This is a genomic window from Roseivivax lentus, from assembly GCF_900156805.1.
Taxonomy (GTDB): domain Bacteria; phylum Pseudomonadota; class Alphaproteobacteria; order Rhodobacterales; family Rhodobacteraceae; genus Roseivivax; species Roseivivax lentus.
The window spans coordinates 56,613-106,499 of the sequence record NZ_FTOQ01000013.1 but is presented as its reverse complement, the minus strand read 5'-3'; the positions used below and the strand labels follow the sequence as shown (position 1 = coordinate 106,499).

Annotated in this window: 39 protein-coding genes and 2 pseudogenes (1 of these 41 cut by a window edge); 28 read left to right on the top strand and 13 right to left on the bottom strand. The window is 61.6% G+C overall.

The annotated features are described in order from the left end of the window. Positions 1–191: 191 nt before the first annotated feature. Positions 192–416 (bottom strand): hypothetical protein, encoded by a 225-nt coding sequence (locus BW990_RS21575; RefSeq protein ID WP_143526255.1) that lies wholly within the window; start codon positions 414–416, stop codon positions 192–194. Between the two features lie 132 nt (positions 417–548). Here BW990_RS21575 and BW990_RS16675 point away from each other — a divergent pair, with 132 nt between their 5' ends. From BW990_RS16675 to BW990_RS16665, 3 genes are all read left to right on the top strand, one after another. After that, positions 549–1,283, top strand: coding sequence for a VPLPA-CTERM sorting domain-containing protein (locus tag BW990_RS16675; RefSeq protein ID WP_159441681.1), 735 nt, complete (start codon positions 549–551; stop codon positions 1,281–1,283). 329 nt (positions 1,284–1,612) lie between these two features. Continuing rightward, a complete protein-coding gene (locus BW990_RS16670) occupies positions 1,613–2,671 on the top strand; it encodes a glycosyltransferase family 2 protein (protein WP_083950680.1) in 1,059 nt (352 codons plus the stop codon). A gap of 2 nt (positions 2,672–2,673) precedes the next feature. Next, the gene (locus BW990_RS16665; protein ID WP_327214181.1) at positions 2,674–4,089 is read left to right on the top strand and encodes a class I SAM-dependent methyltransferase; all 1,416 of its coding nucleotides are present in this window, start codon (positions 2,674–2,676) and stop codon (positions 4,087–4,089) included. A gap of 271 nt (positions 4,090–4,360) precedes the next feature. On the opposite strand, the gene BW990_RS16660 is transcribed toward BW990_RS16665, so the two are convergent. Beyond that, positions 4,361–5,503: a polysaccharide pyruvyl transferase family protein gene (locus BW990_RS16660; protein ID WP_159441679.1), complete on the bottom strand. Its 1,143-nt coding sequence runs from the start codon at positions 5,501–5,503 to the stop codon at positions 4,361–4,363. A 417-nt stretch (positions 5,504–5,920) separates the two neighbouring features. Between BW990_RS16660 and BW990_RS16655 the strand changes: the two genes are divergently transcribed. From BW990_RS16655 to BW990_RS21570, 7 genes and pseudogenes are all read left to right on the top strand, one after another. After that, positions 5,921–6,982 carry a glycosyltransferase family 4 protein gene (locus BW990_RS16655; protein WP_200798067.1) on the top strand — a complete coding sequence of 354 codons (1,062 nt, stop codon included), beginning with the start codon at positions 5,921–5,923 and terminating at the stop codon, positions 6,980–6,982. Continuing rightward, a complete protein-coding gene (locus tag BW990_RS16650; protein WP_076449787.1) occupies positions 6,979–7,704 on the top strand; it encodes a polysaccharide deacetylase family protein in 726 nt (241 codons plus the stop codon). Before BW990_RS16655 ends, BW990_RS16650 begins: the two co-directional genes overlap by 4 nt. A 191-nt stretch (positions 7,705–7,895) precedes the next feature. Next, positions 7,896–8,415, top strand: a pseudogene (locus BW990_RS22570) (IS3 family transposase); the annotation flags it as partial. 247 nt (positions 8,416–8,662) lie between these two features. Continuing rightward, positions 8,663–9,514, top strand: a complete 852-nt coding sequence (locus tag BW990_RS16640) for a glycosyltransferase family 2 protein (protein ID WP_083950677.1) — start codon at positions 8,663–8,665, stop codon at positions 9,512–9,514. 241 nt (positions 9,515–9,755) lie between these two features. After that, positions 9,756–10,691, top strand: coding sequence for a glycosyltransferase family 2 protein (locus tag BW990_RS16635; RefSeq protein ID WP_234990287.1), 936 nt, complete (start codon positions 9,756–9,758; stop codon positions 10,689–10,691). Between the two features lie 100 nt (positions 10,692–10,791). Next, the gene (locus tag BW990_RS16630; protein ID WP_143526254.1) at positions 10,792–12,213 is read left to right on the top strand and encodes an O-antigen ligase family protein; all 1,422 of its coding nucleotides are present in this window, start codon (positions 10,792–10,794) and stop codon (positions 12,211–12,213) included. A gap of 1,144 nt (positions 12,214–13,357) precedes the next feature. Beyond that, on the top strand, positions 13,358–13,741 hold the full coding sequence (locus tag BW990_RS21570) for a hypothetical protein (RefSeq protein WP_143526253.1): 384 nt from the start codon (positions 13,358–13,360) through the stop codon (positions 13,739–13,741). A gap of 223 nt (positions 13,742–13,964) precedes the next feature. Here BW990_RS21570 and BW990_RS16620 read toward each other — a convergent pair whose 3' ends face one another. Continuing rightward, the gene (locus tag BW990_RS16620; RefSeq protein WP_076449783.1) at positions 13,965–15,134 is read right to left on the bottom strand and encodes a right-handed parallel beta-helix repeat-containing protein; all 1,170 of its coding nucleotides are present in this window, start codon (positions 15,132–15,134) and stop codon (positions 13,965–13,967) included. 1,453 nt (positions 15,135–16,587) lie between these two features. Here BW990_RS16620 and BW990_RS16610 point away from each other — a divergent pair. The 5 genes and pseudogenes from BW990_RS16610 to BW990_RS16595 all read left to right on the top strand — a co-directional run bounded on the left by BW990_RS16610 (position 16,588) and on the right by BW990_RS16595 (position 24,634). After that, on the top strand, positions 16,588–17,811 hold the full coding sequence (locus tag BW990_RS16610; RefSeq protein ID WP_076449780.1) for a Coenzyme F420 hydrogenase/dehydrogenase, beta subunit C-terminal domain: 1,224 nt from the start codon (positions 16,588–16,590) through the stop codon (positions 17,809–17,811). Positions 17,812–18,223: 412 nt separating this feature from the next. Then, positions 18,224–18,370, top strand: a pseudogene (locus BW990_RS22565) (IS3 family transposase); the annotation flags it as partial. Positions 18,371–18,864: 494 nt separating this feature from the next. Next, positions 18,865–21,207 carry a LamG-like jellyroll fold domain-containing protein gene (locus BW990_RS16605; RefSeq protein ID WP_076449779.1) on the top strand — a complete coding sequence of 781 codons (2,343 nt, stop codon included), beginning with the start codon at positions 18,865–18,867 and terminating at the stop codon, positions 21,205–21,207. Positions 21,208–21,665: 458 nt separating this feature from the next. Further along, on the top strand, positions 21,666–23,345 hold the full coding sequence (locus BW990_RS16600; RefSeq protein WP_268794344.1) for a type I secretion system permease/ATPase: 1,680 nt from the start codon (positions 21,666–21,668) through the stop codon (positions 23,343–23,345). Continuing rightward, positions 23,342–24,634 carry an HlyD family type I secretion periplasmic adaptor subunit gene (locus BW990_RS16595; RefSeq protein ID WP_076449778.1) on the top strand — a complete coding sequence of 431 codons (1,293 nt, stop codon included), beginning with the start codon at positions 23,342–23,344 and terminating at the stop codon, positions 24,632–24,634. The genes BW990_RS16600 and BW990_RS16595 overlap by 4 nt, the downstream gene beginning before the upstream one ends. A gap of 958 nt (positions 24,635–25,592) precedes the next feature. On the opposite strand, the gene BW990_RS16590 is transcribed toward BW990_RS16595, so the two are convergent. The 7 genes from BW990_RS16590 to BW990_RS16560 are packed head-to-tail and all read right to left on the bottom strand — an operon-like array spanning position 25,593 to position 31,879. Beyond that, entirely contained in the window at positions 25,593–26,828 is a 1,236-nt protein-coding gene (locus tag BW990_RS16590; RefSeq protein ID WP_076449777.1) for a flavin-dependent oxidoreductase, read from the bottom strand. A gap of 4 nt (positions 26,829–26,832) precedes the next feature. Continuing rightward, a complete protein-coding gene (locus BW990_RS16585) occupies positions 26,833–27,288 on the bottom strand; it encodes a cupin domain-containing protein (protein ID WP_076449776.1) in 456 nt (151 codons plus the stop codon). Positions 27,289–27,306: 18 nt separating this feature from the next. After that, entirely contained in the window at positions 27,307–27,996 is a 690-nt protein-coding gene (locus BW990_RS16580) for an ABC transporter ATP-binding protein (RefSeq protein ID WP_076449775.1), read from the bottom strand. Then, on the bottom strand, positions 27,996–28,748 hold the full coding sequence (locus BW990_RS16575; RefSeq protein ID WP_076449774.1) for an ABC transporter ATP-binding protein: 753 nt from the start codon (positions 28,746–28,748) through the stop codon (positions 27,996–27,998). Before BW990_RS16575 ends, BW990_RS16580 begins: the two co-directional genes overlap by 1 nt. Beyond that, the gene (locus BW990_RS16570; RefSeq protein WP_076449773.1) at positions 28,745–29,737 is read right to left on the bottom strand and encodes a branched-chain amino acid ABC transporter permease; all 993 of its coding nucleotides are present in this window, start codon (positions 29,735–29,737) and stop codon (positions 28,745–28,747) included. Before BW990_RS16570 ends, BW990_RS16575 begins: the two co-directional genes overlap by 4 nt. Further along, a complete protein-coding gene (locus BW990_RS16565) occupies positions 29,737–30,654 on the bottom strand; it encodes a branched-chain amino acid ABC transporter permease (RefSeq protein ID WP_076449772.1) in 918 nt (305 codons plus the stop codon). The genes BW990_RS16570 and BW990_RS16565 overlap by 1 nt, the downstream gene beginning before the upstream one ends. Positions 30,655–30,679: 25 nt before the next feature. After that, positions 30,680–31,879 carry an ABC transporter substrate-binding protein gene (locus BW990_RS16560; protein WP_076449770.1) on the bottom strand — a complete coding sequence of 400 codons (1,200 nt, stop codon included), beginning with the start codon at positions 31,877–31,879 and terminating at the stop codon, positions 30,680–30,682. Between the two features lie 332 nt (positions 31,880–32,211). Between BW990_RS16560 and BW990_RS16555 the strand changes: the two genes are divergently transcribed. The 5 genes from BW990_RS16555 (at position 32,212) to BW990_RS16535 (ending at position 37,217) form a co-directional block, all read left to right on the top strand. Beyond that, positions 32,212–32,712: a MarR family winged helix-turn-helix transcriptional regulator gene (locus BW990_RS16555; protein WP_234990285.1), complete on the top strand. Its 501-nt coding sequence runs from the start codon at positions 32,212–32,214 to the stop codon at positions 32,710–32,712. Then, the gene (locus BW990_RS16550) at positions 32,709–33,509 is read left to right on the top strand and encodes an enoyl-CoA hydratase family protein (RefSeq protein ID WP_076449769.1); all 801 of its coding nucleotides are present in this window, start codon (positions 32,709–32,711) and stop codon (positions 33,507–33,509) included. The genes BW990_RS16555 and BW990_RS16550 overlap by 4 nt, the downstream gene beginning before the upstream one ends. 66 nt (positions 33,510–33,575) lie before the next feature. Continuing rightward, positions 33,576–34,733, top strand: coding sequence for an acyl-CoA dehydrogenase family protein (locus tag BW990_RS16545; protein ID WP_076449767.1), 1,158 nt, complete (start codon positions 33,576–33,578; stop codon positions 34,731–34,733). Next, entirely contained in the window at positions 34,730–35,557 is an 828-nt protein-coding gene (gene kynA, locus BW990_RS16540) for a tryptophan 2,3-dioxygenase (RefSeq protein ID WP_076449766.1), read from the top strand. Before BW990_RS16545 ends, kynA begins: the two co-directional genes overlap by 4 nt. Positions 35,558–35,591: 34 nt before the next feature. Beyond that, the gene (locus BW990_RS16535; RefSeq protein ID WP_076449758.1) at positions 35,592–37,217 is read left to right on the top strand and encodes an AMP-binding protein; all 1,626 of its coding nucleotides are present in this window, start codon (positions 35,592–35,594) and stop codon (positions 37,215–37,217) included. 4 nt (positions 37,218–37,221) lie between these two features. Here the strand turns inward: BW990_RS16535 and BW990_RS16530 are convergent, their stop codons facing one another. The 3 genes from BW990_RS16530 to BW990_RS16520 are packed head-to-tail and all read right to left on the bottom strand — an operon-like array spanning position 37,222 to position 41,552. After that, the gene (locus BW990_RS16530; RefSeq protein ID WP_076449756.1) at positions 37,222–38,271 is read right to left on the bottom strand and encodes an FAD-binding oxidoreductase; all 1,050 of its coding nucleotides are present in this window, start codon (positions 38,269–38,271) and stop codon (positions 37,222–37,224) included. 2 nt (positions 38,272–38,273) lie between these two features. Further along, on the bottom strand, positions 38,274–39,509 hold the full coding sequence (locus BW990_RS16525; RefSeq protein WP_076449754.1) for an aromatic ring-hydroxylating oxygenase subunit alpha: 1,236 nt from the start codon (positions 39,507–39,509) through the stop codon (positions 38,274–38,276). A 3-nt stretch (positions 39,510–39,512) separates the two neighbouring features. Beyond that, complete coding sequence (locus tag BW990_RS16520; protein ID WP_076449752.1) at positions 39,513–41,552, bottom strand: NADH:flavin oxidoreductase; 2,040 nt, start codon at positions 41,550–41,552, stop codon at positions 39,513–39,515. A gap of 242 nt (positions 41,553–41,794) precedes the next feature. Between BW990_RS16520 and BW990_RS16515 the strand changes: the two genes are divergently transcribed. From BW990_RS16515 to BW990_RS16480, 8 genes are all read left to right on the top strand, one after another. Next, the gene (locus tag BW990_RS16515; RefSeq protein ID WP_076449750.1) at positions 41,795–42,448 is read left to right on the top strand and encodes a paraquat-inducible protein A; all 654 of its coding nucleotides are present in this window, start codon (positions 41,795–41,797) and stop codon (positions 42,446–42,448) included. Continuing rightward, positions 42,409–43,062 carry a paraquat-inducible protein A gene (locus BW990_RS16510; RefSeq protein ID WP_076449748.1) on the top strand — a complete coding sequence of 218 codons (654 nt, stop codon included), beginning with the start codon at positions 42,409–42,411 and terminating at the stop codon, positions 43,060–43,062. Before BW990_RS16515 ends, BW990_RS16510 begins: the two co-directional genes overlap by 40 nt. Before the next feature lie 3 nt (positions 43,063–43,065). Beyond that, positions 43,066–45,525: a PqiB family protein gene (locus BW990_RS16505; protein WP_076449746.1), complete on the top strand. Its 2,460-nt coding sequence runs from the start codon at positions 43,066–43,068 to the stop codon at positions 45,523–45,525. Between the two features lie 5 nt (positions 45,526–45,530). Continuing rightward, entirely contained in the window at positions 45,531–46,097 is a 567-nt protein-coding gene (locus BW990_RS16500; RefSeq protein ID WP_234990284.1) for a PqiC family protein, read from the top strand. A 102-nt stretch (positions 46,098–46,199) separates the two neighbouring features. After that, complete coding sequence (locus tag BW990_RS16495) at positions 46,200–46,823, top strand: CDP-alcohol phosphatidyltransferase family protein (protein ID WP_076449744.1); 624 nt, start codon at positions 46,200–46,202, stop codon at positions 46,821–46,823. Continuing rightward, positions 46,820–48,031 (top strand): ABC transporter substrate-binding protein, encoded by a 1,212-nt coding sequence (locus BW990_RS16490; RefSeq protein WP_076449742.1) that lies wholly within the window; start codon positions 46,820–46,822, stop codon positions 48,029–48,031. Before BW990_RS16495 ends, BW990_RS16490 begins: the two co-directional genes overlap by 4 nt. A gap of 90 nt (positions 48,032–48,121) precedes the next feature. Then, the gene (locus tag BW990_RS16485; protein ID WP_076449800.1) at positions 48,122–49,765 is read left to right on the top strand and encodes an ABC transporter permease; all 1,644 of its coding nucleotides are present in this window, start codon (positions 48,122–48,124) and stop codon (positions 49,763–49,765) included. Continuing rightward, a protein-coding gene (locus BW990_RS16480; protein WP_076449740.1) for an ATP-binding cassette domain-containing protein crosses the window boundary here: on the top strand, positions 49,758–49,887 show its beginning. It continues 506 nt past the right edge of the window; only the first 130 of its 636 coding nucleotides appear in the window; its start codon is at positions 49,758–49,760; its stop codon lies beyond the right edge, outside the window. The genes BW990_RS16485 and BW990_RS16480 overlap by 8 nt, the downstream gene beginning before the upstream one ends.

The following is a 49,887-nucleotide window of genomic DNA, read 5'->3' as shown; positions in this document are numbered from 1 at the left end:
CCTGCTCCACCCCCGTCTGTCATCGGTCCGCGGCTTGCCGTGCGACTTTGAGAAGACAGGGGCAAGCTTGGCCGTCTGATCGCCGGTCGGCAAGACACGGTGGATCATGTCACAGTTCGGTTTTCCGAGCCGTGAATCACGTAGTGCGTTGGAAATGAAAGCATCTCGACCCTAGAACCTAAATCTTGCCACTATAACGGTTCTTCTTGCCCGAAGCGCGGCGCGCCGCCATTGGCCCTGTTGACTGCGATATGATCAGGCGCCACGCAGAATTGAACATTTCTAATTTTATAGGTTCTTTTCGCCCATAAGAAGTATGCCCCTACAGCAAACAACCTTAACATGTTTTTTGGCAACTGTCCGGATTTTTCACGGATAAGACGCCGTGTTCTTAGACAGATGGCAATTTCGAGCATGATCAAATATGTCTTTTCTAAGGCGGCCTTTTCAGTTACTTTCATCTGTAGTGTGTGTGCCGTCCGCGGCTTGCGACTGTTTTGCTGTGGTAATTTTGGAAGTGAAGCTTGGTCATGATTAGAAGCCGATTTTTGTCCGTCATTGGCGCTGCAGGGCTTTGTGTCGCCGCTGGTTCTGCCGGGGCGACCCCGCTCAATCTCGAGTATCTTGGGCCTCAATCTGGTTACAGGACCTTGCAAATTGTCGAATCGCCGGTTGACCCCATCGGAGGCGGCGCGCTGCCTGATAACGTTTTGGCCGGGGCATTTGATATGCTCGACACTACGCCGGGTAGCCTCTTGGGCAATTTCGTAGCGTGGTGCCTGGACCTTACAAGCTGGTTGGGCACTGGGTCCGGAATCACTTATCCTTACGAGACGACTGATACGCCCTTCAGCAATAGCTATGGTTTGGACGCAAGCGAGATGGCTCGTGTTCAGGGCCTCTTTGACGCCAACTACTTCGAAGGCCTTGCAGATGACAGGAATCGGTCGGCGGGGTTTCAGATGGCGCTATGGGAAGTGCTCTATGATGACGACTACAGCCTGACCAACAACACGGCGGCGAACGACGATTTTCGGGGTGTTGCAGGGTACGGCGCAGGTTCCGCCTTTGCTTTGGCCGAATCATATTTGACTGCCGCAGCAGCCTACGATGACGGCCGTCAATGGAACCTTCTCTTTCTAGAAAGCCAGAGCGGCAAACAAAACCTTGTGACAGTGTCCGCGGTGCCGTTGCCGGCTGCAGGACTTTTGCTGTTGACAGGTTTGGCCGGACTTGCTTTTGCGGGAAGGCGTCGTAAGGCTGCTGTCGCCGCTTCGGTGTAGCATGCTTGCGCAACGGCGCTTTTGCCCTGAAAAGAAAATCGGCAGGAAGCTCAAGTAAGCATTCGGACGGTGTGCCTGGTAGTTCCAGAGTATGCCTCGCTCGGTTGATGGATTTCCTTTTAACCAAATCCAAGAGGCCATGAACGGCGGTCATGCAGCGTGGCAAGTCTTTCCCGTTGCTTCGTCATGGGTCAGACGCGTTGTGGGGTCGCGGGATTCGGGCATCGTCTTCCTTCGCGACTTCTGGGCGCCCGTCGAAATATATAAAAGCGATTATGACGGAATAGACTTGCCAGCGATGAAAATCCGGCATCAAAATTTTGCATGCTATGCGTTATTGTGAGTCTGGTTACCAAGTCGGCCCTTCGAAGCGTGTATCCACAGCAAATTTTGTGAGTGAACTCAAAATGCTATACCCAAAGTTAAGTATTGGGCTGCCAGTCTATAATGGCGAAAATTATTTGGCTGAGAGCGTGCAATCCATCCTTGATCAAGATTTCGAGGATTTTGAACTAATTATCAGCGACAATGCTTCCACGGACGGGACCGGAGAAATATGCCAAACCTTCGCCGCAAAGGATTCCCGAATCCGCTATATTCGGCAAGAAAGTAATCTTGGAGCGGCTCCTAACTATAACCTTGTTGTTGAGTTGGCGCGTGGGCCATATTTCAAATGGCAGGCACATGACGACAATCTACTGCCGGGATTCCTGAGCCATTGCATGACCGCGATGCAACTCGATGCCGATGCGGTGTTGGCCTACCCCATGACATCCGTGATCGACGGATCCGGACATGAGATCGGCCTTTTCGATGACGGTCTCGACCTACCACAAAACACTCCAAGTGCGCGTCTGGAGGCATACCTTAAGCAGAATTTCATGCGGCGACGTGGGCTTTGCAACCCAATCTTTGGCATCATTCGAATCAATAAATTACGCCGCACCCGCCTTATTCAAGACTTTTTAGCCTCGGATCTGATATTGCTAGCGCATCTTGCGTTGCTTGGAAAATTCATCCGACTGCCTGAAAAACTGTTTGAGCGACGGGTCCATCCGGGCATATCTACCGCAGCACAGGCCAGCCACGCCGATCGCCGCAGATGGTTCAACACATCTTCCAAACAAGGTTTGCCGTTATTCGATAATGAGTTAAGCCTGCGCATAAAGCACATTCGTAATCTGTTCCAGGCAATCGACGAGCTGGTGGACGATAGGAAAGAGCGCGATCTCTGCCGCAGGATGCTGCGCAAGATGCTAATCCGCGATCCGAAGTGGATATATATTGATCTGAAATATTCGCTTGGCTTCCGACCAAGCTGGAGCGAGAGCGCGCGCAGTATCTCTGCGAACAACCGCCCACAGCCCCATTCGGACGGCAGTGCTTGATCGTGAAGATCTTGGTTGCAATCGCCAACTACGGTGACTCGAATACGTCATATGTGCAGACCCTGATTGATACTTACCGAGGGTTCTCGCGGTATCAGGTCGATATCGTTATCCTGTCTAACGTGGACAAGAACTTTGGCACGTCGATCGAAGTTGCCGTCGGCCTGCCGACAAGCAATCCGTGGTCTCTGCCCTTCGCGCATCGTCAGATCTTTGCGGACCGTCAGGACGACTACGATGTCTTCATATATTCTGAGGACGATACCCACATACTAGAGACCCATGTGGAAAACTACCTCGGCGCAGAAGCTGTGCTGCCGCCGGACCACGTCGCCGGTTTCATGCGGCACGAGATCGACGCGAGCGGGGCTTGGCACTACTCGACCGTCCACGCTACCTATCATTGGGATCCCAGTTCGGTCCTACTCGCAGGCGGAGAGGTTTTCGCGAATTTCACCAACGAACATTCCGCGGCCTACATTCTTTCCCGCGATAAACTGAAGCGTTGTATTGCCTCTGGTGGGTTTCTCGTGCAGCCCCATTCTGGCCGTTACGATATGCTTTGTTCGGCCGCGACCGATCCATACACGCGTTGTGGTTTGAAAAAAGTCATCAACGTTTCGCGGCTCTCAGATTTCAGCTTACACCACCTTCCAAACAAATACATCGGTCGCATTGGTCTGCCGAAAGTGGAGATGGACCTTCAGATTGAAAAATTGCTGACAATCCCCAAGAACGACCATCTGCGAACCTCTCTTATTGACGGAACGGTCAAGTCGGATCATTCGAGCCGCTACGACCGCAGCTATTTCACACCCGCGTTTGCGAGCGTTGCACGCGCAATGCCAAACCGGCGATGCAGGGTGCTTTCCGTCGGGTGTGATATGGGTAAAACTGAGGCGGCTCTCGTCGCGCAGGGCCATGAGGTTGACGCCATTCCTCTCGATCATGTCATAGCCGAATCCGCAAAATCGCGTGACATCATGATACTCGATGCTGCCCTAAGTGATCCAATCTCTGCATTCCAGCCAGGCCGTTACGACGTTCTTCTGATGAATCTGTGCCTTCCATATATGAGCTCACCGATCGACATGTTGCGCTCATTTTCACCTGCACTCTCGCGGGACGGGCAGTTGTTGGTAGCCTTTTGGAATTGGTCGGCGGAATCCGAAAAGCGCAAGAGGCGCGAAGAAAAGAAGAAATTTGGCCCATTGACGGTCGGTGAATATGCCGAGAGCGGCATACATCGAACCGACCCGCAGATCGTTCGGGACTGGCTCAAACAGGCGGGTTACGGGGCCTTTTCGACATATTTCGACGTTCCAGAAAAACACCGGCTCTTATCGAATCTCTGTCTCAAACTGATGGACAGCCGTATAGCGGTCACCGGAACCGTTCGCGCCACAGCAGTCCAGTAGACGAGAAACCTTCTTGAAGCGTTCGGCATCAGAAGCGATCTCTCGCGCCCAGCCGTCTAGCTCCCCCTGTCGAGATGACGCAGGTGCGCAGTGGCGCACATTTCAAGGTACTCCTCGCGTTTATTCCATATTGCCCGGACCCGTTCGCAGTATTCCCTAGGACTCGCGTCGGACGGCACAAGCATGCCATTTACGACATCGATGAGATCCTAACCTGCCACAGAACATTCACCCAGCCAGAACTGGAGTCCCGTAGCTTGATACGCCGGCCCTACCCCACATCGTCTTTCAGTAATTCGTAAAGTTTGTCGGAATAGGTGCTCAGTCGGCGGTCCGCCTCCGCCCGCATGCTGTCCATGTCTTTGCGAAGCGTTTCACGCTGCTCGAAGCCTTGGTGAATCTTCGACATTATCTCATCTTCGGTATCGGCAGTGCAGTCGGCGACAAGATCGTAGCCCAAGGTCCGAAACACGCCGATGAACTTGCGGCTATAGGCAAGCGGAAGGGTTGGCACGCCTGCCGAAAAGGCGGCGATGCAGGCGTGCATTCGCGATCCACAAAAGAAGTCCATACGTGCGATCTGGGCCTTCGTTTCACCCGGCGTCGCGCCAGCCGGAGAAACCCGGACTTTCGGAAATTCCTTGGCAAGCCTTTCGGCAATGCGCTGGTCGTCTTCCACGGTATCAACGTTTTTCGGCACCACCACATGACTGAAGAGGTGAACTTCCACGCCGTCCTTCGACAGAAAATCCGAGATGATCCGTTTCACAAGCGACGGGTAATCGACGAGCAATCTAAAATCGTTTCGCTTCTTGTAACCGCCGGCATTCAGAAGCCCGGAAATGTTTAGCCCGACCCTCACTCTGCCGTCGCCGATCGGCGGGAGCGCCGGATAGGGAAGGTGAAACGCCACATCCGTCGCTTCCAGAAGTGGGATGCCCGGATGCAGATCGCGGACGAAGCGAGTCGAGATTTCGTCGCGCGTTACGACGAGCCGACACCTGCGCATGATCTCTCGCGCGATCATACGGGACCATGCCGACTGGAAAGGTCCGATGGTTTGCGGTGCCAAAACCAATGGAGTTCCCGATCGGAGAACCACCGCCTTCGAGACGGCTTGGTATAAAAACCGCTTGGCCCCGTATATGTCGGTGAAACTGTCGCCCCCACCAATATCGAGAACCATCGCGCAATCGGCCGCAACTTGACGAAGCCCGTCCCGACGAGCCAGAAGAAAGCGTCGGCTGAAAGGCTGCATCCTTGCGCGCGGATGACGCAGGTAGTCCGGCATGTCGGGATCCGGCCAATTGATGACGTCGAAGTCGAAGTCTGCGCTCAGACGTTCGGCCAGTTCATCAAGGATGCGAATATGCGCGACCGTCAACGCGCCAACGCCAAGATTGGCATTGTTCACAGTATGCCAAAGCAGGCCAAGCCGGAGCTTTGAGCGCGCTGAATCTGATATCACAACGGGACTCCCCAATCTGCCGGCGTGCGTCAACTGGGCCGCTGCGCTCGAAAAAACCGCATCGCGGCCAATACTGCGCCGAGAGCCAGACTGAACTCTGCAACGCTGGCCCTGACAGGACAAGCAGGTTTATCAGCTTGCAACAAAGGATGTTCCAAGGCAGCGTTAATAAAGGAGGCCGTCGATCCTTCGATCAGCGGCGGAACCCTGCTTCAGTCGTCACGGAGGAAGCCGAGCATGGTCTCAACCGGGATACCGCGCCGCGGCGATCAGCGGTCTGCACCGGCAAGACCGCTCCGTGTCGGCTTTGTCACGATCGGCGATCCCCGAAAGGTCGGTTTCTGGTCCGGAACGCCATATTACATGGCGCGCGCTCTCGAAGAGCAGGCAATGGAGATCGTCGGTCTCGGCCCCTTGCAGGCGCCGGCTTTGCCCCTGCACAAAGCCTATGCAAAGATCCGGCGAACGTTTGGCCTGCCTCGCCTATCTCCGTTCCACGCGGCGCCCGTGGCGAGGCAATTCGCGACCGACGCAGAAAGGAAGATCTCGGACGCCGAGGTCGACATGGTATTTGCCCCCGCTGGTTCCACCTTCGCCAGGGGAACACCGCCCGACGTGCCTCTGGTCTACACGTCGGATGCGACCTTCAAACTGGTCGAGAATTACCATCCGAATTACAGGAACCTGTCCCGCCGTGCACGCATCGAGATCGACGCTCTGGAGCGCGACAGCATATCGCGAGCGGACCTGCTGCTTTACCCCACCGAATGGGCTGCCCAATCGGCCATGGAAGACTATGGTGCCGACCCGGCGCTTGTACACGTTATTCCTTGGGGAGCAAATTTGATGGATGCACCGGACAGAGAAACAGCCCTTCGCGAGCGGGCGCATACCGGCCTGCGGCTGCTTTTCGTCGGTGTAGACTGGGCAGAAAAGGGTGCCGCCATCGCGATCGAGGCCCTGGACTGCCTGCGCGCGCAAGGCATCGATGCCCGATTGACGATCTGCGGCTGTTCGCCCCCTCACCCGGTCGACCGCGATGGCCTGGAGATCATCCCTTTCCTCGACAAGCAAAACCCGGAAGAGATGAAAAGACTCACTCGGCTTTTCGACGAATCCGACTTCTTCATCCTTCCCACACGTGCGGATTGCTACGGGATCGTATTCTGCGAAGCCGCCGCGTATGGCCTGCCGTCAATCGCACCGGCGACAGGCGGCGTGCCTGGTGTAGTCCTCCACGGAACGAACGGTATCTTGGTCGACCCGGACGCGCCCGGCCGTGACTACGCCGCTGCCATCGCCGCACTGCTAGCCGATCCTGGCCGCATCTCCCGACTCCGAGAAAGCACCCGCAATCGATATGAAGCGGAACTGAACTGGAGCGCTTGGGGGCAACGCGTGGGAAAACTGATGGCCAGCCTATGATCATCCTGAATTACCATGAGATTTCGGACGAGCCGGGGCGTGACCGCTGGACGGTCTCCAGCTCAAGGTTCAAATCCCATCTGGATCTCTTTCGAGATCGCTTGATATCGCCCGAGACCTTCCTCAATCATTGCCATAGCAGGAACCACGACAAGGATGGCCGGGTCCTTCTCACCTTCGATGATGGCAGACTCTCTGACTATACCGTCGCGTTCGAAGAATATTTCGGATCAGGCGAAATTCCGGGGTTCATGTCATTTATCCCCACGGATCTTGTTGGGAAACCCGGCCACATGAACTGGCAAATGATCAAAGAGCTTGCCAGCCACGGCATCACTGTCGGGTCTCATGGCCTGGCGCATGTGGATCTCACCGCTCTTTCCGATGTGGACCTGGAAAACGAGGTCAGAACCTCCAAATCCGTGCTTGAGGACAAGACGGGATCGAGCGTCAAGCTTTTCGCCTTTCCGTTTGGCCGGTTTGACAAAAGGGTGTGGAACGCGGCCCTGGCGGCAGGCTATACACACCTTTTCACGATCCAACTGGGCCATCATCGGAGTTTCGAGACGTTTCTCTACTCCCGCCTCTGCATCACGACTTCGATAGATTCAAACTACATGGCCCGGCATTTGGCGAATCCTGACGAGTACCGCGGTATGGCTTGGCGGATGAGCAATCGCCTCGGGATTTACCGCCTCCTCATGCGGCTGCGCTATCACTGATAGAGATAGGGTTCGCCGTGTTTCATTTTCGGTCCTCAGTTTTAGCATCGGACTTTTGGCCTGAAACATACCCTACGTCGTCGACAGATGTCGCAGTTGGCCCGCCCCCTGAAATGTAGCCCTCCACGAAGTAAGCTTTCGAGCCAAATGGAGGATCGATGAATGCCCCGGAAGACGGATAGCCCGAAGAGATTGTCGCGAGACCGCGACAGGTCGATGTTCGTGTCGCAAGGTCGATCCGTGGCCGAGTCGGTGCGCTCGATCGGCGTGACGCAGTTCACCTACTCCCGTCGGCGCGAGGCGTATGATGGCCTGAAGACCGATGAGGCTAAGCAGCTGGAGCAGGGAACGAGTGGCTCAACAAGGCAGCGCCGGATCTCACGCTCGAGAAACTGATCTGAGGTGGGCCGCCTCTGGAAACTACCAAGCCCTACCCATCACCGTGACTGTGTAGACCATTTCCGGCAAAAGTTCCGAGTATCGGAGCGGTTTGCGTGTTTTGTGCTCAGCCAGCAAGGATCTACCCTGCGTAAGGTGCCGCGAGCGCGTCCCAACAAGGACGCTCTCACCGCAGACGTCATTGCGCTGGCATCACAATACGGTCGTTATGGCTGACGGCGCATTGCGGCTCTCCTGCGAGATGCTGGCTTGGCCGCGGTGATCATGTTCTGGTTCCGAGTGCTGACCCTCGTCCGCCATGCCGCGCTCAAGCAGCTTGCGCCCTGACTTTTTCGGCGCATACTAGGCAATGAATATTAGAAGTCAGATTTGCCTGAGGAATACCAATTAATCTACCGGCTTCAGAAGTCTCACATGATCAAGCAATAGAGCACCGGCATCATCCGTAGCTTGTCGGCGAGAGTGAGCCGCAATGCGTTCTGGAAGGAACACAGTAATTCCAACCTTCGCCATCAATTGTTCACACACTCATTAGTTGATACCTGATCGGAGCCCGCGGATGCCGAGTCATGAAGTTGCAATCATTATACCGCACTACAATGACGAGATACGCCTCTCTCGTTGTTTGCGCGCGCTCATGCCGCAGCTTCGTGAAGGTATCCATGTAATCGTCGTGGACAATAACTCACCTCGTCCACCGGAAGTCCCTGCGCCGATCCATCTCGTAATCGAGCCTCGAAAAGGCGCTGCCCATGCCCGCAACCGGGGAGTTTTCGAAACCAAGGCACATCGCATTTTTTTTATCGACAGCGATTGCGTACCGGCTCCCAACTGGGTCGAGACAGGCCTTCGTACATGTCATCGAGCAGACCTTGTCGGTGGAAAGGTTACAATCTTCGATGAGACGGCCCCTCCCCGCTCTGGCGCTGAAGCCTTTGAAACCGTTTTTGCATTTGATTTCCAACACTACATAGAGAATCTCGGCTTTTCGGGGTCCGGAAATCTGCTCACGCATCGGGGAGTCTTTGACACAATAGGCGGGTTCCGTGACGGCCTCTCTGAGGATTTCGACTGGTGTCAACGGGCCCGCGCCGCTGGGTTTTCACTTGTCTTCGAACCGACGCTCAGTGTGGGTCATCCTTCCCGCAGCGACTGGCCGACTCTGAAGTGCAAGTGGCGCCGCCTGACCAGAGAAAGTTTTGGACTGAATGGCTGCAGTCCAAGAGCCAGGCTGCGATGGGCGCTGCGGGCGTTGGCCATGCCGGCAAGCATAGTCGTTCACGCCTCAAGGGTCTTGCGATCGCCAAAACTGGATCATGCCGAACGTATGCGCGCACTGATCACGCTGGCTCGGCAACGCTTCCAGCGTATGGGCTGGATGCTCAAGCAGGCCGCCGGATTCGACATTTGAGTACGAGCATGATCCTCAGCGCCGGCTTTGGTCGACCTTGTCGCGGCTTGAAGCATGGGCGGACGGGAACGAATCATTGTGTGCGCGGGCGTACAAACCGAAGCTCATACAGCAGTACGAATATATTGGAGGTTTTGATTCAAACGTTGAATTATCAACTCGAAAATCAGCCAGAGTGGGCCGTGCCCTGCAGAGCGCCACAGTCATGAATAGGTCCCAGACGCAAGCCCAACACGCAGTCGTGTCGATCGTGGTGGTCAGCTATAACACCAAAGATATGACACTCGAATGCATCAGGTCGATCTTGACCGAAACCAAATGTGGTTTTGAGCTTATTGTCTATGACAATGCGTCGTCCGACGGGTCCGCGCAGGCTATAGCCGACGAATTTCCGGAAACAAAATTGATTGCCAGCGAAGTCAACCACGGGTTCGCAAAGGCCAACAATATCGCTGCCGGACAAGTCTCGGGCAAGTACTTGCTGTTGTTGAACCCGGATACCGTCGTTCTCAACGGCGCCATCGATAAGCTTGTAAGCTTCGCCGGGTCCAGACCCGAGGCGCGTATCTGGGGCGGGCGCACACTTTACGGCGATCAGAGCCTGAACCCAACGAACTGTTGGGGTCGGATGACCCTTTGGAGCGTCACCTGCCAAGCGTTTGGCCTTACAAGCCTGTTCCGCGATAGCGCCCTCTTCAACCCTGAGGGTTATGGAGGCTGGCCGCGAGATACCGAACGCGCAGTCGATATCGTCTCAGGTTGTCTATTTTTGATTGAGCGAGACTTGTGGAATCAGCTTGGCGGTTTCGATCCAGCATTTACGATGTATGGTGAAGAGGCCGATCTGTGCCTGCGAGCTCGTGCGATTGGAGCCCATCCTCGTATCACCCCTGATGCCGAAATCGTTCACTATGTCGGCGCCTCGACAAAGGTTCGGGCGAACAAGCTTATCATGCTGCTTAAAGCCAAGGTTACGTTGATCCATCGATATTTTCCAGAGTGGCAACGAGCGCCGGGCGTTCTCTTGCTAACCTGTTGGCCACTATCCCGGATGGTCGGCGCGAGAATATTGTGGGCAATGTTTCGCAAGCCGAAATGGAAGGCGACACAGCTCGCTTGGACTGACGTTTGGAAAGCGCGTTCTGAATGGCGTGGAGGGTATTCGCAGGTTCAATGAGCCGTATATGCAATAATCGGCTCGACTCTCGACTAGACGCGAGCGCCAGCTGCAGAGAAGCGCTTTGCTACTCCTTTTCAGGCTTGGGAGGTTACTGAGGTTGGCCAATATCATAGAAGCAGCGCACCCGCAGTCTGCGGTCGGCACACGGTTCGGTAGACCGACTTGGCCGGTCACGTTGCTTCTCTTGTCGCTGGCCGTTCCCTTCTTTTTCCCGATTGGACCGTTGCTCCTGACGGCCGATCGTATCGTTTTGCTGGGCGTATTCCTACCTTGCTTGATTATTTGGTTGAGAGGGGGTGCAGGGCCGAAGATTTTACCGGATTATGCTCTGCTGCTGTACTGCCTCTGGATGAGCCTCAGCACATTCATCCGAGACGGGCCATCCGTTGCCACCGAGTCTGCTGGTATCAATCTTATCGAGACTTTCGGTGCTTATCTGGTTGGACGTTGTCTAGTTCGGGACGCTGACGGCTTTTTTGCATTAGCCCGGCTTTTGTTCCTGATGATATTGGTCATGTTGCCATTCGCGATCCATGAGAGCCTCACCGGCCGCAACATCCTGCTGGAGTTCGCAAACCGCGTCTGGCCATCTTACGCCGACGTGATGAAGGAGCCTCGCTGGGGTCTTGATCGCGTGGCTTTGACATTTTATCACCCCATCCTCTATGGCACCTTTTGCGGGGCCTGTTTTGGGATATCCTATTACGTCCTAGGTCACAAATCCTCGCCTTTCATGAGGGCATTCAGGCCTTCGCTTGTTGGCCTCTCTATTTTCCTGTCGTTGTCCTCTGGGCCGATTACAGCGATGGTGGCTCAACTCGGGCTGATCCTCTGGGATCGTGTCCTCGCAGGTTTCAAGAAGCGCTGGTTGGTACTGGTTTCCGGAGTTTCCCTCTTATGGACCGGCCTTGCAATCGCGGCCAACCGTTCTGTGCCAGAGTTGTTCCTAACCTATTTTGCTTTCAATCCAGCAACAGCATACAATAGAATCCGTATTTGGGAATTCGGGGTCATTAACGTAAAGCAGAACCCGATATTAGGGACTGGCATTACAGGTGATTGGTTTCGCCCGTGGTGGATGAGCGGCAGCATGGACATGTTCTGGCTCGTACCAGCCGTTAAATACGGCCTGCCAGCCGGGATACTCATGCACGTTGCATTCCTCGGTATGTTTGTGATGGTGATGCTGAAAAAGGGCCTGAGCGAAAGAGCGCAAACGTATCGAACAGGAATTCTCATTTCACTTGTCGGATTTTACCTGGCCGGCTGGACCGTTCACTATTGGAAAGTTGTCTATGTTTTATTCCTGCTTTTGCTAGGCGCCAGTTCTTGGCTTCTTACCGATACGGCGCGGCCAATTCCTGACGACAAGGCTGGAGACGTGCCGCGGGTTAAGAACCATTTGAATTTGACGCGTAGGGCTATCCCGAATGGCCCTGTAGGCTCAAACCCTGCTCGCCAGGGCGGCACGACCGGGCGCTACTCGCGGTTTTCAGCCAGGGGAGGCACCGGAAGGTAACGATCGGATCCTGTCGTACACGTGAATGAATTCTGTCGGCGAAGGACGCAGGTCTGCTGCAACTATTCGTAGCGTGAAATTGAGTCGCTACCGAGCTTTCACCAAGCCGGAATTGGAACCCTGAAGGATAATACGTCGTTTGGCGCGGTCGGAGCAACCAAGAGCGGCGCGGAGCTTTTGTGCAACGCAGCGCGGCTGTGGGTTGTGGTTAAAAGGTCCTCGAACAACGGCTTTGGAGGTTTGGTCGCCACGAGCACAACGCAGTCTCTCTTCATTGCGATCTTCCGCGCAGGCTTGGATTGCGAATCGTGCGTGGGCCATGTCGCGAAACATGGCCTCGTTCAAAAGGTCATTGGCACTCGGCGGCTACGCTCCACATCAGACTGACAAGACGCCCATCGATCGATGTTCCATCCCCTCATCATTCTCAGATTCGGTTTTTTGTCCTTTCTCTTTAATCTACGCCGCGGCCAATGCCTCGGTGCGGTATCGATCACCCTTCGTCGATACAGCCCAAGCATTGCTGGTCAGCTTGTCGGGCATCGCGACCGCGGTAACATTTACATGAGTCCGTTAGGTGAGCCCATTCGGTGAGCCCTCCGCTCTAAGCACAAACACGATGCAGCACCGTTCGTGCGCCGTGAATGAAGAGGCTTCGCGATTAGGTTTTCTCTGCTTGAAGTTGCCGATGAGCTTAGCCTGGCCGCAGGGCGTGATCTTCTGTGGAATCAGTCCGAGTCACGCCGCAAGATCAGTCCATTGGCACGGCTTGAGCTGGTGCCGATGGCGACCATAAGAGCCGTAGCAATAGTCTGGTCGACGCCGGGTCTATTTTCAGGCGGCGCAGGTCCTCGTCATTGCTGGCCAGGTGGCTGATATCGACATCCATGACCGCAACAAGTCGATTGATCTCGCTCAAGTCGGCCGCCATGTCACCCAACATCAGGAAGATTTGCGGTGATAGATCGCCGCCACCTTCAGCCGCTAATCTCTTCAGTTCCTCCTAAAACACATGACGTCCGGTTCCGACAAACAGGCCACACTCCATTCAAAATCCACAGCTTTGTTTAACAGACCCGTCCTGTCCGTCACCAGCCAATTCATTGCGCTGCGCAATGCTTGAAGGTCAAGCTGCTCTTTAGATTTGACCGCGACGAAAGGCGTGGTTGCGGGAGTTCGCAGCCTTGATCATCGCTTCCGCGTCATAATCGCCGTTCTTGTTGACCTTAACTTTGAGCCACACATAAAGCGGCAACTTCAGCCTTGTCTCATGGTTTTGCTGCTGGCGGAAACGCCTGATGTGATGCGCGCCGCCACAGGCTTACATGACCGCAACACAAGTCGACAGGACGTGCTGGAAATCCAAAAAACTGATGTCGTTAAGGGCGCTTGCGGAAACGACCGCGCACGCATCGTCCAACCTAGCTGGACTGCAAAACATCTTGCCCGGACCGATGCCCAGAACCTTGATGTTCATCAGATGCTCCTCTCCTTCACTTTTCCAGCTACAATTACCGCGGATCGGTAGGAAGGCGGTTCATCGCGTTAGGTCAGGGAACGGTGAAGGCTTCAGGGGTCAATTATGCGAATTATCCAGCTAGAAATCGCTCGACCGACTGCAAAAAGCCAATTATTCCTTGGAATGAACTCAATCTAAAAAATTCCACTTTTCTATTCTTCTAAGTGGATTCTTCGCTGCGCCCGTGCCGACTGTCTTGTACGCAGGTTGCACCGGATTCGGACCGACTAGTCTAGGGAGTGATCCTTGGACCTTTTGCGTCGCCAAGGCTATGTGCCAATGCCTCGACAAGCCGGTCGTACGCCCCAAAATTTTCAACGGCTGAGCCAGAAACTGGCGCCAGATCACTGATTGTAATGCCTAATCCTCGGTCTGCATTGGCGAAATATCTGCCATAGTGCCACTCAGAATTTGGATCGGTCGATTGTATGTTCAGATTTCCATCCATCAGTCCAAGCCCGGAATGCCCAATGTAAGAGCTTTGGATATTTCCGTAACTCTTTCCATCCACGATAATGAACGTCGCTTTACTGCCCCTCCCCTTCACGTGCAAAACGGTATTGTTCTTCGCAACTACATCAGTACCGCTGGTTACCGAAATTCCCCGAATCATCCCTGTTACGATAATGTTCTGTTCAATCAGCACATTAGAATAATGCGCGTCGGCGAGGAAGATGCCTTGCACGTCAGCCCGTGTGCTGGGCAGGAAAATATTTCCGCGGATGACAACGTCGGATGAGTCTCCACCTTGAAATTGGATAAAGTCAAGATGCGCGTTTTCGGAAGGAAACAAATTAGTCGCACCAATATTATTCTCGATTTTTACATCGGTCACGCTGAGAAATTTGAAGCTATCGTTTCCAATGTAGTCAATTTTGTTACCGATCACCTTAAGATCGGTCGTGTCAATAAACGTCCCGCCATTCTTGACATCGTGGACATAATTATTTGCAAAAGTGATCCTTTTCGCGCGACCGTTAGAATAAAGTCCATGGAAACCATTATAATCGCTATCAACAAGTCCATTTATTTCGCTATTTATTATTTCCACGTCACTGCTTCCCCCGACGACAGCGACCACGGCCGATGAAGCAGCGCCGTTACTCGAATTGCTGACGTGCACGCCATCGATGCGAACAAAACGGGAGTTATCAATAATGATGCTATCGAATACGGCGCCGTGGGTGTTTGCAGACTTTAATGTCACATAGGCCGGGAACGCGCGGTCAACGATATGGAGCGCGCCGTAATTCCCGTCGGCCAAGACGATGGTCTCGCCGCCCTTCGCCTTCGCCAGCTCATCTAGAAGTTGAGCGCTCAACCCATCGCGGAAATTCTGAGCATGCAGAGCCGAAATCATACAAGAAAGAAGCAGCGCCGCCAGACCCGCGACCGATATCACCTTTGGCGCATGCCGGATTTCTCCCGATGGTGTGCCCTGAGCGTCTCCAACGCTAAAGCATCGGTGAGCTTTGAAACAGACGGATTTCGATCCAGGCGTCCTTCGTCCTCGGTTCTCTGGCTGACATGCCATGGGATAGTCCCTTTTTGTCGATTTGGCCCCGACGACCGCCTTGGCTCACCGATGAACCGCTGCAGAGCAGACTTGTTTCCCCAAGGGAAACAGTGCTACACTAAAACACAATTTGTATCTGCGTTTAAATTTCTAACCTAAGCCATGCGATCTGGCAAATTTTGCGAAGGGGAGTTGATCATGGCTCTTTGGTCATCCATCACTTCTGTCTATCTTGCAAGCGTTGTTGTCGCCCTAATACTCACCTACGGGGAGCAGAAGCGACGAGGTCAGAACAAGCCCTTCGACGTTGTCATGGGCTACTTGCTTTGTATGGTTTGGCCTCTGGTCGCTTTCATCGTTTTGATCTTTTACAAGCCAAATCAAGCCTGAGCGTACAGTTGTGCAGGGGACTGCATTGATTGGCGTGGCAACCGAATTTCTCCCGCCTTGGCTGGACTGATATGCGTCCGCCCTACCTTCAGGGACAGGACCTTGAGGAAGTAGATTTGCCCCTTGAGGGTTTTTAAACCGGCAGGTAGACCCGCTGACTATCTGCGCCGCTGCGACAAAGTGATGGAAATTTGCGCAGGTCATAGTTCCACGGACATCTACGATGCTAAGAGGGCTCTGACAATTCTGGCCATCAAAGCCATGAAAATCGCCCGGCGTCGCCCGCTGGAAATAGCGCCGAAGACTTTGAGCCATGAGAACGGGCTTGGTCACATCATGCATTATTGTTGATGATACTGAAGTCCCCTCTCGTCGCAGTGAGGGACGATTATTCTATTTATCTCTTGCGCGAGGCGGAGCATCGCAGCGACGCTAATCTCTGCCAGCGACGTAGCGCTGCGATTTCTCCAGACTGGCGATGGATGGAAACCGGTAAGAACTACGCGGACCGATCCGAACGATTCAGACCTTCTGCTCGAAGATGGATACAATCCCAGCAGCACGTTTGAACTTTGCGATCCCGACAACTCGGTTATACAGAACCTGCTTCGTCGGCTGGCAGCAGGTGACGATCTCGAGGTTAATCGGGTACCGCGTATCTTCCCCGACACCATCGAAGTCGAGGACGCCTACCGCGTAAGCTTCAGGCGAGCCGGGGATTTCTCTTGTTTGAAAGTCGCCCTAATTCTTTGATCATTATGAGGCAAAGTTGTATTTTTCCAGAATGGATTTGGTCGCCGACGCACATGCAAGCTTTTATTACAGCCTTTTCAACCGACGTACCTGTTCTGCCGATGGCTTATAGCCGCAAGTTTGCAGGCCTATATGAGGCGTTCCAACATGAGGCCACCACGGTTGGTCTGATAGGCTCGACGTTGGAAATGCGCCCATGACCGCAAAAGGGGGCTCTATCGCACTTAAGAAGGTCGCGGATGGAAATCTGTGCAGCGGCTGCGGGGCCTGCGCAGCAATAGCACCCACCGCCATCGAAATGCAGCTTGTCGACCCGGGCTTTCTGCGGCCGGTTGTACTTGATGAGGTCGCGCCAGAAGAAGACGCCCGCATTAGTAGTGTCTGTCCGGGACTTGGGATCGCAATTGAGCCGGACAAACGAAGCGATGATCCGCTTTGGGGACCGTACGTAGAACTTTACACCGGGTTTTCGCGAGACCCCGCACTTCGCCACAAGGCCTCCTCGGGCGGAGCACTTTCAGCGCTGCTGGTGCACCTTCTGGAAAGCGGCGAGGTTGACCGCGTCTTACAAGTCGGCGCCGACAATGAAGTGCCATTCGCGAACCGCTCGGTCGTAAGCACGACATCCGCCGAAGTAATCAAGCACGCCGGATCTCGTTATGCTCCCTCTGCGCCGCTGGCCAATGTCGGGCCGTTGCTCGAAAGCGAGCTGCGGCATGTCTTTGTTGGAAAACCTTGTGATGTAGCCGCGCTACGCGCAATGGCGCGCGACGATCCACGGATCGCACTGCGCATTCCGTGGATGCTATCGTTTTTCTGCGCCGGCGTGCCGAGCCATGCGGGCGCCCGCGAGGTGCTCGCGAAGATGGGGTTGGAGGAGTCGGATGTCGTGCGGTTTCGGTATCGTGGCAATGGTTGGCCGGGAAATGCCACGGCAACGCTGCGAAACGGTCAAACGGCCAAGCTGAGCTATTCTGAAAGTTGGGGCGGCGTGCTGTCGCGACACGTGCAGGCGCGGTGCAAGATCTGCCCCGACGGGACCGGGGGGGCCGCCGATGTTGTCTTTGCCGACGCGTGGGAAACCAATGCAAAGGGTTACCCGGTTTTCGAGGAACGCGATGGAATAAGCTTGGTCATGGCCCGCACGGAGCGCGGCCATGCGCTGGTACGCTCGGCAGAAGCTGCTGGAAGGCTAGCGCTCACGCCTTTTGACGTCGGCATGTTGGAAGGAATGCAGCCGGGGCAGACCAGCAAGCGCCGCCTCACGCTAGTCAGGATGGCGGCACTGAGGCTTCTAGGTCGACCTATTCCGGAGTATCGAGGCTTTCACCTGCTTGCAAATGCTCGCAAAGCAGGAATGCGCGCCTCCGTTCGAAATTTCTTTGGAACGCTCCGGCGTGGTTTCCTCGGACGTCTCTGACCGATCGGCCCTGAAATCTGTTTTCAGCGAGTTCCAGTGAGACATGCGGACGGCGATCTGGCCTAGGCTCCGGACCCATGGCCAACTGTATGACGATTGCGGAGAGAGCGATGCAAGCGGCGTCTACGCACCACCGGAGTTCAGGTTGACGGCTTGCAGTTCCAGGGTAGCAAAGCGTCGGGCCGGTTTGCGGGATGCCCTGTGGCAACCGCCTCGCCCCCGCCGCGAGATAGGCGAAGGGCTCCATTCCGTCGATTTTGTCTGACATCAGCACGCATCGGACAGATTCAGGATCTTGAGCAACAGAGGATTTCCGGTTCGTCGAAGCCACTGAGGAGCGAAGATGAAAAAGAGCCCCGGAGCCTCGAATGATACCGGAGACAAGCTGGTCATGCGTACAAAGCGTTAGCGCCGCAAGCGCTATTCGACCGAGGAGAAGATCAGGGTTGTCCTGGCCGGTCTGCGCGGCGAGGAGAGCCTTGCCGCGCTCTATCGGCCCGAGGGCAGCGCTGAGAGCCTTTGCTATTCTTGGTCGAAAATATTCGTGGAGGCCGGGCAGGCCTCAGCACCTGAGCTCTTAGTCCGCAGCCTCGAAGGAAGACCACAACCATTGCCGCAAAGTCCAACTCGTGCGCCGAACTGACCTAGAACTCTCCTCTTCGGCGAGTTTCTGCCCGAAAATCTGCGTCCGCTTGTCATCGTGTTGTCCATCTCTCGACGCGTTGGTAGGCGGCCCGGGCAGGCAACGAATAACGCAGTAGCGAGTAATCGAACAGATCACGCCGTGACGTGTCCGCCCCGGGATGGGGGCTGGACTGCCGGAGGTGTGTCTCTGCGGGTAACTGATTGTAAACGCAAAAATCGTAGTGGTCTGCGACAATGGGCGACTCGAAGAGCCCGTCACCTCCCGGGTGTGACCGTACGGGAAAAGAAAAAAGGACACTCTCTGATGCAGGGCGTTAACACGACGAATTTCCGCCGCTCGACGACTGAAGTCGTATCGGGCTGCTCCGCCAAGCAAACCATCGTGATGCAGCAAAAGTGGATTTGGGCATGATCAGCGTAACAACGCGCGCGCAGCTTGAAAATGCGCTGGCATCCGCACAGGCCGGCGATGAAATCGTCCTCGCGGCGGGCGATTACGGATCGTTCGACTTCAATGGCTACAACTACAGCGGCTATGTCACGGTGCGTTCGGCGGATCCGGACAACCCCGCTGTGTTCGATCAGATCGACATCGTCGGGTCCAGCTTTCTCGCCATAGACAGCGTGCACGTGGACAACCCGTCGAACGGCGCCGCTTCGTCGAAAGTGGTCAATATCGACGGCAACAGCCATGACATCGTGTTTTCGAACTCAGAGGTGAACGGCTCCGTCACGACCAGCACGAATTACAACGAGTTCCAGGGCCATTACGGCATCTATACCGGCGGCAATGTGCGGAACATCCGCATCGAGGAGGACGAGGTCCACGACGTGAAGAACGGCTTCGTGGCCTTGGGCAGCGACAACATCGAGGTTGTCGGCAACCATTTCGACCGGCTTGGCAACGACACCATGAAGTTTGCCGGCGTCAATGGCGTCCTGATCGAGAACAACATCGGGCCGACGTCGAACTTTCCGTCGCCGACCGCCCATGTCGACTTCATTCAGTTCCAGGGCTCGTCCGAGAACATCACCATTCGCGGCAACGTTTCCCTCGCCGGCAACATCGGCACGACCCAAGCCATCTTCATGGCCGACGGCAGCTACAACAACGTGCTGATCGAGCAGAACATCCTCTATACCGGGATGCTTCACGGGATCACCCTCTATTCCGGCGCGAACGTCACGATCCGTGACAACACCGTGTTGAACGCGCCCGATCTGGTACACAAGGCAACGGTCATCCAGAGCCCTGACGGTGCCACGGTCACCGGCAATATCATCTCGGCCACCGGATATGACGGCAAGGTGAGCGGCGGCAACCTGTACGTTCAGCATGACCAGCCCAACCAAGCCCATCACTACAGCGACTATTTCCCCAACGCAGAGACCGGCCTCGGGGTGACGCTGCAAGACCTCGTCCCGCTCGCCGGCTCATTGGCCGAGCAATACGGGGCCTATGAGCGGCTGATGGAATTGTTGAACGGCGACACCTGGGTGCCCCAGCCGGTTCCGCAGCCGGACCCCGATCCGCAACCGGAGTCCGAGCCCGATCCGCAACCGCAGCCCGACCTCGATCCGGCGGAAGGCACCGTCTTCAGCCTGCCGGGTGAGCTCACGATCGCGGATGCGGGGGACGTGTTCGAAATGGCACACAGCGCCGAGCTGGAGATATCTTCCGGCACGGTTGCGTTCTCTTTCACGGCAGACGATGTCGCCGGCGTGCAGGGCCTGGTCGCCAAGGACGCCAGCGGATATGTCGGCGGCGGTCACCATTTTGCCGCCTACCTGCAAGGCAACACCCTGATGGTCCGCCTACAGGATGCCGCCAGCGACGCCTACCTGAGCCTTGATGGCATCGAGGCGGGAAAGACCTACGCCGTGGCAATCACGTTCGGGCCTGACGGCGGTGAACTCTGGGTCAATGGCGAACAGGTCTCGACCACCGAGCTGGTGATGGACTGGACGCAAAACCAGCAGCATCTGCAATGGGGTGGCCTTGGCTGGGCCAGCGCGGACCAGGCGGCGGGCTATGTCGCGAACTTCCAAGGCACGATCAGCGATGCGACGGTTTATGACAATACCTCGCTGCCTGAGCCGGTTCCTCAGCCGGAGCCCGAGCAGGTTCCTCAGCCGGGGCCCGATCCGCAACCTGAGCTCGACCTCGATCCGAACGAAGGAGCCGTCTTCAGTCTGCCGGGTGAGCTGACGATCGCGGACGCGGGGGACGTGTTTGAAATGGCACACAGCTCCGAGCTGGAGATATCCTCCGGTACGGTTGCTTTCTCTTTCACGGCAGACGACGTCGCCGGTTTGCAGGGCCTCGTCGCCAAGGACGCCAGCGGATACGCCGGCGGCGGTCATCACTTTGCCGCCTTTCTTAAGGGCAACACTCTTGTGATACGCCTGCAGGATGCCGGAAGCGAAGCATACATGACCCTTGATGACATCGAGGCGGGAACAACCTACGCCGTGGCGGTGACCTTCGGCCCTGACGGTGGTGAACTCTGGGTCAATGGCGAACAGGTCTCAACCACCGACCTGGTGATAGACTGGACGCAAAACCAGCAGCATCTGCAATGGGGTGGCCTTGGCTGGGCCAGCGCGGACCAGGCGGCGGGCTTTGTCGCGAGCTTCCAAGGTACGATCAGCGATGCGACGGTCTATGACAATACCTTGGAAACACTAGAGTATTCCGTTTCCAATGAGGTCGGGATCGTGGAGGCAAACGACTACGATTTCTTCATCTAACATGTTGGTGGAGAGGAATCTCTTGGAAAGGCTTTTCTGCGCAATGGCAAGCGGAGCGCAGAGAAGCCTTTCCGCAATCGCTTCCCGTCAGAAGTCTTTTGTGGCAGACTCTTCACTGCCGGAAGGCACGTGCATTTCGAGAGTTCTACCGTGGCTAGATTCGACATAGTAGAGAAATTCCGCATGCCTCGACCTTGGTGCGGCAGCAGGTAGAGGAGCGCTGCTTGAGAGTTCTGGGAGAGTACGTAATGCGTGGCCGATGACGGGAATTTAGAGCTTTCTTAGCTGCGTCAACATGACCTTGACCCTGCGTCGCTGCGCAATTGTCTAGTTGATCTAAGTGGTCTGTTTCCCACAGGAAATGACCGGGTCATCGGAACAAACTAGCCATATAAAGTTTAGGAACCTCGATCTTGATTTCGCAAGAGATACAAACTCTTCAAGCCGCAAATCGCGCAGTGAGGCGCGGCCTTCTGGCCGTTGCGCTATTCTCATCGGTGATCAACATCCTGATGTTCACCGGCCCGCTCTACATGTTGCAGATCTATGATCGTGTGCTGGGATCCGGTTCGGTGGAGACGCTGGTGGCGATGTCGCTCCTGGCAATTTTCCTTTATGCAGCGATGGGCCTTCTGGATGCTTTTCGCTCCCGCGCACTCGGCCGGATCGCGGGACAGATGCAGACGCGGCTCGATCCTCTAGCTTTTCGCGTGGCGCTTGACCCCGACGGTCCGCAGGGGAAGGGCCAGACACCGGGGCCTGAGGCGCTGTCCTCGATGACCCGAGGGCTGTCCTCGACCGCGGCGGCAGCGATCTTCGACATTCCCTGGACGCCCCTGTTTCTGTTCGTGATCGCCCTTTTTCATCCATGGCTCGGTATCCTTGCCACCGTCGGAGGGACATTGCTGGTGCTCATCGCACTGTCGCAACGTTGGTTGACGCGGTCTCGCGAACAGGCAGTGGCTGTCAATTCTCAGCGCAGCCAGCGCATGGAGATACAGGCCAAGTCCGAGCGTGAGACGATCTTCGCTCTCGGTATGCGCGGCTCGCTTGCCGAGCGCTGGCGACAGGTCCGCGATACCGGGTTGGAAGGTCACGTCGCACTGACTGATAGGGTCGGCGGCTTCACCGCGACTGCGCGAGCGATGCGGCTATTTCTGCAATCGGCCATGCTCGGCCTTGGGGCTTATCTTGCGATCCAGGGTGAGTTGAGTCCCGGCGCAATGATCGCAGCCTCGATCCTGATGGGCAGGGCGCTCGCTCCCATCGAGACGGTCATCGGGCAATGGCGGCTGTTATCGAGCGCACTTGCCGCTTGGAAATCGCTGCGAGAGGCCATTTCGAACCGTCCACCCACTCCGGAGCTTCTTGCACTGCCTCACCCAAAGGCCAAGCTCGAGGCACAGAATGTCACCGTCCTGCCGCCGGGCCAGCCGGAACCGACCTTGCGCGGTGTCAGCTTCGAGGTGGCTCCCGGCCAAGCGCTAGGCGTGATCGGGCCTTCAGGTGCAGGCAAAACCACGCTCGCCCGGGCGCTTGTCGGTCTCTGGCCCACGCGGCTTGGCGATATCCGGCTCGGTGGAGCTCGTCTTGACCGCTACGAAGACGAAAGATTGGGGCGTCTTATCGGTTACCTGCCGCAGCGTGTTGCGCTCTTCGACGGGACCGTCGCTGATAACATCGCCAGAATGGACGCAAACCCAGACCCCGAAGCGGTCTTGAAAGCAGCGAAGGCTGCGGGCGTACATGACATGATCTTGCAACTACCTCAGGGCTACGAGACGCCGATCACCGCCCCGGGCGCGCCGCTTTCGGGCGGGCAAGTGCAGCGGGTCGGCCTGGCACGTGCGCTATACGGCGATCCGGTTCTACTTATCCTGGACGAGCCCGACGCCCATCTCGATCATCCGGGCGGACAGGCGCTCAACGCTGCCATCCGGTCGATCAAGGCGCGTGACGGAGCAGCGATCATCATGGCGCATCGCCCCTCCGCCATCTCCGAGTGCGACCTATTGCTGATGCTCAAGAATGGCCAGCGCGAGGCCTTCGGGCCGCGGGAAGAGGTGCTGCGCGCAAGGGTTGCCAACCATGCCGACCTGAAGGCCGTGACCGCGACCGGCGGGGGAGCAAAAAAATGACCACGCCGTCCTATTCCCTCCGCCCGGTTATTTTGGCGGGCCTGTCTGCCGTCTTGCTCCTGGGCGCGGGCATCGGCGGCTGGGCGGCATATGCGCAGATCGAAGGCGCTGTTATCGCCTCCGCCGTGATCGAGGTCGATGCCGATGAAATCATCGTCCAGCATCCTGAGGGTGGGGTCGTGTCAGCGGTGCCGGTGCGCGAGGGTGACAGCGTAGAGGCAGGGCAGACCATACTGCGCTTCGACTCGACCCGCATCGATGCCGAGATCGCCGAGGCGGATAGCCAGTATTTCGAGTATCTCGCCCGGCGCGCGCGGCTCGAAGCCGAGCGGGATGGGGCGGATGACCTTGTCTTTGATGACGCGCTTACAGCGCGCGGCGATGCGGACCCCGACGTGGCTGAACTGATGGCGGGTCAGAAACGCCTGTTCGCCGCCCGCGCTGCAGCATTGGTACGCGCCGAGGAGCAGCGCGAGTTAGTTCGATCCAGGCTTGCAGACGATCTGCGAGCGATCGAAACCGAGCGTCGCGGTCTGCTCATCGAAAGCGAAATCGTTGACGAGGAGCTTATTGACCAGCAAAGCCTGCTCGATCAAGGCCTCGTGCAAATGAGCCGCGTAAGGGGCCTCCGTCGAACCGAGGCTCAACTCGATGCCCAGCTTGAGGCACTTGAAGCCCGCGCGAGTTCCACAGCCACCCAGATTGACGAAATCTCCGCCGAGGCAGCGCGAGTAAAAGGCGAACGCCTCGCCGAGATCATTGCAGAGCTGCGCGAGACCCGCGCGCAGACCCGCCTGCTGGAGGCGCAGCGCGCCGCTCTCGCCGAGGACCGCCGCAGGCTCGAGATCGTAGCGCCGATTTCCGGCACTGTGCACGATCTGCGTGTGACTGCCGAGCGCGCCGTGATTGGTCCGCGAGACCCAATGATGACGCTGGTGCCGCGTGGGGAAAAGTTCCGTGTCATGGCCCGGATTGCGCCGTCCGACATTGATCGTGTTTGGCCGGGACAACCGGTGACATTGCGACTGTCGGCTCTCGACCAGCGTCTCACCCCTAATATCGACGGTGAGGTGCTCTGGGTCTCGGCCGATGCGCTGACTGATCGCGATGCTGGTTTGTCCTATTACCGTGCCGAGATTGCCTTTGACGCTGGCGATCTGCCGGAGGGCACCACGCTCGTGCCCGGTATGCCCGCGGAGGCGTTCCTGCGCACTGGCGCGCGCACACCGCTCTCCTACCTGCTCAAGCCGCTCACAGATTACATGACCCGTGCTTTTCGCGAGGCATGAAAGGCATTTCGACGGGTTTCAATATGGGAGCTGATCCCTTTTCTGATCCAAGCCTCTGGCCTGCTGCCGATTTCATGGAAAGCAGTTTTGGTTCGCATACCTCGGTCCTCGAACAATACGGCGGCTTAGGTAGCTCAGCTTGGAATGGCGTCGCTTAGGATCGTATCAGCGCTCGATGTGGTCGAACACATTGGCGCGGGCGGCATCGCCGCTGCGGTAGATCTTGCGCGCGGTCTGCTCGGTCATCAGCTTCACCGCCTAGATCTTGAACTTGCGGCTGAGTTTTCGTCTCGTCATATCCAACTCTCCAGTTACACGGTAATGATCTAATCTTCGTGTCCACGAAACCGGCAGCAGGGCACGGCGACAAACGAGCCTTGAAACCGTCGCCCGCGTAGCCGACGATCCAAGCATCAAGCCGCCCGCGGTAGACACCTGATAAAGCCTTGGACTCCCCGAGGCTCCGGGCTCTAACACCGCACCGTTACACATTACTCAGACCGTACATCTCCCTGTGTCGTCGCCATGTTCCGCAGCCTAGCCGTTGGTGATTGTGTAACCACCCGCAAATTGATGCGCGTCACGGACCCGTTCGATGAGACACTTGGGCGTGCGGCGCTGCTTTCAAGACCGGCCCCGACCCTAGGTAAGCCACTGATCATTATTCCCAGTGAACCCGTCCAACTTCAGGCGCGGGATCGGTGCTGACCGCGATAACCGGGCGGAATCGAAAAAAGGATCACTTTGTCTAAACTGTCGCGCGAGATCGCAACATTTCATGCAATCGCCCTCTTGCTTACGCCCTCCTTAATTTGGTCGAGGCGAACCTTCCGATACAGCGCCGAAGAGACAATTGTGAGCTGCCCATTAATACATGCAGGGCAACTTTGGTCGGCTTTTGCGGCGGCAAGGTCGGATCACCCCGCCGCGACCGTGGCCATCTTTCTTACCGCCGATCTCAGCCGCGCTTGACTGCCGAATATCCGGCCATCGCCGCGTAGCCGCCCACGATGGCCTTGCGGGTCTCGTAATCGATCACGTGGTCGATATCGCGGAAGCCCGCGGGCGCGCGCTTCTCCACCTCGTCGATCACCCGTTCCGGACCGCCGACGCGATTGGTGCGCACGACCTCCGCCGTCTTCGGCAGCCGCTCCTTCTCGTAGACCCAAAGGGCGGCGCGCGGATGTTCGGACCGGGCCAGCGCGTCCGCGAGGCAGCGCGCATCGAGGATCGCCTGGCTCGCGCCGTTCGATCCGACGGGATACATCGGATGCGCCGCATCGCCCAGAAGCGTGACGCGCCCGAAGGTCCAGCGCGGCAGCGGGTCGCGGTCGGCCATGGGGTATTCGTAGATCGCGGGCGTCGCGCGGATCAGCCCGCCGATATCCATGCCGGGCACGTTGAAGCGCAGCCCATGCGGCAGAACCTGCGCCAGCGGCACCTGCCGGGACCAGTTGTCGGGCGGCGGGGGCGACACGGCAGGGTCCTTGATCCGCACGTTCACGACCCAGTTCGTCAACTGCCGGCCCTTCTCGGCGGGCGCGATGGGATAGAGCACGAACTTGCCGCCGAGACCGCCACCGATGGCCATGCTCTCGCCATCGCCCCAGACCGGCCACTCGGCGGCCCCGCGCCACATCACCACGCCCTGCCAGGACGGCGGACCTTCGTTGGGATAGAAGACCCGGCGCCCTGCCGAATGAATGCCATCGGCGCAGATCAGGATCTCGCCGCGATCCGTCTGCCCCGCCCCTCCTTCGACATTGTCGGTGAAATGCGCGGTCACGCCGGATTCGTCCTGCACGAAGCCCGCGAGCTTGCGGCCGGTGCGCACCGCCTCCGGGCCAAGCCGCTCGATCACCGCGTCGAAGATGGCCTTCTGCAACCGCCCGCGATGGATCGAGAATTGCGGCACGTCGTGGCCCGCATGCATGCCGCGCAGCTCGGACCAGACCTCCTGCCCCTGCCGGGTGAGATAGGTCAGCTTGCGGGTGCGGATGCCCACCTTGTCGAGCGCGGGCAACAGCCCCAGCGCGTCCAGCTCCTTGATCGCGTGGGGCAGCACGTTGATCCCGACACCCACTTCCCTTACCTCGCGCGCGGCCTCGTACAGCGTGACCGGAATGCCGCGTGCATGCAGCATCAGCGCCGTGGTCAGCCCGCCGATCCCGGCCCCCGCGATCAGGACGCGCATGCGCTCAGCCCTCCTCGGGAGGCGGCAGGAAATCGACCTCGTGCTGGGCCGAGAGGGCCACGACATCGGCGGGGTTCGCCTCGGGTCCGAGATTGTGCAGCGCCCAGAAGAGATCGTAGAGCCGCCGCGTCGGCGCGACCCAGAACAAGCATTTGATCGTCGTGTCGGTCTTGTTGAAGATCCCGTGCGGGATGCCGCGCGGCAGGCGGATCAGATCGCCCGGCTCGGCATAGGCCTCGACCCCGTTCAGCAGAAGATCGAAGCGGCCCTCGAGGACATAGATGAACTCGTCCTGCGTCGGATGGATATGCGGCGGCACGAAGGTCCCCTTGGGCAGGGAGGCATGCCAGGACATCGACGCTTCGCAATGCTGTTTCGGCACGTAGGTCTGGCCGAGGATGTTCCAGGTGATGTCGTCGATGCCGGAATTGGCCTTGGTGACGCCGGGCAACATGGTCATGGGGTGTCCTCCTCAGGATCAGACGTGCAGGAAGCGATCCTTGACCTCGGGGGTCGCGAGGATCTCGGTATTGGTGCCGGTCCAGACCACCTGGCCCTTTTCGATCACCACGTGACGATCGGCGAATTTGGTCAGCGCGTCGACATTCTTGTCGATCACGAGGATGGCCTCGCCCTCCGCCTTCAGTTTCGCGAGCACCGCCCAGATATCGGCCCGGATGAGCGGCGCGAGCCCTTCGGTCGCCTCGTCGAGAACGATCAGCCGCGGGTTCGTCATCAGCGCGCGGCCGATGGCCAGCATCTGCTGTTCGCCGCCCGACAGCTGACTGCCCATGTTGCGGCGCCGCTCCTCGAGGCGGGGGAACAATTCGTAGATGCGCGGGGCGGTCCATTTGCCGCCGGGCCGCGCCGTGGCGACGAGGTTCTCGTGTACGTTCAAGGTCGGGAAAATCTGCCGTCCCTCGGGCACGAGGCCGAGGCCCGCATGGGCGATCTTGTGCGGCTCCGCCCCGGTCAGGTCCTCGCCGTTCACCTGAACCGTGCCGGCGCGCGGCTTCAGCAGGCCGAAGATCGACTTGATGGTAGTGGTCTTGCCCATGCCGTTGCGGCCCAGCAGCGTGACGACCTCGCCCTTGCCCACCTGCAGGTCGATGCCGAAGAGGATGCGGCTGTCGCCGTACGCCGCCTCGAGGCCTTCGACGCGCAGCATCAGGCGGCCTCCTCTTCTTCGCCAAGATAGGCTTCGCGCACCTTGGGGTCGCGCCGGACCGCGTCGGGCGTGCCCGTCGCGATGATCTTGCCGTAGACCAGCACCGACACCCGGTCGGCGAGCTGGAACACCGCGTCCATGTCATGCTCGATCAGCACCATGGTGATCTTGCCCTTCAGCCGCTTCAGCCGCGCGACGAAGGCCTCCGCATCCTCGCCCCCCACACCGGCGAGAGGCTCGTCCAGCAGCAGAATCTGCGGCTCGGTGGCCAGCGCGATGGCCAGCTCGAGCCGGCGGTGTTCGCCGTGACTGAGTGCGGAGGCCATCACCTCCGCCCGATCCTCGAGGCCCGCCTCGGCCAGCACCGTCATCGCGGTCTCGTTCAGCGCGGCCTCCTCGGCCACCGGCGCGAAGAACCGGAAACTGCTGCCCATCCGCGCTTGCACCGCCAGCGCCACGTTTTCCAGCACCGTGAAGCGCGGCAGGATGGAGGTGATCTGGAACGACCGCGCGAGGCCCAGATGCACGCGCTCGGCCATGCTGCGGGCCATCAGGCTTTGCCCGTCGAGCAGGATATCCCCGGAATCCGACGGCAACTGCCCGGAAAGCTGCGCGATGAAGGTGGTTTTCCCCGCGCCGTTCGGCCCGATGATGGCATGCAGCTCGCCGGGCTCCACAATCAGCGACACGTCGTCGGTGACCTTCAGGGCACCGAACGCCTTCTGCAGGTGACGGATCTCGAGGCGGCTCATTGCTTCGTCCCCCCGAGGCCCAGCTTCTTGAAGACGCCGGTAATCCCGTGCGGCGAATAGAGCACCATGAGCACGAGGAAGAGGCCGAACCACAGCTTCCAATGCTCGGTCAGCGAACCCAGCACCTCTTCGAGCAGCAGCACCGCGACCGCGCCGCCGATGGCGCCGGTCAGCGTGCCGATGCCGCCGAGCACGACCATGACGATAAGCTCGCCCGAGCGGTGCCAGGACACGAAGGCGGGCGACACGAACTCCGCCTGGTTGGCAAGGAACACGCCCGCGACCGAGGTCAGACAGCCCGAGATGACGAAGGCCGTCAGCTGGTAGCGGAAGGGCGCATAGCCGATCGCCTCCATCCGCACGCGGTTTTCGCGGATGCCCGTGAGCACCCGCCCGAAGCGCGACCCGACGATGCGGTGGCAAAGCCAGAACAGCCCGATCAGCACCACGAGCGTCGCGTAATAGAGCGTGAAGTCGTTCTCGAGCATGTCGCTGCCCAGCACGGTGGAACGCTGCCTCAGCCCGTAGCCGTCATCGCCCCCATAGGCCGAGAGCGAGACGAAGAAGAAATACGCCATCTGCCCGAAGGCGAGCGTGATCATGATGAAATAGACGCCCGTCGTGCGCAGCGAGATCGCGCCCGTGACGAGCGCAAAGAGCGCGGAGACGATCATCGCCGCTGCCACCTGCAGGAAGATGTCGTTGATGCCGTAGCTCGACAGGACCGCAACGGCATAGGTGCCGAAGCCCAGATAGGCCGCATGCCCAAAGGACACCATCGCGCCGTAGCCCAGGATCAGGTCGAGCGCGAGCGCGGCGATCGCATAGGCCAGGATTCGCGTACCGATGAGCACGAGGAACGGATCGTCGATGGCCGCGGCCACCGGCGGCAGCGCGGCGAAGATCGCGAAGAGGATCATCGCGGCGCGCACCCGCCCGGCCATGGGACGGCGCGCGGGGCGAGTGTCGGTCAGCGTGGTCTCCGCCATCAGCCGCGCCCTCCGAACAATCCGGCGGGTTTGGCGAACAGGATCACGGCCATGAGGATGTAGACCAGCATCGGCGCCAGCATCCGCCCCACCTGCCCCGCCGCCGACGGATCGAGCACGGAACGCAGCCAGATGGGCCCGAAGACGCCGCCCACCGTGTCCACGACCGCAACGAGGATCGCGCCGAAGAAGGCGCCCTTCACGGACCCGATGCCGCCGATCACCACCACGACGAAGGTCAGGATCAGCACGCTCTCCCCCATGCCTGTATCGACAGACAGGATCGGCGCCACCAGCGCACCCGCGAAACAGGCCAGCACGCCGCCCATGGTGAAGACGATGGCGAAGAGCTTGCCGATGTCGATCCCGAGTGCCGAGACCATCGTGCGGTTCGTGGCCCCCGCCCTCAGCAGCATGCCGATCCGCGTGTGGTTGACCACGACGTAAAGCCCGAGCGCCACGGCAAGGCCCGCCGCGATGATCGCGATCCGGTAGACCGGGTATTGCAGCGGCCCCATCAGCGGCACCGACCCGGACAGCAGCTCAGGCATCGGCACCGAGAGCGGCGACACGCCCCAGATGATCTTCACCGCCTCGTTGGCGATCATCACCAGCCCGAAGGTCGCCAGCACCTGGTCGAGATGCGAGCGGGCGTAGAGCCTTCGGATCACGAGAACCTCGAGGACGAGGCCCACGACGATGGCGGCGGGGAACATCAGCAGAAGCCCCCACCAGAAAGAGCCCGTGAGCGCCGCGAAGGTCGCGATCAGGTAGGCGCCCACCATGTAGAGGACGCCATGGGCGAGGTTGACCACATCCATGATCCCGAAGACGAGCGTCAGCCCGGCGGCGATCAGAAAGAGCAGAACGCCCAGCTGAACGCCGTTCAGAAGCTGCAGCACGAAGAGATTGGTCATGGTGCGGCCCTCCTCGCCTTTTCGCTTACTCCATCTCGCAGGCGTCGGCGTAGTTATCGACGTAATCGTCGAAGACCTGCTCGCGGATCGAGGTGCCGTAGAAGCCGTCATCCCGCTTCACCGCCTCGACGACGTAGAAGTCCTGGATCGGGAATTGGTTCTTGCCAAAGGCGAAGTCGCCGCGCGGGCTGTCGAAATCGGCCTCGGTGAGGGCCGCGCGCAGGGCCGCGCGATCGGTGAGGTCACCGCCCAGCTTTTCGACCGCGCTGTGGATGAGCTGCGCCGCGTCATAGGCCTGCATCGCGTAGGTGCCGGGCACCGCGCCGTATTTCTCGATATAGGCCGACACGAAGGCCTCGTTGGCGGCATTGTCCATGTCCGGCGCCCAGTTGGCACCGCCCAGAAGACCGACGGCCGCGTCCTGCGTGGCGGGCAGCGTGGTCTCGTCCACGGTGAAGGCCGACAGGAACGGGATGGAGGAGAGGCCCGCCTGATCGTATTGCTTCACGAGGTTCACACCCATGCCGCCCGGCATGAAGGTAAAGAGCGCGTCGGGCTGGAAGGCCGCGATCTGCGCCAGTTCGGACGAGAAGTCGAGCTGCCCAAGCTCGGTGAACACCTCGCCCGCGATGCCGCCGGTATAGGAGTTCTTGAAGCCGGCGAGGCTGTCCTTGCCCGCCTGGTAGTTCGGCGCCATCAGGAAGACGTTCTGATAGCCTTGTGATTCCGCGTAGGCGCCCATGACCTCGTGGTTCTGGTCGTTCTGATACGACGTCACGAAGAAGTTCGGATTGCACTCGGCGCCCGCGAAATTCGACGTGCCCGCATTGGTCGAGATCAGGACTGTGCCTGTCTCGGTCACGGGGCGGTGGATCGCGATCAGCACGTTGGAGAAGATAGGGCCAACGACGAAATCGACGGCGTCGCGGGCGACAAGCTCGCGCGCCTTGTCCGAGGCAAGGTCGGGACGCAGTTCGTCGTCGACGACGATGATCTCGGTCTCCATCCCGCCCAGCATCTCGTTCTGCTCGGCGAAAAGCATGAAGCCGTTGCGCGCCTGTTCGCCAAGAGCGGCGGCGGGCCCGGACAGCGTGTAGACGAGGCCGATCTTCAGCACGTCGTCATTGGCCGAGGGCGGCGCTTCGGCATGGGCGGCGGCAAAGGCCGCGCCGGTCAACCCGAACGTCGCGCAGGTCGAGGCAAGAAGGGTTCTCTTCAAGGTCATTGTGGTGTCTCCCGGTTGGTCTGTTGGTGGGCCCCGCCTCTGTCGGGCGATGTGCCAGGTGAATATGCCGTGTTACCGTCTCGTCGTTTTCGGCCTTCCGTCCTGTTCCGGACCCGCCCCGCAGAGGACCGCGTATCCCCCGGGCGGTCAACGGCAATGATGATCCCGTTGTGCGGGTCGTCCCCCGCCAGCACGCCTTTTCCCCTCATCGTTACCCGCGATTCGATTTATTTCAAGCTCAAACCTTTTTTGCTTGAAATAAAAAAACGTGCCGCCTACCGTTTCAACACCGGCCGGGCCCATCGGTCCGTCCGCCACGCGAGAGCAGAGGCATGATGGACCCGCATGTTGACCTGACAGAGACGCCGGAGGCCGCGCCCCGAGGGGACGCCTCCCAGGGCGACGCCAAGGAGCATCTGCGCCTCTGGCTGCGGCTCCTGAAAACCTCCCGCCGCATCGAGGCGGTGCTGCGCGACCGGCTGCGGACGGAGTTCGACACCACCCTGCCCCGCTTCGACGTGCTCGCCGCCCTCGCGCGGTTCGAGGACGGGCTGAAGATGAGCGCGCTTTCCGATGTGCTGCGCGTCTCGAACGGCAATGTGACCGGGATCGTCGACCGTCTGGTCGAGGACGGTCTCGTGACCCGCATTCGCGTGCCGGGCGACCGCCGCGCCTCGCTGGTGCGGCTCACCGGCAAGGGCAGCACGGAATTCGCCCGTCAGGCCGCGGCGCATGAATCCTGGATCGGCGAGATGCTGGGCGCGCTTTCGCCCGAGGATGCGGCACATCTGTCGGTCCAGCTCGATGCCATATCGCCTTCGGAGGCCCCATGAGAACCGACACGAAGAATTTCCGGTGCGATATCGAGAACGGCGTCGCGACGCTCAGGCTCGACCGGCCCGACCGCAAGAACCCGCTGACCTTCGACAGCTATGCCGAGTTGCGCGACTGGTTTCGCGATCTGGCCGCCGATGACGGCGTGCAGGCCGTGGTCTTCGCCTCCAATGGCGGGAATTTCTGCTCGGGTGGCGACGTGCACGAGATCATCGGCCCGCTGACCAAAATGAACATGAAGGAGCTTCTGGCCTTCACGCGCATGACCGGCGACCTCGTGAAGGCGATGATCCATTGCGGCACGCCGATCATCGCCGCCGTGGACGGTATCTGCGTCGGTGCGGGCGCGATCATCGCGATGGCCTCCGACATGCGGCTGGCCTCGCCCGATGCCAAATGCGCCTTTCTCTTCACCCGGGTCGGGCTCGCGGGCTGCGACATGGGCGCCTGCGCGATGCTGCCCCGGATCATCGGGCAGGGCCGCGCGGCGGAGCTGCTCTATACCGGCCGCTCGATGAGCGCCGCGGAAGGCGAGGCCTGGGGCTTTTGGAACCGGGTCGTGCCCGCCGATGCGCTGGAGGCCGAGGCGCAGGCGCTGGCCGCCAAGATCGCCGCGGGGCCGAATTTCGCGCATATGATGACGAAGACCATGCTCGATCAGGAATGGTCGATGTCGCTCGACCAGGCCATCGAGGCCGAGGCGCAGACCCAGGCCATCTGCATGCAGACCGCCGATTTCACCCGCGCCTACGAGGCCTTCGTGGCCAAGGAAAAGCCGGTGTTCCAAGGCGATTGAGCGCGGCGCGGGCCAGATGGTCCGGCATGCGTATTTTTGCAAGAGGCAAGACAGGAAGGACGCATTTTGCCCGACCGCAGCTTTCTCGACTGGCCGTTTTTCGAACCCGGGCACGCCGCGCATGCAACCGCGCTCGATGGCTGGATGGCGGGCTTCGGCGCAATCGACCATGCCGATACCGATGCGGCCTGCCGCGATCTGGTGGCGCGTCTCGGCGCCGATGGCTGGCTGATGCCCACCGCCGCCGATCCCGCCGATCCCCAGCCGCTTGACGTGCGCACGCTTTGCCTCTCGCGCGAAACGCTCGCGCGCCATGACGGGTTGGCGGATTTCGCCTTTGCCATGCAGGGGCTCGGCACGGGGGCATTGTCGCTTTTCGGGTCGGACGACCAGCGCGCCGAATGGCTGCCGCTCACCCGCACCGGCAAGGCCATTTCCGCCTTCGCTCTGACCGAACCGCGCTCGGGCTCGGACGTGGCCAATTCCACCATGACCGCGACCGAGGACGGCCATCACTACTTGCTCGACGGCGAAAAGACCTGGATCTCCAACGGCGGCATCGCGGATGTCTACACGCTCTTCGCCCGCACCGGCGAGGGGCCGGGCGCGAAGGGCCTGTCGGCCTTTGTCCTGCCCGCGGACACTCCCGGCCTCGAGATCGCAGAGCGGCTGGATACGATCGCGCCACATCCCCTGGCGACCTTGCGTTTCAGCGGCTGCCGCGTTCCGAAATCCGCGATGATCGGCGCGCCGGGACAGGGCTTCAAGATCGCCATGTCTGTGCTCGACGTGTTCCGCACCACCGTCGCGGCCGCCGCCTTGGGCTTCGCCCGCCGTGCCCTCGATGAGGCCCTGGCGCGGGTCACGTCGCGCGAAGTGCAGGGCGAGAAGCTCGCGGAATTGCAGATGGTGCAGGCCCATATCGCCGAGATGGCGCTGCGCGTGGATGCCGCCGCCCTGCTGGTCTACCGCGCCGCCTGGACCAAGGATCAGGGTGCGCCGCGCGTCAGCCGCGAAGCGGCGATGGCCAAGCTCTACGCCACCGACGAGGCGCAGAAGGTGATCGATGCCGCGGTGCAGTTGCATGGCGGCGATGGCGTGCGGTCCGGCCAAACGGTGGAGCGGCTGTACCGCGAGATCCGCGCGCTGCGTATCTATGAAGGGGCTTCGGACGTGCAGAAGGTCATCATCGCCCGCGCCGCCCTGTCGGAGGCCGCGACATGACCGATCCGCGCGCAGACGGGGCCGAGACCGACTTCGCCGCGCGCATGTCCTATGGCGACTACCTCTCCCTCGACCGTCTGCTCGATGCGCAGCGCCCGCTGACCGACGCGCCGGACGAGATGCTCTTCATCATCCAGCACCAGACCTCGGAGCTGTGGATGAAGCTCATGCTGACCGAGCTCGATGCCGCGCGCCGCGCGCTGGCCCGCGATCGCACCGGCGAGGTCTTCAAGATGCTCGCCCGCGTCAGCCGGATCATGGAACAGCTCAATAATGCCTGGGACGTGCTGCGCACCATGACGCCCTCCGATTACACGACGTTCCGCGCGCGGCTCGGCCAATCCTCGGGCTTCCAGTCGCTGCAATACCGGCTCATCGAGTTCGCCCTCGGCAATCGCAACCGCGCGATGATGGCCGCCCATGCGCATGACCCCGCAGCCACAGCCGCGCTGGAGACCGAGCTTGCGCGGCTCTCGCTCTATCAGGAGGTGCTGAGCTTTGCGGCGCGCCGCGGCATGGCGGTGCCCGAGGCGCTCATTGCCGCGCCTGCCGAGGCGCCGCATGCGCCCGACGAGCGGGTCACCGCGCTTTGGGCGCAGGTCTATCGCGACACCGCGCGGCACTGGACGCTTTACGAGATGGCCGAGAAGCTCGTCGATCTCGAGGATTATTTCCGCCGCTGGCGCTTCAACCACGTGACCACGGTCGAACGCGTCATCGGCTTCAAGCGCGGCACCGGCGGCACGGCCGGTGTCGCATATCTAAAGAAGATGCTCGCCACCGAGCTCTTCCCCGAACTCTGGCACGTCCGCACCCAATTATGACCCCGCGCGGGGCGCATCGACAGGGAGCCTTGATATGACACATGCTCTGGGGCCTTCGGCCCATACCGACAGCTTCACCCGGGACAACCTGCCGCCCGCGGATCAATGGCCCGATTTCCTGCTCGACGGGTTCGACTACCCCGAGCGGCTGAATGTCGGCGTCGAATTGACCGACGCGATGGTCGAACGCGGCTTCGGCGACCACGTGGCGCTGATCGGCAACGGGCGCCGCCGCACCTACAAGGAGCTGTCCGACTGGACCAACCGGCTGGCCCATGCACTGGTCGAGGATCTGGGCGTGAAACCCGGCAACCGCGTGCTGATCCGGTCCGCCAACAATCCCGCGATGGTGGCCGCCTGGCTCGCGGCGACCAAGGCGGGCGCGGTCGTCATCAACACCATGCCGCTGCTGCGCGCAGGCGAGCTTGGCAAGATCGTCGACAAGGCGGAGGTGCAGTTCGCGCTGTGCGACACGCGGCTGATGGACGAGATGGCAACCTGCGCGAAGACCAGCCGGCACCTGCAGAAGGTGGTGGGGTTCGACGGCACCTCGAACCACGATGCGGAGCTTGACCGGCTGGCGCTGACCAAGCCCGTACAGTTCGACGCGGTCGAGACCGGGCGCGACGACGTGGCACTTCTGGGATTCACCTCGGGCACGACGGGTAATCCCAAGGCGACGATGCACTTTCACCGCGACATCCTGATCATCGCCGACGGCTATGCGAAACACGTCCTGAAGGTCACGCCCGAGGATGTCTTCGTGGGCTCGCCGCCGCTGGCCTTCACGTTCGGCTTGGGCGGTCTCGCGGTCTTCCCGCTGCGCTTCGGCGCGGCGGCGACGCTGCTGGAGAACGCCTCCCCGCCCAACATGATCGAGATCATCGAGACCCACCGCGCCACCGTCTGCCTGACCGCGCCCACCGCCTACCGTGTCATGCTGCGCGCGATGGCGGACGGGGCGGACCTGTCCTCGCTGCGCGCCGCCGTATCGGCGGGGGAAACCCTGCCCGCGCCGGTCTACGAGGAGTGGATCGAAAAGACGGGCAAGCCCATGCTCGACGGGATCGGAGCGACCGAGATGCTGCACATCTTCATTTCCAACCGCTTCGACGATCACCGCCCGGCCTGCACCGGCAAGCCCGTGCCCGGCTACGAGGCGAAGGTCATCGGCGAGGACGGCACGGAAGTGCCGCGCGGCGAGGTGGGTCGCCTCGCAGTGCGCGGGCCCACCGGCTGCCGCTATCTCGCGGATGACCGGCAGAAGGAATACGTCCAGGGCGGCTGGAACATCACCGGCGATGCCTTCGTCATGGACGAGGACGGCTACCTGCATTTCGCCGCACGCAACGACGACATGATCGTCTCGTCGGGCTACAATATCGCCGGGCCCGAGGTGGAAGCAGCGCTTCTGTCCCATGACGCGGTCGCCGAATGCGCCGTGGTGGGCGCGCCCGATCCCGAACGCGGGCAGGTGGTCGAAGCGCATGTGGTGCTGAGCGCGGGTGCTGCGCCCGATGAGGCGACGATCAAGGCGCTGCAGGACCACGTGAAGGCCACCATCGCGCCCTACAAGTATCCCCGCCGCGTGCATTTCGTGGACGCCCTGCCAAAGACCGAGACGGGCAAGATCCAGCGCTTCCGCCTGAAAGAGCGGTGACCGGTCACGCCTCGATCTCGACGCGCCCCTTCGGATGCGAACAACAGGCGAGGATGTAGCCCTCGGCGATGTCGTCTTCCGAGATGCCGCCGTTATGCACCATATGCACCTCCCCTGCGCGCTTCTTGACCTTGCAGGTGCCGCAGATACCAAATGTGCACCCCGACGGGATGCGCAAACCTTTCGCACGCGAAAGACTGAGGATCGTATCGGTCTCGAAGCAATCCACGGTGACGCCGGATCGGGCGAAGACCACCTCGGCGCCCGAGGCTTCCTGCGGGGCGAAATCGTCGAACTCGGGCACCTCTTCAGCCAGCGCCGCGGGCGCGGCGAAGCTTTCCTGGTGATACCGCTCCATGTCGAAGCCCATGCCGATCAGCGCCTCGCGCACCATGGTCATGAACTCCTCGGGTCCGCAGCAATAGATCTGCCGGTCGAGGTAATCGGGCGCCATCAGGCCCAGCATCAGCTGGTTGAGCCGCCCGAGATAGCCGGTCCAGACCTCGTAGGGTTCTTCCTCGGTCACGGCGAAGCTCAGGTGCAGGCCGGGCACGCGACTTGCCATGTGGATGAGGCGCTGGCGGAAAATCAGCTCGGACGGGCGGCGGGCGCAGGCGATCAGGCGCACATCGGGGTTGTCGCCGAAATCGTAGAGATAGGTCGCCATCGCCATCATCGGCGTGATCCCCGACCCCGCCGAGACCAGCAGGTACTTCGCCTTCGGATCACCGAGGGCGAATTGTCCCGCGGGGCCATAGGCCTTGATCCGCATGCCGGGTCTCAGATGCTCGAACATCCAGGCGGTGCCGATGCTGTCCTCCTGCCGCTTGACGGTGACCGACAGGGTCAGGGGCCGCGAGGGCGCCGACGAGATCGTGTAGGTCCGCTCGATCGGGCCGCCCGGCAGGGGCAGCTCGAGAGTGATGAACTGCCCCGGCTTGTAGTCGAAGGTCTTTCCCGACGGCGCGCGGAAGGCGAAGGTGCGCACGTTCGGCGCCTCGGGCACCACGATGGTGCATTCGAGCGGTTCGTCGTCGGTCCAATGCCGGGTCATGGTCACTCGGCCGCGTAAAGGGCGCGGCCCGTGAGCCGGGACGTCATCGTCTCGCAATACCAGTCGACGAATTGCGCCACACCGGATTCCTGCAGCGCGCTGTAGGGGCCAGGCTCATAGGCGGGCGAGTTGATGCCGCGCTGGTTCTCCTCGACGATGGCGCGGTCTTCGTCGTTGGTGTGGATCCAGACCGGGGTGAGCCGGTCCAGCGTGTAATCCGTGCCTTCGACCGCATCACTGTGGACGAACCACTTGGTGGTCACCGCCGTTTCCTGCGGGCCGATCGGCATCATCGAGAACAGCATCACGACATCGCCGAGGAAGTGGTTCCAGCTGTTGGGATAATGAAAGAACAGCAGCGAGCCCGCATCGCGAATGGTCACGTCGCCCACGAGCTTCTCGCAGGACGGCCCGCCATCCATCGTGTAGCTGACCGCGTCGCCCAGAAGCGGCACGCGGACGAAGCGCCATTGTTCGTTGGGGGCAATGAGGAAGGACGAGGGCAGGCCCGCGCCCTCGCATTTCCGCAGATGCGCGGCGATCACCGGGTCGTCCTTGCCCGAGCCGTCCCCCGCGATGTTCGGATTGTCGTCGAAGCTGACGCAGAGCGAGGGGTGCGAGCCCGAGCAATGGTAGCATTCGCGGTTGTTCTCCATCACCAGCTTCCAGTTGGCCTTCTCGATGATGGTGGTCTCATGGGCGAGCTTGCACTCGGACAGCTTGTGCGGCCCGGCATAGTGCTTTGCTGCCTCCGCCAGCGCGTCGAAGGCCGGGGCCTCGTCGGCGAGCGACAGGAACAGGATGCCCGCCGCCTCGCGGCAATGGACGGGTTTCAGCCCGTGCTGTGCCGGGTCGAAGTCGGGGCCCATGTCGCGGGCCCATTGCAGTCGCCCGTCGAGGTCGTAGGTCCATTGGTGATAGGGGCAGACCAGCTTCGGCGCCGATCCCTTGGCGGTCTGGCAGATGCGCGATCCGCGGTGCCGGCACGAATTGTGGAAGGCCCGCACCTGCCCGTCGGTGCCGCGCACGACGATCACGGAATACTCGCCGATCTGGACGGTCATGTGATTGCCCGCCTTCGGCACTTCGGCGACGGAGCCCACGAGCAGCCAGTCGCGGTACCAGATCCGCTCCATGTCGACATCGTACATGTCGGCGTCGCGGTAGAGTTCGCGCGGCAGGGTATGGCCGGGCTTCCGGCGCATCAGGTGGGCGAGCATATCGGATTGGGCGCTCATGGCTCAGATATCCTTCACGAGACGCAAGGCGTCGTAGATGGCGGCATGGGTGTTGCGGGCAGAGACGGCATCGCCGATCCGGTAGAGCGCGAAGGCCCCGTCCGGGTTGCGGGTCTGCGGTTGCGGGCGGCCCTCGATCAGGGCCTCCTGATCCACCGCGCCGTGATTGGTCGAGCGCGGTTTCAGATCGAAATAGAGATCGGCCATGGGCAGCGTGCCATGGTTCACCACCACCTGGTCGAACTCCCGCGTTTCGACATGATCGGAGTAATCCGTGCCGATACGGGCGGTCAGCATGTTGCCGCTGCGGGTCACGTCGCGCAGCCGGTAGGTCACGGTGAAGCGGGTATCGAGCGCCTGCATGGAGCGCATGTAGGGCACGAGGTTCATCGCCATGACGTCAGGCGCGAAGCTGCGGTCGGGGGTCATGATCTCCACATGCGCACCGGTTTTCGCGATGATCTCGGCGGCCTGCAGCCCCGCGTGATCGCCCGCATCGTCATAGACCAGCACGCGGGCGCCGGGCTTCACGTCGCCCGCGATGATGTCCCAGGACGACACGACCAGATCGTTGCCCGTCGCACAGACCTCGGTATGCGGCAGGCCGCCGGTGGCGACGATGACCACGTCGGGCGACAGCGCCTCCACGTCCTCGGCCTCGGCATAGGTGTTGAAGCGGAACTCCACGTCGCGCGCGGCGCATTGCGCCATGCGCCAGTCGATGATCGAGATCATCTCGCGGCGCCGCTCCGATTGCGCGGTCAGGCGGATCTGCCCGCCGGGATCGGGCTGGACCTCGAAGACGGTCACGGCATGGCCCCTTTCGGCAGCGACCCGCGCGGCCTCGAGCCCCGCGGGCCCAGCGCCGACGATGGCGACTTTCTTGTTCTGCGTGGCGGGCGGCACCACATGCGGCATGGTCAGCTCGCGCCCTGTGGCGGCGTTGTGGATGCAGAGCGCATCGCCCGCGGCATAGATCCGGTCGAGGCAATAGGTGGCGCCGACGCAGGGGCGGATCTCGTCCTCGCGGCCCTCGACGATCTTCTGCACGATCATCGGATCGGCCATATGCGCCCGCGTCATGCCGACCATGTCCAGAAGCCCGGCGCTGACCGCGTGCCGCGCGGTCGCCACGTCGGGGATCTTGGCGGCGTGGAAGGTGGGCATTCCGGTCTCGGCCCGGATCGTGCCCGCGAAGTCGATGAAGGGCGCGTTCTTCATGCCCTGCACGGGGATCACGTCGGTCAGGCCCGGATCGGTGTCGATATGGCCCTTGATGACATTGAGGAAGTCGACCTTGCCGCTCTTGGCAAGGCGCCGCGAGATCTCGAGCCCCTCCTCGACGCCGATGCCGCCCTCGAGCCGCTCGTCGGCGGTGTAGCGGATGCCGACGATGAACTCCTCGCCGACCCGCGCCCGGATCGCGTCGAGCACGTCCCAGGTGAAGCGCAGGCGATTGTCGAGATCCGGGCCGCCATAGGGCCCGTCGAGCGCGTTCGTCAGCGGCGACCAGAACTGGTCCATCAGGTGGCCGTAGGCCTGCAGCTCGATCCCGTCCATGCCGCCCGCCTTCATGCGCTCCGCGGCGTCGGCATAATCCTCGATGATCCGCTCGATGTCCCAATCCTCGAGCATCTTCGGAAAGGCCCGGTGCGCCGCCTCGCGTTCGTGCCCCGGAGAGACCGCGGGCAGCCAGTCGCCCTTGGCCCAATGGGTGCGGCGGCCAAGATGAGTGAGCTGGATCATCACCGCGCAGCCATGTTCGTGGCAGGCATCGGTCAGCCGGCGGATCCACGGGACCACCTCGTCCTTGTAGGCGAGGATGTTGTTGAAGACGGGCGGCGAATTGCGCGACACCGCCGCGGAGCCTGCGGTCATCGCCAGCGCCACACCTGCCTTCGCGCGCGTCTCGTGATAGGCGCGGTAGCGATCCTTGGGCATGCCGTCTTCGGGATAGGCGGGCTCGTGCGCGGTGGTCATGATCCGGTTGCGCAGGGTCAGGTGCTTGAGCTGGTAGGGCTGCAGCAGGGGATCGTTGCGCATCGCTGGACTTCCGAGTTCGGCGGAGCCGGACCGCCGGCACCTCGACCAATTGCGCGCAGACATCGCCCATGCCGGGCCCGCGCGCGTGCCGCAAGGCGACATGGGCGCGTCTTTTTACGACCGCAGATCAACTCAGCCGTGAACATGGGGCACTGGTCCTCCGGGGTCCGGCGCGTTAGGTCTTGGCGCGGTGTCACGCAACGGGCGGATACCGCAGGCTTTGGGGAGCCCGAACCGACGACATGCCGACAGTGGCCACAGACACCAACTTGCCCGATGCCGCGCCGATCGAAGACCTGATCGCCTGCCCGCATTGCGACGCGCTTTACGTGGCCAAGATGCCCGAGAATGGCGCGCGCGCGATCTGCAGCCATTGCCACACGGTGCTGATCGCGCCGAAGCGGCAGGCCGGAAAGAAGATCATCGCGCTGACGCTCGCAGTGATGATCCTCGTCTTCGCGGCGCTGTTCTTTCCGTTCCTCGACATCAATGCGAGCGGCTTCGGCAACTCGACCTCGATCCTCGATGCTGCGTCGAGCTTCCGGTCGGTCGACATGCTGTTCCTGTCCTTCCTCGTGGCCGCGGCGATCATCTTCGTGCCGCTGCTGCGGACCTTTCTCATCCTCTACGTGCTCGTGCCGATCGTGCGCGACCGCCCTCCCCTGCCCCATGCCCGCCGCGCCTTCCGCTGGAGCCAGGACCTCAAGCCCTGGGCCATGGCGGAGATCTTCGCGATCGGCTGCGCCGTGGCCTTGGTCAAGGTGGTGGACCTGGCGCAGATCGGCTTCGGCCCCGCCTTCTGGATGTTCAGCGCGCTGGTGATCCTCGTGCTGATCAACGACAACTTCCTTTGCACATGGTCCGTATGGAAATCGCTCGAGCTGGAAGAAGACTGACCGCGCGAGAGGCGGGCCTCGTGGCCTGTCGTCGCTGCGCGCGGGTCTGGCCCATGGGCCGGGACCGCTGCGGGCGTTGCGGCGGCAAGCTGTCGTCGCGCGACACCAAGAGCCTGCAGAAGGTCTGGGCGTGGTGGATCGCGGGCATCGTGGCGTATATCCCCGCCAATATCTATCCGATGCTCGTCACCAACACGCTCGTCTCAAGCTCGGAAAGCACGATCATCGGCGGCGCGGTCGAGATCGCCAAATACGGCAGCTACGGCGTCGCCGCCATCATCCTGATCGCAAGCGTGCTGATCCCGGTGGGCAAGTTCCTGGCCATCGCCTTTCTCGCGCTGTCCTCGGTCCGCGGCTCCAGCGTGTCGCCCGGGCGGCGCACGCATCTTTACGAGATCGTCGAGTTCATCGGCCGCTGGTCGATGATCGACGTCTTCGTCGTCGCCATCCTGTCATCGCTGGTGCAATTGTCCGTCGTGGCCTCGATCCGCCCCGGCCCGGCGGCTTTGACATTTGCCCTCTCCGTCATTTTCACCATGTTGTCCGCTCAGGCCTTCGATCCCCGGCTCATCTGGGATGCGGAGCGCCGCGCGCCCAACGGAAAGACCCCCTGATCCATGTCCGATACCCCCCCTTCGCCTGAAACCGTCCCCGTCGAGGAAGGCAAGCCGTCGCTCTGGGAACGCATCTCGATCGTGTGGCTGGTGCCCGTGGTGGCGCTTGTGGTCGCGCTTGGCGCCGCCTGGAACAATTACAACAACCAGGGGCCGCTTCTGCGAATCACCTTCGACAATGCCGCGGGCGTCAAGGCGGGCGAGACGGTGATGCGCTACCGCGACATCCGCGTCGGCCTCGTGGAGGACGTGAGCTTCACCGACGATCTCGAACAGGTCGAGGTGGCGGTACGGCTGGAGAAGGAGCTGGCCGATTACGTCGATGCCGATGCCCGGTTCTGGGTCGTCCGGCCGGAGGTCAGCGCGCAGGGCGTGACCGGGCTCGATACGGTGCTGTCGGGCGTCTACATTCAGGGCGTCTGGGACAGCACGCCGGGCGGCTTCAGCGCGGAAGTCGTTGGCTTGCCCAACGCCCCGCTGCTCGGTGCGGATCAGCAAGGGATCGAGTTCACCATCCGGTCACCCGCGAGCCTGCCCGCCGCCAACACGCCCATCGTCTACAAGGGCGTGCAGGTGGGCCAGGTGGCCGCCGCCGAAATCGACGACGGCGGCTCCGGCGTGAGTGCCCGGGCGGTCATCTTCGAGCCCTATACCGAACTTGTCAGCAGCGGCACGCGGTTCTGGGACGTGTCGGGCTTCTCGTTCTCGCTGGGCGCGGGGGGCGCGCGGCTGAACTTCGACAGCTTCGCATCGCTCATCACCGGCGGGATCACCTTCGAGACGATGGGATCGGGCGGCACCGCGCTGGCCGAAGGCGCCGTGTTCGAGCTGTTTCCGAACGAGGACGCGGCCCGCGACGATTTCCTGGTCGAGGGCGACGGCGAAAGCGTGACACTGACGATGATCTTCGAGCAGAACCTGTCGGGCCTCAGCGCGGGCGCTCCGGTCGAGCTTGGCGGCTTGCGCATCGGCGAGGTGGCCTCGCTCACCGGCTATGTCGATGCCGACCGCTTTGGCGATGACGACGTGCGGCTTCTGACCACGATCCGCATCAATCCGGGCCGGATCGGTCTGGGCGACGGTGCGGACGAGGACGATCTGCTGGATTACCTCGAACGACGCATTGCCGAGGGTCTGCGCGGGCAGTTGACCAATGCCTCGCTGCTGACCGGTGGGCTGAAGATCATTCTGATCGATGTGGAGAATGCCGCCGAAGCGGAGCTTGACCGGAACGGCGATCCCTATCCGGTCATACCGACGACCGAGGCGGATATCACCGATGTCGCCACCTCCGCGCAGGGCGTGCTGCAGCGCGTGAACGACCTGCCCATCGAAGAGGTGATGCAATCGGCGATCGGCTTCCTCGACAATGCCACCGCGCTGATCGGCAGCCAGGCGCTGCAGGAAGCGCCGGAAGAGCTACGCGGCATTCTCGCCTCGGTGCGGGGCCTCACGGAAGGCGACGAGGTGCAGGGTATCCCGGGGCAGGTGTCGGGCATGCTGTCGGACCTGCAGGAGATCTCGGGTTCGCTGAACACCATCCTGGCGGAACTGGAGCGTCAGGGCCTGACCGAGACGCTGACCGGCGCGCTCGACCGGGTGGGCGAGGCCGCCGATGGCCTGCCGGGCCTTGTGACGCGCGTCGATGCGATCCTCGCGGAGGCCGAGAACGTGCCGCTTGGCGAGCTGTCGGACGAGATCTCGGCGCTTATCACCGCGGCCGAGGCGATCATTGCGAGCCCCGAGGCGCAGCAGATCCCCGGCGAGGTCACGGTGGCGCTGAACGAGTTGCAGTCGGTTCTGGCCTCGGTCAACGCGGTTGCGGGCAGCGAGGACACCCAAGGGCTGCCGGGTCAGGTCTCGACGGTGCTGTCCGATCTCGAAGAGATCGCAGGTTCGCTCAATACCATGGTCTCCGAGATCGAGCGGCAGGAGGTGGTCACCCGGATCACCGACGCGGTCGCGAGCGTGGAGCAGGCAGCGGACGGTCTGCCCGACCTTGTCGACCAAGCTGACGCGATCCTGCGCGATGCAGGCGAAGTGCCGCTCGAGACGCTGGCGAACCGCACCTCCGACCTGTTGGCCTCGGCGGAGGCGCTGATCGACCAGCCCTCCACCCGGGCCCTTCCCGCGGAGCTGAACGGCGCGCTGGAGCAGCTGACCCTGACGCTGGAAGAGCTGCGCGCGGGCGGGATCGTGGACAACGCCAATGCGACGCTGGCCTCCGCGCGCGACGCGGCCTCGGCCATCGAGGAGGCGACGCAGCTTCTGCCGGGCCTTGCCACGCAATTGCGCGGCGTGGCCAACGAGGCCAGCAGCACGCTCAGCGCCTATGGGCGCCAGTCGGAATTCACCCGCGAGACGCAGGGCGCCATCCGGCAGATCGAAGCGGCGGCGGCGGCCATCGAGCGGCTGGCCCGCACCATCGAACGCAATCCGAATTCGCTCATCCTGGGACGGTAAAAGCAATGATGACACATGTAACCCGCAGGCTCGCGGCGCTGGGGCTGATGGCCGCGCTCGCCGCCTGTTCCTCGGAGGCGCGCTTCGCCTCGCCGGTGATCCCGCCCGAGGCCCGGATCAATTCGAGCTTCCCGAGCCTCGAGATCGCGCAGGTCACGCTGCCGAGCTATGCCGAGGCCGAGGATATCTATGTCCGGGGCACGGATGGCGCCATATCGCCGGCCGGGCCGCTCTGGGCCGATCTGCCGGCGCGGTCGATCACCCTGCAGCTCGCGCGCGATCTGGGCACGATCACCAACGCCACGGTCGCCCCCGAGCCCTGGCCCTTCCGGCCTTTCCCCGCCGCCACGGTCGATGTGCGCATCGAGGAATTGCTGGCCACGGCAGAGGGCATCTTCCGCCTGTCGGGGCAGTATTTCGTGGCGCCCGAAGCCGGGGGCCGCGCCGCATCGGGGCAATTCGCCATCGAGGAGACCATCGTCGGCGATCCGGGATCGGCATCGGCCATCGCCGCCGCGCGGGGCCGGGCGGTGACGCGATTGGCCGAGCAGATCGCGCGCGACGGGCTCTGAAACATATGATCCCGGCGCTTCACGTTCGCGTAGAACCGATGGACGCCTCGGGGCGCGCCGGGCATCTATGAGGCCCGACGCCCCAGGAGATACCGACCTTCGATGCTCGATGCCCGCATCCGCCCGCTGATCGATCCGCCGCTCGACGCGGCGGGCCGGATGCTTGCCAATTGGGGCGCGACGCCGAACGCGGTGACGTTGCTCGGTCTGCTCCTCGGCCTTCTGTCCGCGGCGATGATCGCCTGGGGGCTCGTCCTCTGGGCGCTGGTGCCGCTGCTCGCCTCGCGCCTGGCCGACGGGCTCGACGGTGCGGTGGCCCGTGCCAGCCGCAAGACGGATTTCGGCGGCTACCTCGATATCGCTTGCGACTTCCTGTTCTACGGCGCGGTGCCGCTGGCCTTCGTGCTGCTCGACCCGGCGGCGAACGGCGTCGCCGGCGCCTTCCTATTGGCTGCGTTCTACTTCAACGGCACGAGCTTCCTGGGCTTCGCCATCCTCGCGGAAAAGCGCGGGATGGAAACCGCCGCGCAGGGGTCGAAGTCCCTCTATTTCTCGAACGGGCTTCTGGAGGGGACGGAGACCATCGTCTTCTTCATCATCCTGTGCCTCTTTGAAACTCATTTCGCCGCGCTTGCGTGGATATTCGGCACGTTGTGCTATCTGACCGCCGTGCTGCGCCTCTGGGCTGCGCGCGGCATCTTCACCGATCGTAAGGAGACCCCATGACGCCTGTGAAATCCGTCCTGCCGCTGCTGGCCGCGCTTGGCATGACAGCACCCGCCTGGTCCCAGACCGATCCTGCCGACTGGGACGCGGTGACCGCCGCCGCCGAAGGCCAGACGGTCTATTGGCACGCCTGGGGCGGATCGACCGCGACCAACGATTTCATCGCCTGGATCGGCGAAAAGGCCGCCGAGGAGCACGGCGTCACACTGGAGCATGTGAAGCTGTCGGACACGGGCGATGCGGTCACGCGGGTCCTCTCCGAAAAGCAGGCGGGTGCGGATGATGACGGCGCGGTCGACCTCATCTGGATCAACGGGCCGAATTTCGCCGCGATGAAGGAGGCCGACCTGCTGTTCGGGCCCTTCGCCGAGGCGCTGCCGAACTGGCAATATGTCGATGTGGACGGCAAGACCGTGCAGACCGACTTCACCGTGCCAACCGAGGGCTATGAGGCGCCCTGGGCCATGGCGCAGGTCGTCTTCATGTACGACACCGCGGATCTCGACGCGCCCCTGCCCTCGGCCGAGGCGATCCTTGACTGGGCCCAAGCCAATCCCGGCCGTTTCACCTATCCGCAGCCGCCCGATTTCCTCGGCACGACCTTCCTGAAGCAGACGCTGATTGAGCTGGTCGACGACAACACCGTGCTGTCGCGGCCCGAAAGCGAAGCGGATTTCCAGGCGGTGACCGCGCCGCTCTGGGATTATCTCGACGCGTTGACGCCGGTCCTGTGGCGGCAGGGTCAGGCCTATCCGGCGACCGGTCCCGCGCAGCTGCAGCTGATGGCCGACGAGGAGATCGACCTTGCGATCTCGTTCTCGCCCGGTGAGGCCTCGACCGCCATCGCCAACAACCAGCTGCAGCCCAGCGTCCGGACCTTCGTGCTGGAAGACGGCACGCTCGGCAATGCGAGCTTCGTGGCGATCCCCTACAATTCGGGCTCCAAGGAAGGCGCGATGGTCGTCGCCAACGCGCTGATGTCGCCCGAGGCGCAGCTACGCGCTCAGGATCCGGCTATCCTGGGCTACGGCACCGTGCTGGCGATGGAGAAGCTGCCGGAGGCGGATCGCGCCGCCTTCGAAGCGCTCGATCTCGGGGTGGCGACGCTGTCCCCGGCGGAGCTGGGCGATGTGCAGCCCGAACCCCATCCGAGCTGGATGACGCGCATCGGGCAGGAATGGATCGAGCGTTACGGCGTCGTCCAGTAACGCGTGCCGATCCGGGCGCTTTCCGATGGTGGCGGCCCCGTCCCGCGCACCGGCCTCGTGGCGGCGTTCCCGCCCCTGACCCTGCTGGTGATGCTGGGTCCGGTCGCGGCGGGGCTCGCCGGTACGCTGCTGCCCGCCTTCGGCTACCTGCCCGCCGCGGGGCTCTCGACGCTCTCGCTCGACCCGTTCCGGTCGCTGCTCGATTGGCCCGGGCTCGGCGCGGCGACGCGGCTGTCGGTCAGCACCGGGCTTCTGGCGACCGCCCTCGCCCTCGCGGCGGTGACGCTGCTTTTCGCGGGCTGGTCGGGCACCCGCGCCTTCCGGGTGCTGGAGCGATTGCTGTCGCCGCTTCTGTCGGTGCCCCATGCGGCGATGGCCTTCGGCCTTGCCTTCCTGATCGCGCCCTCGGGCTGGATCGCGCGCGCGCTGTCGCCTTGGGCCACGGGATGGGAGCGGCCGCCCGATCTGCTGATCGTGCATGATCAGCTGGGCCTTGCCATGGTCGCCGGGCTGGTGGCCAAGGAAATGCCGTTCCTGATGCTGATGGGCCTGGCCGCGATGGGTCAGGCCGACGCCACGCGGCGGATGCGCGTGGCGCAGGCGGCGGGCTATGGGCGCGTGGCGGGCTGGCTGAAAAGCGTCTTTCCCGCGATCTACGCCCAGATCCGCCTGCCGGTCTACGTGGTGCTGGCCTATTCGATGTCGGTGGTGGATGTGGCACTGATCCTCGGGCCATCGACCCCGCCGCCGCTCTCGGTCCAGGTCGTGCGCTGGATGGCCGATCCGGACCTCGCGATGCGGTTGACGGCCTCGGCCGCGGCGATGCTGCAGCTGGCCCTCGTGATCGCCGCACTGATCCTGTGGCGGGCGGGTGAGTGGGCCGTGGCACGGCTGGGCCAAGCCTGGATCGCGCGCGGCGGGCGCGGGCGCGCGGCGGACCAGCTTCTCCGCCCGCTGGGCGTCGTCGCGGGTGCCTTCTCGGCTCTTGCGGTGCTGGGCGGCATCGCCTGCCTTGCGGTCTGGTCCTTCGCCGGGTTCTGGGGTTTTCCCGATCCGTTGCCCAACGGGTTCGACATGCGCAGCTGGGCGCGGCACGGGCCCGAAGCCTGGCAGGCGACGGGCGCCACCGCGCTGATCGCCGGGATCGCCACGGCCCTCGCCCTGATCCTCGTCATCGGCTGCCTCGAGGCGGAATATCGTCGCGACCGGGCGCTGACGCAGGCGGGGCTGTGGCTGGTCTACCTGCCCCTCGTGGTGCCGCAGATCGCCTTCCTGCCGGGGCTGCAGACGTTGTTCCTGACCTTCGGGCTGACCGCCGGGACGATCCCGGTCGTCATCGCGCATCTCGTCTTCGTGCTGCCCTACATCTTCCTGTCGCTGGGCGATCCCTGGCGCGCCTGGGAGCCGCGGACGGGCATCGTCGCGCGCGCGCTCGGCACCTCGCCCTCGGGCGTGCTGTGGCGGGTCCGTCTGCCGATGCTGGCGCGGCCGATCCTGACCGCCGCCGCCGTGGGCATCGCCGTCAGCGTCGGGCAATACCTGCCGACCCTTCTCGCGGGCGGCGGTCGCGTCGCCACCCTGACGACGGAGGCGGTGGCCCTTGCCTCGGGCGGGGACCGGCGGGCCATCGGCGTCTACGGCGTGGCGCAGACGCTGGTCGCCATGGTGCCCTTCGCCGCCGCGCTTCTCATCCCGGCCCTTCTGTGGCGCAACAGGAGGGGCATGCATGGCTGACGGCCTGACACTGGACCGCGTGTCGATCACCCGCGCCGGACGAGAGGTCGTCGCGCTCGACCGTCACGTGGCGCCGGGCGAGGTTTTGAGCGTGATGGGCCCGTCGGGCGTCGGCAAGTCCA

Excerpts from the sequence above, each read along its gene's own strand:
- BW990_RS16655 (WP_200798067.1), top strand. The coding sequence starts at position 5,921 with ATGGCGCGCGCTCTCGAAGAGCAGGCAATGGAGATCGTCGGTCTCGGC.
- BW990_RS16550 (WP_076449769.1), top strand. The coding sequence starts at position 32,709 with ATGAGAACCGACACGAAGAATTTCCGGTGCGATATCGAGAACGGCGTC.
- BW990_RS16640 (WP_083950677.1), top strand. The coding sequence starts at position 8,663 with ATGCCGAGTCATGAAGTTGCAATCATTATACCGCACTACAATGACGAG.
- BW990_RS16605 (WP_076449779.1), top strand. The coding sequence starts at position 18,865 with ATGATCAGCGTAACAACGCGCGCGCAGCTTGAAAATGCGCTGGCATCC.
- kynA (WP_076449766.1), top strand. The coding sequence starts at position 34,730 with ATGACCGATCCGCGCGCAGACGGGGCCGAGACCGACTTCGCCGCGCGC.
- BW990_RS16590 (WP_076449777.1), bottom strand. The coding sequence starts at position 26,828 with ATGCGCGTCCTGATCGCGGGGGCCGGGATCGGCGGGCTGACCACGGCG.
- BW990_RS16575 (WP_076449774.1), bottom strand. The coding sequence starts at position 28,748 with ATGAGCCGCCTCGAGATCCGTCACCTGCAGAAGGCGTTCGGTGCCCTG.
- BW990_RS16520 (WP_076449752.1), bottom strand. The coding sequence starts at position 41,552 with ATGCGCAACGATCCCCTGCTGCAGCCCTACCAGCTCAAGCACCTGACC.
- BW990_RS16490 (WP_076449742.1), top strand. The coding sequence starts at position 46,820 with ATGACGCCTGTGAAATCCGTCCTGCCGCTGCTGGCCGCGCTTGGCATG.
- BW990_RS16495 (WP_076449744.1), top strand. The coding sequence starts at position 46,200 with ATGCTCGATGCCCGCATCCGCCCGCTGATCGATCCGCCGCTCGACGCG.
- BW990_RS16595 (WP_076449778.1), top strand. The coding sequence starts at position 23,342 with ATGACCACGCCGTCCTATTCCCTCCGCCCGGTTATTTTGGCGGGCCTG.
- BW990_RS16650 (WP_076449787.1), top strand. The coding sequence starts at position 6,979 with ATGATCATCCTGAATTACCATGAGATTTCGGACGAGCCGGGGCGTGAC.
- BW990_RS16555 (WP_234990285.1), top strand. The coding sequence starts at position 32,212 with ATGATGGACCCGCATGTTGACCTGACAGAGACGCCGGAGGCCGCGCCC.
- BW990_RS16570 (WP_076449773.1), bottom strand. The coding sequence starts at position 29,737 with ATGGCGGAGACCACGCTGACCGACACTCGCCCCGCGCGCCGTCCCATG.
- BW990_RS16510 (WP_076449748.1), top strand. The coding sequence starts at position 42,409 with ATGGTCCGTATGGAAATCGCTCGAGCTGGAAGAAGACTGACCGCGCGA.
- BW990_RS16500 (WP_234990284.1), top strand. The coding sequence starts at position 45,531 with ATGATGACACATGTAACCCGCAGGCTCGCGGCGCTGGGGCTGATGGCC.
- BW990_RS16485 (WP_076449800.1), top strand. The coding sequence starts at position 48,122 with ATGCTGGGTCCGGTCGCGGCGGGGCTCGCCGGTACGCTGCTGCCCGCC.
- BW990_RS16580 (WP_076449775.1), bottom strand. The coding sequence starts at position 27,996 with ATGCTGCGCGTCGAAGGCCTCGAGGCGGCGTACGGCGACAGCCGCATC.
- BW990_RS21575 (WP_143526255.1), bottom strand. The coding sequence starts at position 416 with ATGCTCGAAATTGCCATCTGTCTAAGAACACGGCGTCTTATCCGTGAA.
- BW990_RS16530 (WP_076449756.1), bottom strand. The coding sequence starts at position 38,271 with ATGACCCGGCATTGGACCGACGACGAACCGCTCGAATGCACCATCGTG.
- BW990_RS16585 (WP_076449776.1), bottom strand. The coding sequence starts at position 27,288 with ATGACCATGTTGCCCGGCGTCACCAAGGCCAATTCCGGCATCGACGAC.
- BW990_RS16670 (WP_083950680.1), top strand. The coding sequence starts at position 1,613 with ATGCGTTATTGTGAGTCTGGTTACCAAGTCGGCCCTTCGAAGCGTGTA.
- BW990_RS16610 (WP_076449780.1), top strand. The coding sequence starts at position 16,588 with ATGACCGCAAAAGGGGGCTCTATCGCACTTAAGAAGGTCGCGGATGGA.
- BW990_RS16535 (WP_076449758.1), top strand. The coding sequence starts at position 35,592 with ATGACACATGCTCTGGGGCCTTCGGCCCATACCGACAGCTTCACCCGG.
- BW990_RS16560 (WP_076449770.1), bottom strand. The coding sequence starts at position 31,879 with ATGACCTTGAAGAGAACCCTTCTTGCCTCGACCTGCGCGACGTTCGGG.
- BW990_RS16565 (WP_076449772.1), bottom strand. The coding sequence starts at position 30,654 with ATGACCAATCTCTTCGTGCTGCAGCTTCTGAACGGCGTTCAGCTGGGC.
- BW990_RS16515 (WP_076449750.1), top strand. The coding sequence starts at position 41,795 with ATGCCGACAGTGGCCACAGACACCAACTTGCCCGATGCCGCGCCGATC.
- BW990_RS16525 (WP_076449754.1), bottom strand. The coding sequence starts at position 39,509 with ATGAGCGCCCAATCCGATATGCTCGCCCACCTGATGCGCCGGAAGCCC.
- BW990_RS16505 (WP_076449746.1), top strand. The coding sequence starts at position 43,066 with ATGTCCGATACCCCCCCTTCGCCTGAAACCGTCCCCGTCGAGGAAGGC.